The sequence below is a fragment of the Streptococcus suis genome, from assembly GCF_017601095.1.
GTDB classification, from domain to species: domain Bacteria; phylum Bacillota; class Bacilli; order Lactobacillales; family Streptococcaceae; genus Streptococcus; species Streptococcus suis_Z.
Genome location: NZ_JAGFUX010000001.1, coordinates 1 through 57,514, shown reverse-complemented (window position 1 = coordinate 57,514; position 57,514 = coordinate 1). Strand labels below are relative to the sequence as shown.

63 protein-coding genes and 2 pseudogenes (1 of these 65 cut by a window edge) are annotated in these 57,514 nt (G+C 38.0%); 3 read left to right on the top strand and 62 right to left on the bottom strand.

The window, feature by feature from the left end; translation table 11 throughout:
* The 7 genes from J5566_RS00305 to J5566_RS00275 all read right to left on the bottom strand — a co-directional run.
* Positions 1-801, bottom strand: partial view of an ABC transporter permease gene (locus tag J5566_RS00305; RefSeq protein WP_208561606.1) — the 5' portion only. It extends 261 nt beyond the left edge of the window; 801 of the gene's 1,062 nt are visible here — the first part of the coding sequence; the start codon lies at positions 799-801; the stop codon falls past the left edge of the window.
* Positions 794-2,329, bottom strand: a complete 1,536-nt coding sequence (locus J5566_RS00300; protein ID WP_208561605.1) for an ABC transporter ATP-binding protein — start codon at positions 2,327-2,329, stop codon at positions 794-796. The genes J5566_RS00305 and J5566_RS00300 overlap by 8 nt, the downstream gene beginning before the upstream one ends.
* Positions 2,330-2,464: 135 nt before the next feature.
* Positions 2,465-3,526 carry a BMP family lipoprotein gene (locus J5566_RS00295; RefSeq protein WP_208561604.1) on the bottom strand — a complete coding sequence of 354 codons (1,062 nt, stop codon included), beginning with the start codon at positions 3,524-3,526 and terminating at the stop codon, positions 2,465-2,467.
* An 83-nt stretch (positions 3,527-3,609) separates the two neighbouring features.
* Positions 3,610-3,999 (bottom strand): cytidine deaminase, encoded by a 390-nt coding sequence (locus J5566_RS00290; RefSeq protein ID WP_208561603.1) that lies wholly within the window; start codon positions 3,997-3,999, stop codon positions 3,610-3,612.
* Positions 3,986-4,648, bottom strand: coding sequence for a deoxyribose-phosphate aldolase (deoC, locus tag J5566_RS00285; protein WP_208561602.1), 663 nt, complete (start codon positions 4,646-4,648; stop codon positions 3,986-3,988). The genes J5566_RS00290 and deoC overlap by 14 nt, the downstream gene beginning before the upstream one ends.
* 15 nt (positions 4,649-4,663) lie before the next feature.
* Positions 4,664-5,941, bottom strand: a complete 1,278-nt coding sequence (locus tag J5566_RS00280) for a pyrimidine-nucleoside phosphorylase (protein ID WP_208561601.1) — start codon at positions 5,939-5,941, stop codon at positions 4,664-4,666.
* Positions 5,938-6,528 (bottom strand): class I SAM-dependent methyltransferase, encoded by a 591-nt coding sequence (locus J5566_RS00275; RefSeq protein ID WP_208561600.1) that lies wholly within the window; start codon positions 6,526-6,528, stop codon positions 5,938-5,940. Before J5566_RS00275 ends, J5566_RS00280 begins: the two co-directional genes overlap by 4 nt.
* Positions 6,529-6,635: 107 nt before the next feature.
* On the opposite strand from J5566_RS00275, the gene coaA reads away from it, so the two are divergent.
* Together coaA and rpsT are read left to right on the top strand one after the other, a co-directional pair.
* Positions 6,636-7,556 carry a type I pantothenate kinase gene (coaA, locus tag J5566_RS00270; RefSeq protein WP_208561599.1) on the top strand — a complete coding sequence of 307 codons (921 nt, stop codon included), beginning with the start codon at positions 6,636-6,638 and terminating at the stop codon, positions 7,554-7,556.
* Between the two features lie 58 nt (positions 7,557-7,614).
* Complete coding sequence (gene rpsT, locus J5566_RS00265; RefSeq protein ID WP_187321597.1) at positions 7,615-7,863, top strand: 30S ribosomal protein S20; 249 nt, start codon at positions 7,615-7,617, stop codon at positions 7,861-7,863.
* A gap of 104 nt (positions 7,864-7,967) precedes the next feature.
* Here rpsT and J5566_RS00260 read toward each other — a convergent pair whose 3' ends face one another.
* From J5566_RS00260 to J5566_RS00130, 27 genes are all read right to left on the bottom strand, one after another.
* Positions 7,968-9,365, bottom strand: a complete 1,398-nt coding sequence (locus tag J5566_RS00260) for a sensor histidine kinase (RefSeq protein WP_208561598.1) — start codon at positions 9,363-9,365, stop codon at positions 7,968-7,970.
* Positions 9,355-10,029 carry a response regulator transcription factor gene (locus J5566_RS00255; RefSeq protein WP_208561597.1) on the bottom strand — a complete coding sequence of 225 codons (675 nt, stop codon included), beginning with the start codon at positions 10,027-10,029 and terminating at the stop codon, positions 9,355-9,357. Before J5566_RS00255 ends, J5566_RS00260 begins: the two co-directional genes overlap by 11 nt.
* Positions 10,030-10,150: 121 nt before the next feature.
* Entirely contained in the window at positions 10,151-10,534 is a 384-nt protein-coding gene (locus J5566_RS00250; protein ID WP_208561596.1) for a hypothetical protein, read from the bottom strand.
* Between the two features lie 246 nt (positions 10,535-10,780).
* Positions 10,781-11,437, bottom strand: a complete 657-nt coding sequence (gene phoU / locus J5566_RS00245; RefSeq protein WP_208561595.1) for a phosphate signaling complex protein PhoU — start codon at positions 11,435-11,437, stop codon at positions 10,781-10,783.
* 44 nt (positions 11,438-11,481) lie between these two features.
* Positions 11,482-12,240 (bottom strand): phosphate ABC transporter ATP-binding protein PstB, encoded by a 759-nt coding sequence (pstB, locus tag J5566_RS00240; protein ID WP_158455087.1) that lies wholly within the window; start codon positions 12,238-12,240, stop codon positions 11,482-11,484.
* Between the two features lie 11 nt (positions 12,241-12,251).
* On the bottom strand, positions 12,252-13,055 hold the full coding sequence (gene pstB, locus J5566_RS00235) for a phosphate ABC transporter ATP-binding protein PstB (RefSeq protein ID WP_158455090.1): 804 nt from the start codon (positions 13,053-13,055) through the stop codon (positions 12,252-12,254).
* A gap of 25 nt (positions 13,056-13,080) precedes the next feature.
* Positions 13,081-13,965, bottom strand: a complete 885-nt coding sequence (gene pstA, locus J5566_RS00230; protein ID WP_158455092.1) for a phosphate ABC transporter permease PstA — start codon at positions 13,963-13,965, stop codon at positions 13,081-13,083.
* Positions 13,955-14,872: a phosphate ABC transporter permease subunit PstC gene (gene pstC / locus J5566_RS00225; RefSeq protein ID WP_172044202.1), complete on the bottom strand. Its 918-nt coding sequence runs from the start codon at positions 14,870-14,872 to the stop codon at positions 13,955-13,957. Before pstC ends, pstA begins: the two co-directional genes overlap by 11 nt.
* A gap of 2 nt (positions 14,873-14,874) precedes the next feature.
* On the bottom strand, positions 14,875-15,744 hold the full coding sequence (locus J5566_RS00220; RefSeq protein ID WP_208561594.1) for a phosphate ABC transporter substrate-binding protein PstS family protein: 870 nt from the start codon (positions 15,742-15,744) through the stop codon (positions 14,875-14,877).
* A gap of 136 nt (positions 15,745-15,880) precedes the next feature.
* A complete protein-coding gene (locus tag J5566_RS00215) occupies positions 15,881-17,185 on the bottom strand; it encodes an RsmF rRNA methyltransferase first C-terminal domain-containing protein (protein ID WP_208561593.1) in 1,305 nt (434 codons plus the stop codon).
* Positions 17,170-17,943, bottom strand: a complete 774-nt coding sequence (locus J5566_RS00210) for an inositol monophosphatase family protein (RefSeq protein WP_208561592.1) — start codon at positions 17,941-17,943, stop codon at positions 17,170-17,172. Before J5566_RS00210 ends, J5566_RS00215 begins: the two co-directional genes overlap by 16 nt.
* A complete protein-coding gene (locus tag J5566_RS00205) occupies positions 17,933-18,211 on the bottom strand; it encodes a UPF0223 family protein (RefSeq protein ID WP_208561591.1) in 279 nt (92 codons plus the stop codon). The genes J5566_RS00210 and J5566_RS00205 overlap by 11 nt, the downstream gene beginning before the upstream one ends.
* A gap of 8 nt (positions 18,212-18,219) precedes the next feature.
* Positions 18,220-18,621 (bottom strand): Spx/MgsR family RNA polymerase-binding regulatory protein, encoded by a 402-nt coding sequence (locus J5566_RS00200; RefSeq protein WP_205030810.1) that lies wholly within the window; start codon positions 18,619-18,621, stop codon positions 18,220-18,222.
* Between the two features lie 88 nt (positions 18,622-18,709).
* Positions 18,710-19,444: a potassium channel family protein gene (locus J5566_RS00195; protein ID WP_208561590.1), complete on the bottom strand. Its 735-nt coding sequence runs from the start codon at positions 19,442-19,444 to the stop codon at positions 18,710-18,712.
* The gene (locus tag J5566_RS00190) at positions 19,441-20,361 is read right to left on the bottom strand and encodes a bifunctional riboflavin kinase/FAD synthetase (protein WP_208561589.1); all 921 of its coding nucleotides are present in this window, start codon (positions 20,359-20,361) and stop codon (positions 19,441-19,443) included. Before J5566_RS00190 ends, J5566_RS00195 begins: the two co-directional genes overlap by 4 nt.
* A 33-nt stretch (positions 20,362-20,394) precedes the next feature.
* Positions 20,395-21,273, bottom strand: coding sequence for a tRNA pseudouridine(55) synthase TruB (gene truB, locus J5566_RS00185; RefSeq protein WP_244228905.1), 879 nt, complete (start codon positions 21,271-21,273; stop codon positions 20,395-20,397).
* A gap of 49 nt (positions 21,274-21,322) precedes the next feature.
* A complete protein-coding gene (locus tag J5566_RS00180; RefSeq protein WP_208561588.1) occupies positions 21,323-22,648 on the bottom strand; it encodes a DUF438 domain-containing protein in 1,326 nt (441 codons plus the stop codon).
* Positions 22,648-22,878 (bottom strand): DUF1858 domain-containing protein, encoded by a 231-nt coding sequence (locus J5566_RS00175; RefSeq protein WP_208561587.1) that lies wholly within the window; start codon positions 22,876-22,878, stop codon positions 22,648-22,650. Before J5566_RS00175 ends, J5566_RS00180 begins: the two co-directional genes overlap by 1 nt.
* Complete coding sequence (locus J5566_RS00170) at positions 22,875-24,134, bottom strand: DUF2130 domain-containing protein (RefSeq protein ID WP_208561586.1); 1,260 nt, start codon at positions 24,132-24,134, stop codon at positions 22,875-22,877. The genes J5566_RS00175 and J5566_RS00170 overlap by 4 nt, the downstream gene beginning before the upstream one ends.
* Positions 24,135-24,157: 23 nt before the next feature.
* Positions 24,158-24,613, bottom strand: coding sequence for an ATPase (locus tag J5566_RS00165; protein ID WP_208561585.1), 456 nt, complete (start codon positions 24,611-24,613; stop codon positions 24,158-24,160).
* A 76-nt stretch (positions 24,614-24,689) separates the two neighbouring features.
* Positions 24,690-25,139: a VOC family protein gene (locus tag J5566_RS00160; protein ID WP_208561584.1), complete on the bottom strand. Its 450-nt coding sequence runs from the start codon at positions 25,137-25,139 to the stop codon at positions 24,690-24,692.
* Positions 25,140-25,210: 71 nt separating this feature from the next.
* Positions 25,211-25,888, bottom strand: a complete 678-nt coding sequence (gene ldcB, locus J5566_RS00155; protein WP_208561583.1) for an LD-carboxypeptidase LdcB/DacB — start codon at positions 25,886-25,888, stop codon at positions 25,211-25,213.
* Between the two features lie 10 nt (positions 25,889-25,898).
* A complete protein-coding gene (locus J5566_RS00150; RefSeq protein WP_208561582.1) occupies positions 25,899-26,594 on the bottom strand; it encodes a YjjG family noncanonical pyrimidine nucleotidase in 696 nt (231 codons plus the stop codon).
* Between the two features lie 22 nt (positions 26,595-26,616).
* Positions 26,617-28,110, bottom strand: coding sequence for a hypothetical protein (locus J5566_RS00145; protein WP_208561581.1), 1,494 nt, complete (start codon positions 28,108-28,110; stop codon positions 26,617-26,619).
* Complete coding sequence (locus J5566_RS00140) at positions 28,097-29,284, bottom strand: hypothetical protein (protein ID WP_244228904.1); 1,188 nt, start codon at positions 29,282-29,284, stop codon at positions 28,097-28,099. The genes J5566_RS00145 and J5566_RS00140 overlap by 14 nt, the downstream gene beginning before the upstream one ends.
* Before the next feature lie 69 nt (positions 29,285-29,353).
* On the bottom strand, positions 29,354-30,130 hold the full coding sequence (locus J5566_RS00135; protein WP_208561580.1) for a nucleotidyltransferase domain-containing protein: 777 nt from the start codon (positions 30,128-30,130) through the stop codon (positions 29,354-29,356).
* Between the two features lie 346 nt (positions 30,131-30,476).
* The gene (locus tag J5566_RS00130; protein WP_208561579.1) at positions 30,477-31,133 is read right to left on the bottom strand and encodes a tetratricopeptide repeat protein; all 657 of its coding nucleotides are present in this window, start codon (positions 31,131-31,133) and stop codon (positions 30,477-30,479) included.
* Between the two features lie 464 nt (positions 31,134-31,597).
* Between J5566_RS00130 and J5566_RS00125 the strand changes: the two genes are divergently transcribed.
* Complete coding sequence (locus J5566_RS00125; RefSeq protein WP_208561578.1) at positions 31,598-31,912, top strand: DUF5960 family protein; 315 nt, start codon at positions 31,598-31,600, stop codon at positions 31,910-31,912.
* A 61-nt stretch (positions 31,913-31,973) separates the two neighbouring features.
* Here the strand turns inward: J5566_RS00125 and J5566_RS10445 are convergent, their stop codons facing one another.
* The 28 genes and pseudogenes from J5566_RS10445 to pezA all read right to left on the bottom strand — a co-directional run bounded on the left by J5566_RS10445 (position 31,974) and on the right by pezA (position 57,392).
* Positions 31,974-32,414 carry a hypothetical protein gene (locus tag J5566_RS10445; RefSeq protein ID WP_244228903.1) on the bottom strand — a complete coding sequence of 147 codons (441 nt, stop codon included), beginning with the start codon at positions 32,412-32,414 and terminating at the stop codon, positions 31,974-31,976.
* A gap of 680 nt (positions 32,415-33,094) precedes the next feature.
* The gene (locus J5566_RS10440) at positions 33,095-33,310 is read right to left on the bottom strand and encodes a hypothetical protein (protein WP_244228902.1); all 216 of its coding nucleotides are present in this window, start codon (positions 33,308-33,310) and stop codon (positions 33,095-33,097) included.
* A 9-nt stretch (positions 33,311-33,319) separates the two neighbouring features.
* Positions 33,320-33,871, bottom strand: coding sequence for a DUF1643 domain-containing protein (locus J5566_RS00115; RefSeq protein WP_208561577.1), 552 nt, complete (start codon positions 33,869-33,871; stop codon positions 33,320-33,322).
* A gap of 109 nt (positions 33,872-33,980) precedes the next feature.
* Positions 33,981-34,109, bottom strand: coding sequence for a hypothetical protein (locus tag J5566_RS10645; RefSeq protein ID WP_279630920.1), 129 nt, complete (start codon positions 34,107-34,109; stop codon positions 33,981-33,983).
* 54 nt (positions 34,110-34,163) lie between these two features.
* Positions 34,164-34,343 (bottom strand): hypothetical protein, encoded by a 180-nt coding sequence (locus J5566_RS10435; RefSeq protein WP_244228901.1) that lies wholly within the window; start codon positions 34,341-34,343, stop codon positions 34,164-34,166.
* A 23-nt stretch (positions 34,344-34,366) separates the two neighbouring features.
* Complete coding sequence (locus J5566_RS00105; protein WP_208561576.1) at positions 34,367-35,245, bottom strand: ribonuclease D; 879 nt, start codon at positions 35,243-35,245, stop codon at positions 34,367-34,369.
* A gap of 154 nt (positions 35,246-35,399) precedes the next feature.
* Positions 35,400-35,930 (bottom strand): 3'-5' exonuclease, encoded by a 531-nt coding sequence (locus J5566_RS00100; RefSeq protein ID WP_208561575.1) that lies wholly within the window; start codon positions 35,928-35,930, stop codon positions 35,400-35,402.
* A gap of 170 nt (positions 35,931-36,100) precedes the next feature.
* On the bottom strand, positions 36,101-36,565 hold the full coding sequence (locus J5566_RS00095; RefSeq protein ID WP_208561574.1) for a DnaA ATPase domain-containing protein: 465 nt from the start codon (positions 36,563-36,565) through the stop codon (positions 36,101-36,103).
* A 69-nt stretch (positions 36,566-36,634) separates the two neighbouring features.
* Entirely contained in the window at positions 36,635-37,585 is a 951-nt protein-coding gene (locus J5566_RS00090; protein WP_208561573.1) for a helix-turn-helix transcriptional regulator, read from the bottom strand.
* A gap of 84 nt (positions 37,586-37,669) precedes the next feature.
* A pseudogene (locus J5566_RS00085) lies at positions 37,670-38,485 on the bottom strand (DnaB-like helicase C-terminal domain-containing protein); the annotation flags it as partial.
* 81 nt (positions 38,486-38,566) lie between these two features.
* Positions 38,567-39,625, bottom strand: a complete 1,059-nt coding sequence (locus J5566_RS10770) for an AAA family ATPase (RefSeq protein ID WP_432215577.1) — start codon at positions 39,623-39,625, stop codon at positions 38,567-38,569.
* 720 nt (positions 39,626-40,345) lie between these two features.
* Positions 40,346-40,435 (bottom strand): annotated as a pseudogene (locus J5566_RS10765) (DNA recombinase); the annotation flags it as partial.
* Between the two features lie 646 nt (positions 40,436-41,081).
* A complete protein-coding gene (locus J5566_RS00075) occupies positions 41,082-42,836 on the bottom strand; it encodes a recombinase family protein (RefSeq protein WP_208561570.1) in 1,755 nt (584 codons plus the stop codon).
* A 53-nt stretch (positions 42,837-42,889) separates the two neighbouring features.
* A complete protein-coding gene (locus tag J5566_RS10735) occupies positions 42,890-43,018 on the bottom strand; it encodes an SHOCT domain-containing protein (protein ID WP_000438255.1) in 129 nt (42 codons plus the stop codon).
* 322 nt (positions 43,019-43,340) lie between these two features.
* Entirely contained in the window at positions 43,341-43,745 is a 405-nt protein-coding gene (locus J5566_RS00070; protein ID WP_000878635.1) for a sigma-70 family RNA polymerase sigma factor, read from the bottom strand.
* Between the two features lie 267 nt (positions 43,746-44,012).
* Complete coding sequence (locus J5566_RS00065; protein ID WP_001226539.1) at positions 44,013-44,729, bottom strand: NisI/SpaI family lantibiotic immunity lipoprotein; 717 nt, start codon at positions 44,727-44,729, stop codon at positions 44,013-44,015.
* Between the two features lie 122 nt (positions 44,730-44,851).
* A complete protein-coding gene (locus tag J5566_RS00060; RefSeq protein WP_001033677.1) occupies positions 44,852-45,538 on the bottom strand; it encodes a hypothetical protein in 687 nt (228 codons plus the stop codon).
* Complete coding sequence (locus J5566_RS00055) at positions 45,516-46,253, bottom strand: lantibiotic ABC transporter permease (protein WP_000181737.1); 738 nt, start codon at positions 46,251-46,253, stop codon at positions 45,516-45,518. Before J5566_RS00055 ends, J5566_RS00060 begins: the two co-directional genes overlap by 23 nt.
* Positions 46,246-46,947: an ABC transporter ATP-binding protein gene (locus tag J5566_RS00050; RefSeq protein ID WP_000452012.1), complete on the bottom strand. Its 702-nt coding sequence runs from the start codon at positions 46,945-46,947 to the stop codon at positions 46,246-46,248. The genes J5566_RS00055 and J5566_RS00050 overlap by 8 nt, the downstream gene beginning before the upstream one ends.
* Positions 46,948-47,136: 189 nt before the next feature.
* Entirely contained in the window at positions 47,137-48,480 is a 1,344-nt protein-coding gene (locus J5566_RS00045; protein WP_000977993.1) for a sensor histidine kinase, read from the bottom strand.
* Entirely contained in the window at positions 48,458-49,156 is a 699-nt protein-coding gene (locus tag J5566_RS00040) for a response regulator transcription factor (protein ID WP_208561569.1), read from the bottom strand. Before J5566_RS00040 ends, J5566_RS00045 begins: the two co-directional genes overlap by 23 nt.
* A 40-nt stretch (positions 49,157-49,196) precedes the next feature.
* Positions 49,197-50,570, bottom strand: a complete 1,374-nt coding sequence (locus J5566_RS00035) for a S8 family peptidase (RefSeq protein ID WP_000719507.1) — start codon at positions 50,568-50,570, stop codon at positions 49,197-49,199.
* Positions 50,571-50,666: 96 nt separating this feature from the next.
* On the bottom strand, positions 50,667-52,550 hold the full coding sequence (locus tag J5566_RS00030; protein ID WP_000261812.1) for an SAG1250 family conjugative relaxase: 1,884 nt from the start codon (positions 52,548-52,550) through the stop codon (positions 50,667-50,669).
* The gene (locus tag J5566_RS00025; RefSeq protein ID WP_000431640.1) at positions 52,537-52,902 is read right to left on the bottom strand and encodes a MobC family plasmid mobilization relaxosome protein; all 366 of its coding nucleotides are present in this window, start codon (positions 52,900-52,902) and stop codon (positions 52,537-52,539) included. Before J5566_RS00025 ends, J5566_RS00030 begins: the two co-directional genes overlap by 14 nt.
* A gap of 2 nt (positions 52,903-52,904) precedes the next feature.
* A complete protein-coding gene (locus tag J5566_RS00020; RefSeq protein WP_000140674.1) occupies positions 52,905-53,267 on the bottom strand; it encodes an SAG1252 family conjugative relaxosome accessory protein in 363 nt (120 codons plus the stop codon).
* Positions 53,268-53,604: 337 nt separating this feature from the next.
* Complete coding sequence (locus J5566_RS00015) at positions 53,605-56,148, bottom strand: Spaf_1101 family AAA-like ATPase (RefSeq protein WP_000601012.1); 2,544 nt, start codon at positions 56,146-56,148, stop codon at positions 53,605-53,607.
* Complete coding sequence (gene pezT, locus J5566_RS00010; RefSeq protein ID WP_001235242.1) at positions 56,149-56,916, bottom strand: type II toxin-antitoxin system toxin PezT; 768 nt, start codon at positions 56,914-56,916, stop codon at positions 56,149-56,151. It abuts the gene before it with no gap.
* The gene (gene pezA, locus J5566_RS00005; RefSeq protein WP_000578719.1) at positions 56,916-57,392 is read right to left on the bottom strand and encodes a type II toxin-antitoxin system antitoxin PezA; all 477 of its coding nucleotides are present in this window, start codon (positions 57,390-57,392) and stop codon (positions 56,916-56,918) included. Before pezA ends, pezT begins: the two co-directional genes overlap by 1 nt.
* Positions 57,393-57,514 lie beyond the last annotated feature (122 nt).

Below are 57,514 nucleotides of genomic sequence, written 5' to 3'. Positions count from 1 at the left end.
ATTTTGGAAGGTTCCCAAACCTTGAACTGCTCCTCCTAAACCAGCAAGAGCACCTGAGATAATCATTGATAGGATGATTGTACGTTTTGCTGACATACCAGCATAATCCGAAGCCGTTGGGTTCAAACCAACCGAACGAATTTCAAAACCAAGTGTTGTTTTGGTTAACAAGAACCAAATCACAAGAACTGCAATAATAGCAAAGAAAATACCTAGGTTCATCCGAGAGTTTTCTGTTAAAGCACGCAACCACTCTGTTTGATAAGAAGCGTTAGCTGAAACGTTGACAGTAGAGTCAGTATTTTTCATTAAATTTTCTGCAAAAACATCACGAATCAAATAGTTACATGAATACAAAAGAATATAGTTCAACATGATAGTTACGATGACTTCACTAGTCCCGAGGTAAGCACGAAGAATGCCTGGAATTGCTCCAGCAATACCTCCTGCAACCATTGAGATGACAACTGTTGCAAGAATCAAAACTGGACGTGACATATCAGGATTTTCTAGAGCAAACCATCCAGCGAATACCCAGCCAACAAGAGCTTGACCAGAAAGACCAACGTTGAAGAAACCAGCTCGGCTAGCGACTGCGAAACCAAGGGCTGTGAAAACAAGTGGTGCCATAGCGCGGAAGATTTCACCGATAGATTTTACAGAACCAAATGCAGAATAGAATAACTCCTCATAACCCCAAATTGGATCGTAACCAAACACAAGCATGATAATGGCCCCAAGCAAGAGTCCTGAAAGAACGGCTAGTAAAGGTAGGGCAACATTTTGAAATTTCTTAGGCATGACTTTCTCCCTTCTCTAGTTTTCCGCCTGCCATTAAGACACCAAGCTCTTGCTTGTTGGTGGTTGCAGGATCAACAATACCATGAATGGACCCGTCATGAATAACAGCAATGCGGTCTGAGACATCTAAAATTTCATCTAATTCAAAGCTGACAACCAAGACAGCCTTTCCTTTATCACGTTCTCCAATCAAGCGCTTACGGATATATTCAATCGCACCAACGTCCAAACCACGTGTTGGCTGACTGACGATGAGCAAATCTGGGTTTCGGTCGATTTCACGAGCGATAATGGCTTTCTGCTGGTTACCACCAGACAAAGCTTTAGAAGGAACCAATTCACTTGCACCGCGAACATCAAACTCCTCCATCAACTGACGGGCTTTTTCATTGATTTCCGCGTAGTTCAAGATACCATTTTTCGAATTCGGTTCCTTGTAGTAGGTTTGCAAAGCAATATTCTCTGCAACTGACATTTGAAGGACTAAGCCATCACGATGGCGGTCTTCAGGAACATGGCTGACTTGCATCTCTGTGATCTTACGAGGTGTTTTTCCGACGATATTTTCTCCTTTGATGAGAATTTCGCCAGATTTTACTTTACGTAAACCTGTGATAGCTTGGATCAATTCACTTTGCCCGTTACCATCAATACCTGCAATACCGACAACTTCGCCTGCTCGCACTTGAAGATTCAAACCTTTAACTGCAGGAACTCCACGGTTTTCATTTACCACCAAGTCTTTAATATCCAGAATCACTTCTTTTGGATTTGATGCTACTTTTTCTGTTTTAAAGGAAACGGTACGACCTACCATCCATTCAGCCAAGTCCTGGTTTGTAGCACCAGCAACTTCAACTGTTTCGATAGACTTACCACGGCGAATGACAGTTACACGATCCGCAACGGCACGAATTTCATCCAATTTGTGGGTAATCAAGATGATGGATTTGCCTTCTTCAATCAATTTCTTCATGATCTTAAGAAGCTCAGTAATTTCCGCAGGAGTCAAAACCGCAGTTGGTTCATCGAAAATCAATAGGTCTGCGCCACGGTAAAGTGTTTTGAGGATTTCGACACGCTGTTGGGCACCAACAGAAATATCCGCAACTTTTGCCGTTGGATCCACTTCCAAACCGTAACGTTCAGACAATTCTTTGATTTCAGCAATAGCTTGTTTAATATCAATCACACCAGCCTTGGTTGTTTCAGAACCAAGAATAATGTTTTCTGCAACCGTAAATGCGTCCACCAACATAAAGTGCTGGTGTACCATACCAATCCCTAAATGAGCTGCTTTAGAAGGTGAATCGATGGATACCACTTGTCCATTAATTGCAATTTCTCCGCTGGTAGGCTCCAATAAACCTGCTAGCATATTCATAAGAGTAGATTTACCAGCCCCATTTTCACCAAGAAGGGCGTGGATTTCTCCTCGTTTGACATGTAAATTGATGTGGTCATTTGCTACAAATTCACCAAAAATTTTGGTGATATTGCGCATTTCAATGACATAATCCTTAGTCATAATCTAGTTCCTTTCTGACTATCATTTTTGTCAGTAAAACCTACCACAGAGTGATAAGCTTTACTGAGAAAAATTCTCAGTTCCGAAAAGGGCGACCGAGTTCGGCCGCCGATTCGGAATTCATCTCGTAAAAGATTATGGGGCTTCTGGAACAGTTACAGAACCATCCAAAATTGCTTTTTTAGCAGCTGCAACAGCTTCTGAAGCTTCAGTTGAAAGGTTCGTTTCAGCCAATTCTACACCACCGTCAGCAAGTGTGAATTGAAGTACTTCACCACCAGGGAATTCACCTGCAATTGCTTTGTTTGCGATATCTTTAACAGATGTACCAACTTCTTTCAAAGTTGAAGCCAATACGAAGTTAGAAGCTTTACCGTCTTTAGAAGTGTATTCACCTTCTGCAGATTGGTCACGGTCTACACCGATAACCCAAACTTTATCTGCTTCGTTACGAGTTTCGTTTTCTGCTTTCGCTGCTGCGAATACACCGTTACCAGTACCACCTGATGCGTGGAAGATGACGTCAGCACCTGCTGCATATTGAGCTGCTGCAAGTGTTTGACCTTTCGCTGCGTCTGCGAATGAACCCGCATAGTCAACAGTTACTTTGATGTCTGGGTTAACTGATTTTGCACCAGCTACGAAACCAGCTTCAAAGCGGTCGATAATCACACCTTCCATACCACCAATGAAACCAATGTGGTTAGTCTTAGTTGATTTAGCTGCTGCCACACCTGCAAGGTATGAAGCTTCATGGTCAGCGAAACCTACACTAACAACGTTATCTTGGTCAGGAACTACTGAGTCAACGATAACATAGTGTGTGTCTGGGTTGTTTGGCGCAACTTCAGCAATCGCACTTTCCAAGGCAAAACCGATACCGAAGATCAAGTTATAACCACCTGAAACTGCTGAATCAAGGTTTGTTACGTAATCTGATTCGCTAGCAGATTGGAAGTAAGTGTAGTCTGTATTTTCAGCAAGACCATTTTCTTCACCCCAAGCTGTCAAACCTTCCCAAGCTGACTGGTTAAATGAACGGTCATCAACACCACCAACGTCAGTAACAATAGCAGCTTTTACTGCTGAATCTGAAGATGATTCGCTTGAAGAGCTATTAGAAGTACGGCTACCGCAAGCAGCAAGCGTAAGCGCAGCGAGTGATACAACACCCAAACCAACAAGTTTCTTGTTCATTTCTGAACCCTCCTAAAAAAATTTCTTTTTCGCAACACGAGTTGCAATGCAATGGTTTCTCAGTCATAAGACTGCTTACAAATCTAGTTAAGATCTGTAAAAGAGTATGGAAGTAATTCCCCGACTGTCATCTCGACTGTCGATTTATCTTTAGCGACCAAGGTCACTTTGAGATCAGGATTAAAAAATTCTGCCATCACTTGACGGCAAGCACCACAAGGGGAAATTGGCTGTTCTGTTTCACCATAAATAAAAATTTCAGAGAAATCGAGAACACCTTCTGAAACGGCTTTAAAGATGGCTGTTCGCTCAGCACAGTTGGTCAATCCAAAACTAGCGTTTTCAATATTAACACCAGTATAGATTTTTCCAGACTTGGTCACAAGTAGAGCACTAACTGGAAAATGCGAATAAGGGACATAAGCAAACTGACTATTTTCGACTAGTTTGTCAATAAAATTAGTAGTCGCCATCCGCCTTTTCTCCCTTCATGATCGCAACACCAGATGAAGCGCCGATACGAGTTGCACCTGCTTCAATGAACGCGATCGCATCTTCATAAGAACGAGCTCCTCCAGATGCTTTGACACCCATATCTGGTCCAACTGTTTTTCTCATGAGTGCAACGTCTTCAACAGTTGCACCACCAGTTGAGAAACCAGTTGATGTCTTCACAAAATCAGCACCAGCTTCTTTTGATAATTCACAAGCTTTTACCTTTTCTTCATCGCTCAATAAACACGTTTCAATGATGACTTTGACAAGTTTGTCACCGCTCGCATCTACTACTGCCTTGATGTCTTCAAAAACAAGGTCGTAATTTTTATCTTTCAGAGCGCCGATATTAATCACCATATCGATTTCATCAGCACCATTTGCAATAGCATCTTTGGTTTCAAATGCCTTCACAGCAGGTGTATTTGCTCCCAAAGGAAAGCCAATAACCGTACAAACTTTTACTTCGCTGTCTTTCAAACCTTTAGCTGCGAAAGCCACCCAAGTTGGGTTAATGCAGACACTTGCAAAATCATATTCCTTTGCTTCTGCTAAAACCTGTTCAACTTGTGCTTGGCTAGTCTCAGGCTTTAAAACAGTGTGGTCAATAAATTTGTTCAATTTCATGTGATTCTCCGTACATTACGAAATAATTTCTAGAATTTCTTTCGTATTTACACTTTCTGATTCTATTCTAACATTTTTTCGGAAATTTGTAAGCATATTTTCCGAAATATTTTCATTTGCATAAATCGTTGCAATCGCTTGTCCAGGACTTACGGCTTCACCCACTTTTTTATGGAAGACAATACCAGTTTCATAGTCCAGTTCATCCGTTTTAACGGCGCGTCCTGCCCCTAGTTTCATGGCGAATAAACCAAATTCCAAGGCTGGAAGGGCTGCGATATACCCTTCTTCTTCCGCCAGGACATCTATTTGGTGACTAACTTGAACGGAACGATAGAGATCGTCCAAATCACCACCTTGAGCTACAACCATTTCCTCAAATTTCTTCAGGGCAGCACCGTTAACAAGGTGTTGGTGCACTTCTTCAAGTGATTTCTCTACATTTGCAAGACTGAGCATAATCTGAGCCAGTTCACAAATAAACTCAGAAACATCTTCTCGACCCTTTCCTTGAAGAATCTCAAGAGCTTCTAAAATTTCGAGACGGTTACCAATTGCCCGACCAACAGGTTGAGACATGTCTGTCAATACTGCAACTGTTTTACGACCTACTGCCTTACCTAGATCCACCATTGTTTGTGCGAGAATACGAGCATCTTCGATATTTTTCATGAAGGCACCTTCTCCAACTGTCACATCTAAGAGAATGGCATCTGCTCCAGCAGCGATTTTCTTAGACATAACAGAACTTGCAATCAAGGGAATAATATCTACAGTTGCCGTCACATCGCGAAGGGCATAAAGAAGTTTATCTGCCTTAACCAAGTTATCTGACTGGCCAATAACTGCAATACCTGTTTCCTGAACTTGTTTGATAAAATCTTCTTGATCAACTTCGATTTGGTAGCCTTTGATAGACTCCAACTTATCCAAGGTTCCGCCAGTATGACCTAAACCACGGCCACTCATTTTTGCGACTGGCACGCCAAAACTAGCAACTAGCGGAGCTAATATCAAGGTAACCTTGTCTCCCACACCACCTGTCGAATGTTTATCAACTTTGATACCTGCAATAGCAGATAAGTCAATCTCATCTCCTGAATGAACCATAGCCATAGTCAAATCTGAAATCTCTCTAGTTGACATGCCACGGAAGTAAATTGCCATCGCTAATGCTGACATTTGATAATCTGGAACACTTCCATCAACGTAGCCACTGATTAACCATTGAATCTCTTCTGTACTTAATTCCAAGCCATCACGTTTTTTTTGAATTAAATCAACTGTTCTCATTCTTTCACACTTTCAAGGATATAGTATCCTTTGTCTTTTTTGATAATTTCACAATTGCCATAGGTTTCTTCCATCTTAGCTTTGGCACTTGGTGCTCCCTGCTTTTTCTGGATGACAATTGTCAGTCGTCCACCTGATTTCAAGTGCTCTTTAGCTCCTGTGATAACCTGGTGAACTACAGCTTTACCAGCTCGAATCGGTGGATTAGAAATAACAGCATCAAATTGCCCTTGAACAGCTTGATAGAGATCAGATTGGAAGATGTTTGCTTGGACTCCATTTTTTTCTGCATTCCATTTTGCCAATTCAATCGCACGGTTGTTAATATCCACCATAGTGACTTCCAGTTGGTAGGCCTTTGCCAAACTGAGTCCCAATGGACCGTAGCCACATCCAATGTCTAATAATCGAGCTCCTTTTTCAACTTCAAGGGCGCTTAAAAGCACCTGACTTCCATAATCAACCATTTTCTTACTAAAGACACCTGCATCAGTTCGTAATCTGAAGTTCTGTCCCAGTAATTGGACCTGGAGTTCATGAATATCATGTGCTAAATCGGGATTATTTTCGAAATACATATTAGACATGTCCCTATTATAACATTTACTAAAAACGTTTACAAGCGTTTTAGCCTACTTACTAAGGCCGATTTCATGCGTTTTACTTGACAGAAAATTCGTGCTACAATAAGGCTATGAAAAATGAATTTATAAATTTTGAAAAAATAAGTCGCAAAACCTGGCAACAACTTCATCGCAATACAACAGTTCCTCTTACAGAAGAAGAATTGAATTCAATTAAAAGTTTCAATGATAAGATCAGCCTTCAAGAAGTTTTAGATGTATATCTCCCCCTTGTCAACCTAATCCGCATTCATAAAAAGGCAAGTGAAGATCTTTCCTTTTCCAAAAGTCTTTTTCTTCAGAAAAAAATCAAGTCACAACCATTTATCATTGGTATCTCAGGAAGCGTTGCTGTTGGAAAATCAACTACAAGTCGACTCCTTCAAATTCTTTTAACACGCACCTTTAAACATGCAAAGGTAGAGATGGTTACAACCGACGGTTTTCTTTATCCCAATGCCATTTTGGAAAAGCGAGGTATTCTAAACCGAAAAGGATTTCCAGAGTCCTACAATATGGAGCTGCTCCTCGATTTCTTGGACCACATAAAAAATGGTGATGATGTTCAAATTCCTGTCTATTCCCATGAGGTCTATGATATCGTAAGCGACCAAGGGCAATTGATTTCCAATCCTGATTTCTTAATCGTTGAAGGAATCAATGTCTTCCAAAATCCACAAAACCAGCGCCTTTATGTTAGCGATTATTTTGATTTATCTATCTATGTTGATGCTGATGTCAAGGATATTGAAAATTGGTACATCGAACGATTCCAAAAACTACTCTCTCGAGCGAAGAACGATCCAAACAACTACTATCATCGCTTTACCCTCTTATCCTTTACCCAGATTTTAGCTGTTGCCCATGACACTTGGACCAATATCAACTTAGCCAATTTGGTACGTTACATCGAACCGACTCGAAATCGTGCAGACATTATCCTTCACAAGGGGCAAAATCATGAAATCGATGAAATTTTCTTAAAAAAATAAATTTCTCTTGTCAAACAGAATATTTTCAGATATAATGGTATAGTTAGTACAGAAAAGGGTGGAGGTGAAACCATTGGCAAACATTAAATCAGCTATCAAACGCGCTGAATTGAACGTTAAACAAAACGAGAAAAACTCAGCTCAAAAATCAGCTATGCGTACTGCAATCAAAGCATTCGAAGCTAACCCTTCTGAAGAGCTTTACCGCGCTGCAAGTTCAGCTATCGATAAAGCAGAAACAAAAGGTTTGATTCACAAAAACAAAGCGAGCCGCGATAAAGCACGTCTTGCATCAAAACTTGCTTAATAGAAAGAGCCCTTGGGCTTTTTTTATTTTTCAATAATGAGTGCTCTACTGCTCTACCGCCACATAATCAAAAGAAATCAGCCAGTATACTTTACTGGCTGATTTTATCGTGGCAATTTCACTTCAAAAACTGTTCCTTTTGGTTGGTTGTCTCTCACTTGAATATCACCTTTTAAAGACTCTACAATTTGTTTGGCAAGCGATAATCCAAGTCCAAACCCACCTTTTTGACGTGTACGAGCCTTGTCAACTCGATAAAAACGATCAAAGATTTTCTTCTTATCTTCTGCACTAATACCGATTCCATTATCAGAAACAAGCAAGTGTAGATTGCGGTCTCTAATAAAGACTGTCAATTCAATCTTCCCATCTTCATCGGAATATTTCATGGCATTGTCAAATAATATGGTCATCAGTTGTTTTAAAAGAACCTTATCCGTTTTCACCAATTGATGAACATGATTGGTAACGGTCAATTCCTTGCCATTTTCTTCAGCAATAATGCCATAATTTTCAAAAACATCTTCAAAAAATTCTGGAGCAACTTCAGTTAAATCAGGCTTCAGACCGTCTTCTCTGCGCGCAAGATTGAGCAAGTTTGTTGTCAATAAGCGCATATTTCGTACTTCTTCTAAACTGGATGCAATATTTTCACTACTTTCTAAAATAGTTGCCTCTGGATGACGAAACAGACTTTCTAAGCGATTCTGTAAAACAGCCAATGGCGTTCTCAACTCATGACTGGCATTTTCTACAAAATCCTTCTGCTTTTGAAAGCTAATCAAAATAGGACGCATGCTCAGATTTGCTAGATAAAAACTAGCAAATATCGAAATCAACCAGAAACTGATCATCACAACCACTACTGTCGTTTCATAGGATGCAATCGAAGACTTAATTTGACTCGTATTGAATAAAATCGTCGCATACTCCACCCCTAAATCGGAATAGGCCGCATAGGATGAACTGTCCAATTGAATCGTCATCGTCCGATAGTATTCCACATCCTCGAATGCCGTAGTCACTTCTATTTCTTCAATTTGATTCAAATCCTTGGTATTCAGTGAAACATCAGCAAGACCTGAGACATCATCGACAGCATTCAAACGATTACCTTCCTCATCAAACAGAATGATATGGTAATTGGTATTGAGACGAATTTTTGTCTGTGGCTGATAGTGAGGCGTAAAAATCTGCTCTGAAGAAGAACTAGTCGTTTCAGATGAGTCCGTCTTTGATGTAGTAGAAGATTCTTGATTGGGTTGCTCAAAGACTACATCGACATCTGGCGAAAGCCCCCTCGCCATGGCAAATCCCATAATCATGCCAGGGTCACTTGCAATTTGGTGAAAATTTTCATCTGATGAGCGATACATGGTCGCGCGCATGACTTGGAAAATCATGATGGTCATCGAGACGAAAATCAATGTAAAAACAGCAAAATAACGGATAAAATACGAAAAATTATCCGTTGAAAAAAGTTTTTTTGATTTAGTCAACATTTTTCAAAATGTAACCAACACTTCGGAGAGTCTGTAGATTCTCACCAAATGTTGAACCTTTCAATTTTTTACGAATTTTCGACACATAGACTTCGACAACTGAGATGGTTGTGTCACTGTCAAATCCCCAAATACGGTCAAAAATTTGTGTTTTTGGTAAGATAACGTTTTGATTTTGCAAGAAATAAACCAATAGATCAAATTCCTTCCCTAGAAGTTCAACCTCTTTTCCATCTACCTGCGTAGAATTGGTCGAAAGATCCACTGTCATATCTCCATAAGTCAGAATGTTCTCATTAAATTTTCCAGAACGTTTGAGCAAGGCTTGAATCCGCATTTTTAGCTCTTCTAAGTAGAATGGTTTTGTCAGATAATCATCGGCCCCCAATTCAAAACCATGACCCTTATCATCCAAACTTTCCTTAGCAGTCGTAATCAGCACTGGAGTCGTCACTCCTTTTTCACGCAGTTCTTTCAATACTTGAAAACCATCTTTTTCTGGTAACATCAAGTCAAGGAGAATCAAATCGTAAACACCTGATTCGGCTTCATACAAGCCTTCATCACCATCAAAAACTTGCATCACATCTGCAAAATCATCTAAAAAATCAAATACTGAGTTGGATAAACTAAGATCATCCTCTACAAGCAAAATCTTTATCATACCTTTTCCCCTTTGTATAATCCGTTCAACCAACTTTGAGTTGGTTGGCTTCAACATTGTGATTGGAATTGTTGTGCTAATTCATTATATCATGGAATTGACATTTCATAAATAGATTTACTTACTGATTACTGCTTTCAATCTGAGCCTTGATTTCCTGGTTTTTTTCTTTTAAAGCATTTACTGCATCGGAAGAATTAGGATTAGTTGTTGTAGATGATTCTGTTGCTCCACTTGTCACATCTGGCTGTGTCAGCTTGCTACCTGCTTGGTCTGGTGGAGTCATACCTCTTCCAGCACGATCTGGAGGCATCATCCCTTGCTCTGCTCCAGCTGACGGAACAGTTCCTTGCTGCAATGCTTGGTTAGCCAAAGCTGATTGGGCAGTTGCAGTTGATAGTTTCCCAACACCCATTCCACCAGCAAAGCCAGCTGTCAAACTTGCAATCGCAACAGTAGCTAACAAGGTTTTCGGATGAGACTTAGCTTTTTCAATGATTGACATGAATGAAAATACCTCTTTTCTTATGAATATAGTTGACCAAAAAAGTCGGCTAAGCTTGGATGAGTGATGATAAAAAGAGCGACTAAGAGAAATTTACATCCTGATATAAGCAGGAAGGCACGAATATAATTTGATTTTAGTTGTTGCATTTTGTCACCACCTTTCTTTGCTTATGGGAAAATTATACTGGCCTTAACTTAAATCAATCTAAAATTATAGGTAAAAAAAAGAGCCTTTCGGCTCTTTTTAAAGTTCAGTAATATGACCTGTTTTAAGGTAAACAACCCATTCGCAGATATTTTTAGCATAGTCTCCGATACGCTCCAAATAGGAAATCACTTGGAAATAATCTCGACCAGCAATCAATGCATCCGGATTCTTCTTGATTTCTTCTGTTGCCAAATCACGAATACGATCATAATGAGCATTGATCAATTCATCATGAGCAGCAATTTCATAAGCTTGCTCCACATCAGCATCGTTCAAGTACAAATCAAGCGCTGCTTCTACCAATTTACGAGCTTCGCGTCCCATTTTATTGATTTCTTCCTCAACAACCTGGCTACGCACTTCGCCCTTCATACGAATGGTTGCCTCTGCAATTGACACCGCATGGTCGCCCATACGCTCCATGTCGCTGGTTGCCTTCAAAACGGTGATAACTGTACGAAGGTCAGTTGATACAGGTTGTTGGAGGGCGATAATCTCAAGTGATTTTTTCTCCAACTTGATTTCAAACTCGTTGATTTTCTTGTCAGCTTCGATGACTTCTTTTGCCAATTCACGGTCATGAGTGATAAAAGCACGGACGGCATTGTTGATTTGTACTACCACTTCATTGCCCATTGCATAGAATTGATTGTGCAACTTGTCCAATTCTGTTTCAAATTGTGTTCTTAACATATCTTTTCTCCTTTTGACAGTCCAGTCGGACGCGGAATACAGGCTTATCCAAATTTACCTGTGATGTAGTCTTCAGTTTCTTTGTGGGCAGGATTCAAGAACATTTCCTTGGTTTTGTTGTACTCAATCAAGTCACCATCCAGGAAGAAACCTGTTCGATCTGAAATCCGTGAAGCTTGTTGCATCGAACGTGTTACTAATACCATAGTATATTTGTCCTTCAAGCCATACAAGGTATCTTCGATTTTCCCTGCGGAAATTGGGTCAAGAGCAGATGTTGGCTCATCCAAGAGGATAATCTTTGGACTTGTTGCCAAAACACGAGCTACACAGACACGCTGTTGCTGACCTCCTGATAAACCAATGGCAGAATCATGCAAACGATCTTTCACTTCGTTCCAGATGGAAGCGCCAATCAAGGATTTCTCAACTGCTTCATCTAAGATAGCCTTATCTTTTACCCCATTAATCCGCAAACCATAGACAACATTCTCATAAATAGACATTGGAAATGGGTTTGGCTGTTGGAAAACCATACCAATCTCTTTACGGAGGTCAACCGTGTCAGTACGTGGGCTATAGATGTTCTTGCCATTGTAGTCAATCGCTCCTGTCAAGGTCACTTCTGGGTTCAAGTCACCCATGCGGTTAATGGAACGCAAAAGGGTCGATTTTCCTGAACCAGAAGGACCAATTAAGGCAGTGATTTCATTGGGATAAAACTCCATAGAAACATTGTTTAAGGCCTTCTTTTTGTTATAGTAAACAGACAAATCTTTTACTTGTAAAATAGGTGATGTCATTTTTTACCTCTCTAACCAAAGTGACCTGAAACGTAATCGTTTGTGGATTTCAACTTAGCATTCTGGAAGATATTGGTCGTTTTATCATACTCAATCAAGTCCCCAAGGTAGAAGAATGCTGTGTAATCACTAGCACGGGCAGCTTGCTGCATATTGTGCGTCACAATGATAATGGTATAGTTTTTCTTGAGCTCAAACATGGTTTCTTCCAACTGCATGGTCGCAATCGGATCCAAGGCTGAAGCAGGTTCATCCATGAGCAAAATCTCTGGTTTAACCGAAATAGCACGAGCGATACAAAGACGCTGCTGCTGACCACCTGATAGGGTCAAGGCTGATTTATGCAAATCATCTTTCACCTGATCCCAAAGAGCAGCTTGTTTGAGGGAAGTCTCAACAATTTCATCCAAGACTTTCTTGTCTTTTACACCAGCGCGCTCATGTGGGAAGGTGATATTGTTGTAAATTGATTTCGCAAATGGGTTGGGACGTTGGAACACCATACCAATGTGCTTACGAATTTCATAAACATTCATTTCTGGTTTGTTGATGTCGATTCCCTCATAGAGGATTTGACCTGTAACTTTTGCAATATCAATGGTGTCATTCATACGGTTCAAACTACGTAAGTAAGTCGATTTACCGCAACCTGAAGGCCCAATAAGGGCTGTAATTTTATTTTTTTCGAACTGCATATCAATTCCCTTGATTGCTTCATTCTTTCCATAATAGACATGCAAGTCTTTGGTAGAAAGAGCCAAGTTCTCTTCAGGGAAGGTAATGATATGGCGTTCATTCCAGTTATAATCTGCCATTTTATCTCCTTAGCTGATTGACTTCTTAGGCAGAGGTCATTTTTGAATGCAATTTCTTTCCGATGTAACGGGCAGAAAGGTTGAATATCAAGATAAAGATGAGGAGGATTGCCGCACTACCTGCCGCTACTTCTGTTCCATCAGGAATAGTTCCCTCACTGTTTACTTTCCAGATATGTACTGCTAGCGTTTCAGACTGACGGAAAATAGAGATTGGGCTAGTAACACTAAGTGGGTTCCAGTTTGACCAATCCAAAGCTGGTGCAGACTGACCTGCAGTATAGATAAGAGCTGCTGCCTCACCGAAGATACGACCAGATGCCAAGACGATACCAGTAACGATACCTGGGAGTGCTTCAGGAATTACCACATGTAAAACAGTTTCCCAGCGAGACAAACCAAGGGCAAGTCCTGCTTCACGTTGCGTGTGGTGAACGTGGCGCAAACTGTCTTCAACGTTTCGTGTCATTTGCGGCAAGTTGAAGACTGTTAGGGCTAGGGCACCAGAAAGGATAGAGAAACCATACTCGAACTGGACAACGAAAATCAAATAACCAAACAAACCAACTACGACAGATGGTAGAGAAGACAAGATTTCGATACAGGTACGGATAAAGTTTGTCAAAGGACCTTTCTTAGCATATTCTGCCAAGTAGATACCAGCTCCAGTAGAAAGTGGAATCGAAATCAACAAAGTAACAACCAATAGGAAGAATGAGTTGTAAAGCTGAATCCCAATCCCTCCCCCTGCTTTATAAGAAGAAGATTTACTTGTTAGGAAAGACCAACTGATATGTGGTAAACCACGAACCAGAATAAAGAGAATAAGGGCTGTCAAAATGACAACGATAATGCCTGCAATCGAGTAAAGTGTCGCTGTTGCAAGCTTGTCCATTTTTTTAGCGTGCATAGTTTTTCTTACCCTCTCTTGTAATAAATTTCATAACCATATTGAATACCAGACTCATCACCAAGAGTACCAAGGCAAGAGACCAAAGAACGTTGTTTTGAACTGTACCCATTACTGTGTTACCAATACCCATGGTCAAAACGGATGTTAGAGTCGCAGCTGGGGTTGTCAATGATGTTGGTATAACAGCCGAGTTACCTACGACCATTTGAATGGCTAAGGCTTCACCAAAGGCGCGAGCCATACCAAAGATAACTGCGGTAAAAATACCTGGTTTGGCAGCATTTAGGATAACACGCCAAATGGTTTGCCAACGAGTTGCACCCATGGCTAAACTTGCTTCACGATAGTGACGTGGTACTGCACGTAAACTATCTACTGTCATAAAGGTAACTGTCGGTAAAATCATGACAAAAAGTACGAAGACACCAGACAAAATACCAAAACCAGTTCCGCCAAAGATTGAACGAACAAACGGAACGACAATTTGCAAGCCGATAAATCCATAAACAACCGATGGAATCCCTACTAGCAATTCGATAACAGGTTGTAGAATCTTGGCTCCATGTTTTGGTGAAATTTCCGTCATAAAGACAGCTGCACCAATGGCAATCGGCGTTGCAATAACTGCCGAAAGAATGGTAACGATGAAGGAACCTGAAATCATTGGAAGGGCACCAAAGATCTTGGAACTTGGTTCCCATTTGGTACCGAATAAGAAATCTGTAATGCTAACACCATCCACAAAGAAAGTGGATAGACCACGTTGTGCAACGAATATCAAAATCATTGCAACGATAAACACAATAAGTGATAAGCAAAGGAAGGTGAGAACCTTACCAAATTTCTCTAAGCGAGAGTTTTTAGAAGGCGAACTCAATTCTTTTGCAAGTTTTTGATTGTTCATTTCTACTCCTTAACTGTGACAGTACCATCAACAGATTTCTCTACCTTCATATCATGGATAGAGATGTATCCCATACTCTCAACAATACCGTACTGGACTTCATCAGACATCATGTATTCCAAAAACTCTTTGGTTAAGTCGGTAGGTTCCCCTTTGGTGTACATGTGTTCGTATGACCAAATTGGCCAATCATTGGTTGTAACATTTTCAGTAGTTGGTTCAAAACCATTTAATTTTATAGTTTGCACACTTTCATCAAGATAAGCGAAAGCAAGATACGATATAGCCCCTGGAGTTTGACTGACAATAGATTTAACCATTCCACTTGAATCCTGCTCCTGACTTTGAATCGCTTTCTCACCATTCATGATGATGTTATCAAAAGTGGCACGAGATCCAGAACTTGCTGCACGGTTAATGATTGTTATCTCCAAATCCTCACCACCGAGTTCTTTCCAATTTGAAATCTCACCTGTAAAAATTTTACGTAAGTCTTCAGTTGTCACATCATCAACTGTAACTTCTTCGTTGACAATAACAGCCAATCCAGCAACTGCTACCTGGTGATCCACCAAGGCAGATGCATCAATCCCATCCTTCTCTTCTGCAAAAACATCAGAGTTACCAATTTGTACAGCTCCTGACTGTACCTGAGATAATCCTGTACCCGAACCACCCCCTTGGACATTGACAGACTTTCCAAGATTGGTTGAACCAAATTCATCTGCGGCTGCTTCTACCAAAGGTTGCAAGGCAGTCGAACCAACAGCAGTAATGGATTCACCTCGGTCAATCCAAGCTGAACAGGCAGATAATGAGAGACTTGCTGTCAATAATAGGGCAGCAAGACCAAGCTTATGCTTTTTTTTCATTTCTATGTTTCCTTTACATTTTTCAGTGAAAATTTGACTGTAATTTTACTCTATTTTTCAGGTTATTTTACAATAAATTTCCACAAAACCAATATAACATATAACCAACTAACATGCAAAATATTTCTGCTCATTCTTACGAAAAACGAAGCCCTTTTGGAAAGTTATTTTTAAGGGTTCCTGAGACGATCTTTGCGAATCCAAACCCATTTCCCTGAATGACAACTTGGTACCATCCGTTAGGCAATTCTTTAGAGACAGCTAAGGGCTGTCCTGCAACATAGTCCACAAAAGATTCCTGACTAATCTGGACGCTATTCTTCACCTCATGTGGCAACAATGCAAGTCCTAAAGCAAAAGAAGGTTCAAATCGTTTGGTTTTAAAAACACCTAGATGCAGACCATTTCTTGCCAGTTTGAGTTTGGATAAATCTGGCAGTCCATCTGGTAACAGATATAGATGATCTCCAAAGACTTGCAAGGTTCCGGTTAGGTCAACCGCCAGATGTTTTTTGGCAAAATCCAGCCACAACTGCTTCTGTTCTGGCTTTAGATTTGACTTGCCGGCTTTTATTTTCTTTGTTTTCCCTTCTTGGTCTAATTGGAACTTGGCTACAAATTGTCCTTCTCCCTTAAAGTGATGGGGATACATACGAGCCGTTTCTGGAAAGGCAATCCCTTCCACCATGCCATTGATTTTTTCAACGGGAAGTAAATGCAAGGGGTATTCTTCCAACAACCAGGCAACAACTTCTTCGTTTTCTTCAGGTGACCAGGTACATGTCGAATAGACCAATTGACCGCCAGGCGCTAACATTTCGAGTGCCGATTCTAAAATTTCCTTTTGTAAAACAGCACACTGACTTGGATAGTCGCTATCCCAATACTGTATAGCAGCAGGATCCTTACGGAACATGCCCTCTCCTGAACATGGCGCATCCAGAACAATCAGGTCAAAGAACTTGGGAAATACCCGAGCAAGTCGGTCAGCGGATTCATTGGTCACAACGACATTTCGAGCACCAAATCGTTCGATATTTTCGACAAGAATTTTGGATCGTTTCTGAGAAATTTCATTGCTTACAAGCAGGCCAGTATTTTTCAGATAGGAAAGGAGATGGGTAGATTTGCCACCAGGTGCAGCAGCCAGGTCCAAAACCTTCATGCCTGGTTGAGGTTGAGCCACTTGACCAACAATTTGTGCAGCTGGCTCTTGTGAATAGACTAAACCAGCTACATGCTCCCAGCTTTTACCACTCACTTTTCCGTAATAAGACCATTCCAAATTCGGAATCTTGTCCGAAAAGTTTGGAATATGAGCTTTCAAGGGGTTAATCCGAAATGCTGAAACAGCTGGCTCATCAAAACTTTGGAAAAAATTTTCTGAGTCAGCCCCTAACAAGGTTTCATACTTTTTTCTAAATTCTACTGGTAATTCCATTCGTCTAAATATCCTGTGATTTCATCTTTCAGAAGACTGGGAAGAAAAAGAACATACTCTCTTCCTTCAAATCTTGGTTTGCTATTTTCCAAACTCAACAATTCATAACCGAGCTTGGGTCCTAAAATAGCGGCAACGGCATAGTCCCATGGGTATAGATAAGAGGCATGGGCAACTAACCGCCCTTCTAATACATAAGAAAAACTAATGCCAGCGCTACCATAGGATCGTGTCCCCAAAAATTGATTCGCCAATCGGGCCAATCCGAAGGCATTTGATGCAAAGAGTTCAGCATTCAATCCCAGTAAGGAACGCTTGAGTTCCCCTTTTTGATAGGCTAAAAGAGGCTGATCATTGAGGAAAACTGGAAATTTTCCCCCGCCCCAAATCAGCTGGTCCTCCATGACATTGTAAAGCAGGGCAAACTGTCCTACCCCTTGTTCAAAATAGGCAAGTAGGATGCAAAAATCAGTCTGCTGGGCAATAAAATTTGTCGTTCCATCAATCGGATCCAAGACCCAGACGCAGCCTTTGGAAATGGAGATATGTTCCTGTGACTCCTCCCCTAAAATGGCATCCAAAGGATAGGCTTGTAAGATGTCCTGGCTCAATTGTTCCTGAATAAACTGATCAAAGTTTGTCACCAAATCTTTAAAATCTGCTTTTTCAGCAATTTCCACCTGCTGGTTCATATGCTCACGTAGCCATTTCCCAGCCTTTAAAACTATTTCTTGGGCAAATTTTAGCTTAGTTTCCAAGTCGAACAACTCCTCTCCCTTTCTCCTTGGCCATTTTCACAGCTTGATAGGTTGAGTAACCTGATGACTCTTGAAATTCCCGATCGATTTGTTTTTCCTGTGCCTTACTTGGCACTACTTTTTTAAAAACTGAGTAGCTAGTCAGCAGGGCTTCTGCTTGAGTGCCACCCTCATAGGCTGCCTCCACTTGATTCAAAAAAGAAAGCACGGAGGAAATCTCCTCGGTGCTCCACATCATATCAAGCGGATATGAATATTGTTTGTTCATATCGTTCCTTATCCAATTTCTGCTCGCAAAGTAGCATTTTTCAACTCTTGTTTTCGGTAATTACGCGGTAAAAAGGCACGAATCTCATCTTCGTTAAATCCAATCTGCATCCGCTTATCATCCAAAATAATCGGACGACGAAGAAGACTGGGATAGGTTTCAATCAAATGAATCAGTTCTGATACTGATAACTCTTCGACATCGATATTTAGTTTTTGGAAAACCTTGGAGCGCGTCGAAATGAGATCATCCGTCCCATTTTCTGTCAAAGATAAGATGGTTTTTAATTCAGCCGCAGTCAGGGGACTGGTCATAATATTATGCTCAGTAAACGGAACTTGATGATTGGTCAGCCAGGCACGTGCTTTACGACAGCTCGTACAGCTTGGCGATAAAAATAACGTAATCATCAACATTCACCCCTTTCCACTTAATCGTTCTCACATATCATTATACCCCATATTTCTAGAAAATTCAATAAAAACCGAGTAATTTTCACTAATTTCCGTCAATTTCTGTCATTTTATCCAACTTATCTGAAAGCTCTTTCAAGATTTGTTCCTGATTTTCTAATTTTTCTATTAATAAATCAATCTTGGTATCTTTTTCATTTTCTGTAAAAAAACGTGTGATGGTCGAGGTGACCATACCAAAGGTACAGATACCTACCAGCATCAAAACTATTGCGATAGCTTTTGAAATGGCATCTTGCGGCACAATATCGCCATAGCCAACGGTTGTCATCGTTACAATGGACCACCAAAGTGAGTCAAAAATCGATTTTTGCTCCAATATAGACAAGAGAAGGCTTGAAATCAGGACTGCTGAAATATTCAAAATCAAAATCTTGTACAAACCATTGGTCTGTAGAAGTTTTTTGATGGTATCCCAAAATCGATTGGACAAGGCGATAACCCTGGTTAAGCGCAAAAGACGGAACAAACGAGCAATTCTGCCTAATTGTAAGAAGCCAAAGAGTTGATCAAAAGGCAAAATGGCTATTAGATCAAAAATATGACTTTTCGCATATTCTTTCCGATTACTGGCGTAAAAGAGATTGGCTAGATAATCAAATACAAAAATCCCCCAGAAAATCAGATCCAAGCCCTTATAGAAAAAACTAGTCGCTGAAAACCATGAAAAAAATTCACCGACTAGGAGCAAAATATAACAGATAGCAAAAAAGGTCACCATCGGTTCATAACGCGGATGAGATATCAAGCGCTTGATCATGTTCCCTCCCAATGCAGAGCTACTTTCTCATCTTCTTTCATCTGATCCATTAAACTATCTATGCCATCAAATTTTACCATATCTCGTATTTTTTCCAACCAATAAATTGAAATTTTTTCACCGTAAATAAAGCGGTCAAAGTTGAAAATATGGGCCTCAATCCGCATTTCTGTACCGTCAAAGGTCACATTTTTTCCGACGCTGGCCATGGCCCGATAGGTCTGACCATTGACTTCAACATCGGCCACATAGACTCCGTCTGAAGGAAGATGAACACGGTCAAAAGGTGTTAAGTTTGCGGTTGGATAGCCAATCGTTCGCCCTCTGGCATCTCCATGGACCACGATACCTTCTGTTGAAAATGTGTAGCCCAGGAGTTGATTGACTTCCTTGACCCGACCTGCTTGAATGGCCTGACGGATGCGGGTGGAAGAAACCTTCTCTCCTGCCACCTGTACTTCCTCAACAATCTCGACTTGCCCATCAAACAAGGCAGTCAAGTCTGTCACATCAGCTCTGCAATTCCCAAAATGATAATCAAAACCTGCCACCAAAACCCGAGCGTTGAGACCTTTGATGTAGCGTTCCAAAAACTGCTCCGGTGTGTTGCTAGCAAAATCACTGGTGAAATCGGTCAGATAGAGGAAATCCACCCCGTAGCTCTCCATGAGTTCATACCGCTTGTCCTGACTGGTCAGGTGTAGTAAGAGGTCTGGGCTGAAGCGGGCAAAAGCCAGTCGAGGTGATTCGGGGAAGGTCAGTACTGTCACTGTCAAACCTCTCTGGTCTGCCACCTGCCGTGCTCGGTCAAGTAGGGCCTTGTGTCCAAGATGCAGACCGTCAAAATAGCCTAGAACTAGTACAGTTTCAGGCTGATTGTTTAATTCTGTGTAATTTTTAATGTAGTTAATTTTCATGTCTATCATTCTACCATAGTCTAGGGACTTTCCCTAGATAAAGACCTTGCGTGGTTTGTAGAGCTGGTCTCGTTTTTCAAGAATAGCGACTAATTTTCCGTCACAAAATCCTGCCAGCAGTTCTGCCTGACTGTCCAATGCAATAAAGCGACCGAACTGGGCTTCTGTTACCTGAGCAGCCGTTAATTCCAAGACTGGCAGGTCACCAATTCCCTGCTCTATTGGACGGAGGAAGGAAAAATCGTCTTGGGCAACCTTTTCAGCAATTTCCTCGATTGTTAGGGCGTCTGTCAGGCTCATGCCTGCGGAACCTGTTCGCTCCAGCTTGGACATATGGCTAGCATAGCCCAACTTAGCACCTAGGTCAACAGACAGGGTACGGACATAGGTGCCCTTACCACAGCGAACTCGGAAAGTAAATCGAGCACAGTCATCTGCTAATTCAATCGGGCTGGTTCGTTCAAAACTATAAACATCGATTTGGCGTTGGGGACGTTCGACTTCTTCACCCGTCCGTGCGTACTCATAGAGCTTGCGGCCGTTTACTTTGACAGCAGAGTACATAGGCGGAATCTGGGTAATGGTGCCAACAAAACTAGTCATGGCCTCATCAACTGCCTGCTCTGCTATTTCCCAAACGGGTGTCCGCTCGATGATATCACCCGATCCATCTTCTGTCGTGGTTGAGAAGCCAAGGGTAATCTCCCCCTCGTAAATCTTTCCCTCTTCCTGCATGTACTCAATCATACGCGTGGCCTTACCGACTGCGATGGGCAGAACGCCTGTCACATCGGGATCCAAGGTCCCACCATGTCCAATCTTCTTCTCCTGCAAAATCTTGCGGAGCTTAAATACAACATCGTGCGAGGTCATCCCCGCCTCTTTTTTTACGTTAATAATTCCTGAAATCATGTTCCCATTATAACACAAAGGACCGCACTTGTGGGCGGTCCTGTATGATTTAGATATCCCGATGAAAATCGCTATCAATCTCAAAAAATGGTTGAATATCCTGAACATACTCCAAAACGCCTTGAAACTCTCCTTGGTCATCACGCACTGCCTTATAGACCACATAGACAAATTTGCCCATGCTCTCGGACTTGAACCACATGGCGACCTGGTCTTTTTGCCCTGTGCGAAGCAAGTCAAAAATCTTCTTGACCTTGTCTACTATTTTGGGAGGATGGCAGAGCTCCACATGACGTCCAATCTGGCTTGGCGTTCGTTTGAAAATCATGTCTTCAACAGGGTGGCTATCATTGTAGTATTGGAAAATGTCATCCATGTTGACAAAGGTGAGTTCCAGCGGTAAATGATTGAGAATGAGATTGGCCTGTTCGACAGACAAGTAACCGTTGCCGAAGGTCTGCGGACTGGTTCTGTCCTGAACAGTTTCTGACTTTTCCTTGGGTGTGAAGGTAATGGTAAACTGGCCTTCTGGCGTGTCGATAATCTGCTGATTTGGTCCTGCTAGCTGCGAAGAAACAGAATCTGCTTCCTGCTCTGCTATTTCTCCAAAAAACTCCCGATGGGGCACCCACTTGGCTGTCGGCTTGACAATGGCGTAGCCGTAGGCCTCGCTATCCGCTGCCACTTGAAGCCAGTCATCCTGAGTGAATGTCTCCAATAAAATCATGAGAAGGATGGCCTCTTCCTTGAAAATCATCTCCTCGAATTCCTTGGCAAAGGTTTCAAAATGGACTTTTGTTGCCGCTATGTCGCCTGTGTTAAGGGTTTTACGAGCCGTTTTGAAGAGGTCGCGAATCTCATCGTCCACACCCCACATGACCTTGGGCGGTGCATCATGACCGTACCGCTCCATAATCGGAAAGAAGACTTTTTCCTTGCGAGTGTAGTGGTTTTCAAACTGACCGAGGAGGCCAAACTGGCGTGTCAAACCTTGCAGGAGCTGGTCTTTCAGCTCCTCTTCCTCTGTCTGCTCATACTGGTCAATGATTCGGCGGATGCGTAAGAGAGCTGCCCGCAGTGCCAGGTTTTCCTGCTTGAAGACATAAACCGGGTGTCCTTCCTGGTCCATATCCGCCACTTCCACATCTGCAATGGCTCCTTTGAAGAGGTTGGCGTGGATATTACAAAGGCTCATGACATCTTCAAAAGTGATACCCGTGTCGCTAGACATGAGCTCATGCTCCATTAAAGAGATTTCAAGGGCAGAAACACCCGTAAAATGCTGATTAAACTGGTCCTGAACAGACTCTGGACTAGCACCATTGTGCAGGTCCAAGAGAATATTCTTCAAAATGTCAATCCGTTGGTCTGTCATTATTCTCCTCCTATTACCTCATAGCCGTTACATTCCAAGACCTGTTGAATGCGGTCTAACGGAATCTTGGTCATCTTGGAGCCTGTCTTCAGACTGGTCACCTTACCAACAGTGTTGAGCATAGCTGGGTTAGCCAAGGGCTTGAAACCAAACTCTACCAGTATATCCTTGACTTCTGGGTGCTGGTGGATAATCTCTGCCACAGGCAGATTTAGGTCAATGGTGTTCATTGGTTTTCCCCCTTCAAGGCCTCAAACTTGGCCTTCATCGTAGGGTTATTGCGAGTTAATTTTTTGACAGAAACATCCTCCAGCTTATTGTTAGCCAGTCGTAGCTGGTTTTCGCTGGTAGTCAGGGCTGCCTTGACTGCCTCCATTCGCTTGATTGCCTTGTCGATTTCATCAATAGCCTTTTGGAAATTGGTGCTGGCTGACTGGTAGTTCTTAGCAAAGGCCGTTTTGAAGGTCGCCAAATCTTCTTCAAAATGGGTAATATCGATATGCTGTTCTCTGACCAAAGCCAACTCCTGCTTGTACTTCAAGCTATTGAGCGCAGCATTTCGCAAAAGCCCTATCAACTGAATAAAGAACTGGGGACGGACCACGTACATCTTCTCGTACTTGTGACTGACATCCACGATACCCGTGTTGTAGTAGTCATTGTCCGCCTCCAACATGGTCACCAAAACCGCATACTCACAGTCCTTCTCCCGACGGTCCTTATCCAGTTCCTTGAAAAAGTCCTCGTTCTTGTGCTTCTTGACCGTATGGTCCGCCTCGTTCTTCATCTCAAACATAATGGAGATGATTTCCACCCCATTCTCGTCCAGCTCCCGATAAATGTAATCGCCCTTGGAGCCACGCGCCGACACCTGATTATCCTTCTCAAAATAAGCATTTGGAAAGGCCAACTGCCGCACCTTATTAAACTCCGCCTCGGCATAGAGCTCCAAACTCTCGCCGATCGCCTTGGTCGATTGCTGGGCCTTGAAATTTTTGTAAAATTCCACCTGCTCATCCGCCGCCTTGAGCCGCACCTCGTACTCCTGACGGGTGGTCGCCAGCGCCAATTCCTGCTTCTGCTCCTGCACCGCCAAAGCATTCTGAGCCGCGTCACGCTCCTTCTCCACCTGAGCCACCGCCTGCTGCAACTCCAACTCCTTGGTTAGCTCAATTTGCCCCAATTGAGCCTTGAGTTCTTGGATTTCTTGGTTTTTTTTGGACATAGCAGAGCTAATTTCAAGTTCCGACTGACTAGCCAGCTTGTCCAACCTTGCAGTCAGTTCAAGGATTTCCCTATCTTTATCACCCAGTTTGGCCTGTAAATCATTTTCAGCCCTCTGGGACAATAATTCCCGTTCTCGCTCCAAGCGATCGTGGATTTCCTTATCAAACTCCGCACCACGTACCTGGGCCAAGAGTTGACTATACTCAGTTTCATTGACAGTAAAAATAGTAGAGCAATGCGGACAAGTAATTTGATGCATAAGTGATTCCTTTCCAATTTCAACTAACCATTCAATTCTTTTTCCAAATAGGCCGACCATTTTTCTCGAAGAGCGGCTCTATCTGGCAGTTTCTCAGCATTCAATAGGGACTTGATGCAGTCATTTTGTACCAACCAGCCAGTCATATCTTTTTTTGCATCTGAAAATTCATTCCCAAAATCAAATGGAATTATTTCTTCAAAAACAATCTGCTGGTCCTTAATGTGAAAACTAACCTGTGCCCTGTCCCATTCGTAAGCAAGGTGCGATTCTGGTTGGTAGCTAAGCAGGGGCATGACCTCTCGAAAATCTTCCATCTCAAAAACCAAATGGTCAGTCTCCACTCTTAACTGAGGAAACCACTTTTCAAATCCTTGGTTGGTGGCAAGGAGTTCCCAACTATCAGAAGGACTTGATTGGACCCCATAGTTGAGGCGTAAGATATATTGATTTTCAGCTTGTTTGATTTCTACTTCCATGGCAGCTCCTTTTTTGGTTTATATTATAGCAAATTTCTTCAGAGCAATCAAAAAACCAGGGAAACCTGGTTTTATATTATTTCTCTTCTGCGTAGTATTCTTGACCAAAGCCAGCAACTTCCGCATTGACTTGCCAATGGATACCGAATTTGTCTTGCAATGAGCCGTAAGCTGGAGACCAAGGTACTGCTTGTAAGTCCATTGTGATTTGTTTTGCATCTTTAGACAATTTAGCAAATAGGTCTTTGGCTGTTGCCTCGTCATCGGTAATCAAAGCAGCTGTAATGTTGTCACCCACTGAAAAAGGCATTTCAGGGTTATTATCAGACAACATGAATCGTTGCCCATTTTCAAAACGAAATTGAGCATTCATGACAAAATTTTCCAATTCAGCTGGGCAGTCTGGTATAAAATCTTTGTACAAATTCACTTTTTCAACTTCTGCGCCTAGCGCGTTCTTGTAAAATTCAATTGCTTCTAATCCGTTACCATTTGTAACCAAATAGACTTCCATTGCTTTAAGCATGTAAATTTCCTCCTTGCCAATTTTGGCTCCTCATTATACCACAGGTAAATGGTCCGTACAACTAATTAGTGCTATTGGGCGTAATCGCCACCTTCAACTCCATAATACTCTTCCAGAGTCAAGCCAGATTGGTAGATTTCTGTCGCTTCTTGACCAATATACCGGATATGCCAAGATTCTGGCATGTAGCCTGTTGAAGCTTCTTTCCCTTCCAAATAGCGAACAACAAATCCATATTCGTGAGCATGCTGGGCCAACCACTGACAGGCTGTCGGTTCCGTTAAAAGATTTCCGTCAGTATCAATCAGATCAAAGGCCAGTCCAGTTTGGTGTTCTGAATAACCTGGTCTAGCTGAGTAGCGATCGGCATTAGCCTGACCATCTTGGTTGACATAGTTTTGGTAGAGCGAAGCCTGTGTTTCATAGGAGCGAAAACCAGAATATTGATTGGAGACCGCAAAGCCTTGCGCCTGCATATCGGCCAGTAACGCCAAGAAGGAAGCAAGGGCAGTTGGGTCCTCTCCTGGTGCGTAAGAGCTTGCTAGAGGATGTTTTTTATTGACAACAATAACTGGCCCATACTTGCCTTCAATATAGTAATACGTTCCGTTATAAGTAGGTTCTCGACTACTTTTTGTTGTTTGAGTAGTTTGATTACTGTTTTCACTGATTTGTTTTTCTTGAGAATTACCACAAGCAGCCAGAATTGTTAAACTGATACCTAACAATAACCAATATCTCTGTTTCATATTCCTTCTCCTATTCTTTGATGGATAAAATATCAAAAAGTTCACTATAATGTGAAATAGTGTAGGTTGGCTTAGCTGGCCCTTGATTGATTTGCTTGGTTGGATTGTACCAGACAGAATCGATTCCTGCATTATTAGCTCCTTGAATATCTGCAGTCAAGCTGTCCCCCACCATCAAAAGACTGGTCTTATCACCGCCTGAAACCTGCTCTGCTATTTTATCAAAAAAAGCAGCCGCAGGCTTCTGGGTCCCCATCTTTTCTGAAATGAAGACATCTGTAAAATACTGCTGGATGGGAGAATGGTGCAGGCGGTTCTCCTGGATGTAAGTGATACCGTTTGTCGCTGCATACAGCTGGTAGCCATTTTGGGTCAACTGGCGTAGCAACTGGTCTGCCCCTGTAAAAATTTGTCCCTGCTTACCGATAAATTCCTGATAGGTTAGAGCCATCTGGCGGCCATCCACTTGGCGGCCAAACTGGGCAAAGGTTTTGGAAAAACGTGTGTCAATCAACTCCTGCTTGCTAATCAAGCCTTTTTCCAAATCCTTCCACATGGCTTGGTTAATCGGACGATAGACATCTTTGAAAGCCTGAATATCAGTCACATCCATTGCCTTCAAAAACTGGGTCAAGGCAAGCTCTTCCCCACGCGCAAAATCCAGCAAAGTATGGTCTAAATCAAATAAAACGTGTTTGTAATGCAATTTGGTTCCTTTCTTAATAACATCAACTTAAAAAATAGTCGTCTATTTCTTTCTGATTGTGTAAGAGTCTGTCATCTTCAATTCCAAGGGCTACTCCGAAATCAACAGATGTCTGCAAGCGTAGTTGGATATTTATGTTCCTATCAAATGAATATTCTTGTAGTTTCCCCAAGGCATGAAATTTATCTAAAAGTTGTTGTAGCATTTGCTTTTCTTCAAATGCTAGTAATTGAACATGCTGATCAATTTTGTTTTGGTAGGCTTGAATCAATTTTCTTTCATGATCCGACAAAAATCCTTTGCCCAAATTTAAGCAGGTGCTAGCCAGAATGGAGCCAACTAAGGCTCCAAGAACTGGAACAGGAATAAGGATCTGGCCAACTGCTGCACCGATGGCTGTGCCTGTTGCATCCAGAGCATTCAAAGTCAGTTGATTCATAAAACCAGCTTCATCAATTTGACCTGTTCGAAAAGCAATTATCGCGCTCAAAAGTCCAAAAGTACCTGCAGTAATGGCCCCGGCACTGGGTGCGCTCAACTGACAAACATTTGTCAGTCCATAGATTGCAAAACCAGTAAAACCACCTTTTCCTGCAGCCATGCCAACTTCAATACCTGCTGCTTTCCAATCAGATTCTTTAAATTCCCATATTTCCTTACCTGCTTTATGCCTTTGGTAAACAAAAAGTCCAAAAGTCATCCCCGCTTGAACAACCGCACCAATCCCAGCTACTTTGGCAGCTTCACCTAGATTGGGCTGTGCCTTTAGTTTGGCAGCTTCCTGAGCTCTATTCTTTTGAGCATGGATTTCTCGCCTTTCCTTCTCGCCAGCTCGTAACATGCGCTCTTTTTCAGTAGAAATCGTTTCATGAATGGTCTTCACTTGAACATCACGGTACTCATTGACTGATGAATATAGCCACTTATTCCAAGTTAGCCCTCTTCGACTCTCTTCCTCTTGAATAACCTTTTTGATAGCTTCAATTTTAGCGAGCGTTAGTCTCTCTCCACGATAGTGCACAATCTTTTCATTGGCCATTATTTTCTGGATGACTTTTACCTGATCTTTGGGAAATAGCAAATCCTGCTTGTATTTGGGAGCTGTTTGTAGAGCCTGCAAGAGATTAGCATAGAATTTCATTTGAATTTCTTTGCCCCCAATGATAAGATCCGCAGGGCCATTATTATTTAAAACCTTTGCAGTCTCTTCCAGTTGGCCAAAAGCAGCTCGGGCATTTCGAATACCTACTTCTGCAAACTCTGCAATAAATCCATGAACCCCTTTTTCTCCCCCACGATTCAGTTGAATTAAGTAGTCGATTTCTTTTTGGGCAGCTTGTAAATGTCCATGGGCAATCCCTTCTCGAACTGCTAATTCTTTCAAGGAAGCTATCTCATCGGAAAGAATGTCACCAATTGTCTGTCTAAATTCTTCCAATCTCAATTGACGAAGAAAATCAACATAGGCTGCTATTCCCTGAGCAACATGAAAATCCAATTCTTTAGATTTCACCATCTAAACTTAGCTCCTTATCAATCAATTGGGCCAGACTCAAGGTTGAATTGACGAGAATTCCTGCTTGTAGACGTTCGCTTTCAGAAAAAAGTGAGTAATCCCTTCCAATGACCAATAAGCTTGTTTCCCTCACACTCTCAATTTGCTTTTGAGTCAATGCCATCAGCTCTTCGACCTCTTGGCATTTTAAATTTAAATGTTGGATAATAGTGTTAATTTTAATAATTTCATCCGCTAACTCGTTTGCCAATTCCTTATTCTTATGATGGGCGTATATTCCTGAACCAAGTGCTGTAATCCCAGCAACACCTGCAATGGTCCAACCAACAGGTCCAGCTAAAGCTAGAAAGGCGCTTCCGGCAGTCATTCCACCACCGCCAGCAGCCAAGGCTCCACCCCCTAACCATGCCAAGGCGGCGCTATTTGCCGCCGCTCCAGAAAGTGCTGAAATAGCTGTTCCAGTTGAAGCAACCCCAAAAGTGGTTGCAACTCCCATTGCAGCTGTTGGCCCCATCGTTGCGACAGCAATTCCCATGGCACCAAGTGTCGTGCCAACACCTACACCACCTCTTGCAGCTTTAACTTGAATTTCTGCCTGATTGATTTCATTTTCTTTTCTTTCAAAATGATTGATAACACATTCAATTTCTTCAAGTCGTACTTGAAATTCTTTAGGTGTATTGGCCAATTGATTAATTTGCTCTTCCACCTGTTTGACAAGTTGATAGCCTTCTTTACGAACAGCAAATAACTCTACACTAGCACTGCTTAATTTCTCAGATACTTCTTCAAAACCATTCACCGCCTGATTGTAATCTTCAATAGCCTTTTTTCTCAAACCTTCATTGAACAAATCCACATCCTCTGTTTTTTTCCCAATTTCATCTGTTACTTTGGCAGTTTCTTTCGATAATGCCGCTACTGTTTGCCCAAGATTATCCGCAATCTTAGATGATTCAGCAACCATTTCATCTGTCTTCTTGCCAATTTCGGCACCAATATTTTCAGCTATTTCTCCTATTTTACCGCTTGATTCCGAAATAAACTGTCCAGTTGTCTCTACAATTTGAGATGCTTCCTGACTGATATTTGAAACAAACTGTGAAAAGGGACAGAAAAAATCCAAACGCTGTTCTGGATTGGGAACATTATCTTCGTTTATTGATTCTGACATACAGCATTACACTCCTTAAAAATTCACTTGTATCATAGCAAATAGATTAACAGTAGATCTGCAAACTCCCTAACTCTCCATCCCTAATTCCTCCAAAAAGAAGCGATTCAGTGCTAAGATATCCTGTCTCTCATCCTGAACAGTTTGGATATAGGCTTCAATTTCTCGAATGCTTTCTTCCACGTAGTTTTGAATCGGAAGTAAGGGTGAAATGAGTGTTTCTTCTGGATGGTTGATTTTCAAGTCCAGCAATGCTGCGACATGGGGTTTCATTTCCTCTGGAAGCAAATCCTGAACGAGGTCTTCAAACAAAATAGGGGGAATTGTATGATATTTCTCAATCCAACGACATGCCAAAATAGGACGCAAAGCATAAAAATATTTTTTTGGTTTGACCTGTTCACTAAGTAGGTATTTTTGCATCTGGCCTTTTGCAGTGTTTAGATAATGATGGAGCATCTTTTTCTCAGAAAAATAGGTCTGAGCATACTGGCGAATTCGCTCAATAAAATCTGTCTGATGATAGACAATCGGCGACTGCAACCATTCAAATAAGGTTGGGTTTGACTTAAACAAGAGTTTCAAGGTTTTGTCTAGATCCCACCCACTCACATCCCAGGTTTCATCAATCGGTAATTCAATTACATCCCGGCCTTTATCCAAAGCTAAATAAAAACCAGGCTTATGTTTGTAGATAAAACGAACATCGAAGTCACTGTCTGGTGATTCAAAACCCCAAGCACGACTACCTGATTCGATTGCCCACAAGACCTCGACATCAAATTCCTTCTCAATCTCCCTCAATTTTTGGGGGACTAAGGTCATCATCTCATTTTGTGTTTTCATTATTACTTTTCTTTCTTTAGATAATGCTCATATGATTTAAAATCATCTGGATTATCAGCATACTTGCATTCATTAGAACAGATAAACCGTTTCGTTTTTAGACTGGTAAAATAGGTCAGGTGTCCGCAAGAGACACAAGTTCCTCGATATCTTTGTTCAGTTAGGCCCAATCTTGGTAAGCTATCCTCATAATGTGCATCTTTGGGCGAACCTTCTTTTGTTGCTCCCAAACTTCTCTACGATTCCGTAAATAGTTATCAAATTTTTCATGCCAGTATAGAGACGGGTGCAATTCATCGCACTTCTTGCACCAAACTCCATCAACCTCAATATCCAATTCTCCCATTTACTCCACTTCAAAAAAAGAATCCCATTTACTTCTAATACTGTCAAACTGTGGATCTTCCAATAATTTTAGAACCTGCTCATAGGCTGATTGGTAATAACGCCCTCTGTTTTGCAACTCAATTTCATAACCTTTTTGGGCAAACATTAAAAATTGGTAAGCCAAATCAATATTTACAAAAAGCTGACCATCCACAAGCATGGCTTTTCCTAAAACAAGGCAAAGACTAGGATAATATTTTAAGGCCTGACACCAGGTTATATCCTGCAAAGCCTCCAAAGGCTCATCAAGTATATAGGATACAGCCAACCGATAATAATAAATAGACAATTCTTCATCCTGAATTCCCCATTTAGTAGCTCCATATATGTCTCCCAATTTATATGTCGCGTCGATATTTTTATTCTTTGCTGCCAATTTAAAAAAAGCAATAGCAAGTGACAAGTTTGGATCGGTATGTCGACCGCATAGATAGCAATAACCTAAATTAGACATTGCATCTGAATTTCCCATACTAGCTGCTAAATGGTAATAGGCAGCTGCAAGATTGTATTGTCCTTCACGGTAATAATTCGCACCTTTGCTATTCAGGTAACGAGAATCATTTCTCTCAATCGCTTTATAATCTGCCGCTGATAATTCCACTGTACTGTTCATATTGTTCTCCTTCATTATAATATTGAATTAGACTTAGATATTTATTCTCTTTATTATTGAGCACTTTGGCCACTTTTAGTTTTTATCATTGTGTATAGATTATATCATGAAAACAAGTAAAAAACAGCAATTTCACTTGTTGCAGTTCCTAATAAAAAATATTAATTATGCTAAATTGTTCAAAATAGTAGTCACTCTATTTTTAACAAATCCTACACTTTTTTATAATTCCTAGATAAATTTTTCAAATAACAGGGCACACTAGGGATACTACTTCCAGTTTTCTGACAAGTTAACAACTACTAAATGAATTCAAGTTACTTTTTAAAAAAACAAGCGTGTTTCCTACAGTGGAACAATACCAAGTCTAAATAAGGATTTCATTTTGATAAAAACTACAACAGGTCACATCGATCTGAAATTGAAAGACATTATTAGTATTGAACTTGTAGAGGAGGTGCTTTATGAATCAGCTTGAGTTTCAGCGTAATCACCTGCAAATGGACTATTACAGCGAGAGCTACCAAGATTTTGAACGTGACTTCTACCGCTACTCCAATATGAATATTCCATTGACTTTCCTAACTGATGATATCCTAAAAACAATGGCAACTTCACGCAAGAATTACTTTGTCCTCAATAAGGAAAAGTCCAGAGATAACCGCGATCACTTCTTCATATTTGAAGTAAGTACCTTAGAAGAGAATCCGCTAATCTACCGCTATTCGTATATGAAAACTACAACATATTTAGTACAAAAACAGGATCAGTTCAATTGACTGCTCCTGTTTATCATTAAGAACCAGTAAAAGTCCATGAAGGGTACAACAACTCCCATTACTATTCTAGTCCGTGCTCTTTTCTAATTGCTGCTCTTTCTTCTGCAGTTCCCCCCCTAGCTCCAACAACTACACCATTTCTCCGATAGGCATGAGCTGCTGGATCTTTTCTTTGTTTTGGGTAGTTATGAGTGTTATTATTTTCAGAGACTGATATTTCCACGTTATTATTTCTATTATCGAATGTCGAAGTCGTATCGCTAACAGAATCATCTTCACAGTCTGCTTGACCTCTAAAATTCGCTTTTGAACGCGTTTCTCTGTCACTAATATTCATAACAACTACACTCGCAATTACGCCAGCCGTAGCGAGCACTTCCTCTTTATGTTCACCAATAAATTTTAGAACACTAAATCCACCTTTTTTTATATGCCCAACTAAACCTCTTGCAAATTTAATACCTTTATCTACTACAGAATCAGGACTAAAATCTCCCTCCATCCTATGCTCAATAGTCTGCTTTTGACAAGGTTTGGAATCTGTATCTGATTTTGTGTCGTTACTACCAACATTGTTGCCTTGATTGTTAAGCTTGATTTCTTCGGTAATCGGTTTAAGAATCTCTTTGCTTCGCTAGAATACACATTCTAATCATAAGACTGACCATTTAAAACTTCACCACTATAGAGTTTTTCTTTTATTCTAGATATACTTGCATCTTTAATTGACAGGTCTGACACGATACTTGGTAGTATATTAAACTCTACATACTTCAAATAATCCACAACAACTCTATTGATATCTGCCTTGTCAAAAACAGTATCAAGTGGTCGCTTGTTTGGATATAAGGCACTTAACTCTTCAAATTCTTCACGTTGTTTCTGAGTTAATTGTTTTATCCCTTCCTATGTGGTTAATATGCCGTCGATGTCTACCATCGGTATTTCATAGCGATATTTTACAATCTTTTTCCACTGGTTAAAGACGTATGTACTTCCACCACTCTTTATATCTGGACCAGGAACTGCTTTATACCCCTTCCCAGTATCAACTATGTGAAATAAATCTGCTTTCGAAGATGGGTCGGGGGTTAGTTATGGTCATAACTACAGCTCCCTTATTCTTTAAGGCATTGTACTCAGCACAAACTAACCATTCAGAAATAATTCCACGAAACAAACTTAAATCATTTTCCCATTTCTTTCTCTAAGTAATGCTAGCCCCTTAGAAAGACTCTGTGGGATTCTCACCATTCTATCGATTGCATCATCTGTATAATTTTTTGTAGAATACTGCTTAATAGCAACCTTGACACAGTCTACCAATTCATCAGGTACGCTATATTCCGATGTCAAAAGTTGGACTAATCTATCTCTCGTACTAACTGTTAATTCCATATCACTTACCTAAATTGTTAAATATATTTTTCCATTTTCTGAAATATTTTGTTTAACACTCCGATTCAACGGATGAACAGGTTGTCCCCACTTAGTTAATGGCGCGAATGAGTAAACTCTAATACCACTTTCTTTGAAAAACGATAGTAGTGTATCTCTACCTTGTACTAAGGAAGGGTGACCTAGATTCCCCCAGGCTCCCCATACTTCAGTTATTTTATTCTGAATTAAAAAATCCATTATGATGCGTACGTTTTCATCTACAAGCTCAGAATTAAATTTATCTAAATCAGATGCATTGGTAGCTCGCTCTGGGTAAACATTGGCGACAACCCAGCCATCACATCCTAATTTTTTACTAGCATTTATAATTCGGTTGATTGTACGATCGCTATAGTCCTCATTAGCTGCTGAGGGATTCATACATATAGCCACGAGTGGGTTCGTTCCTAAGCGTCCCAGTAGGAATCTATGGTAGGCATTATATTTTTCAGGAATACATAGATTAGGCTCTTCTCCTAAAGGATAGGCTGGTCTGACTTTTGTAACTTTATCGTTCATAGAGTTACCTCCTACAATATATTATAACATGAAACCCCTTGCAAGAATATGAAAATGGCAGGAATACAATAGTTGTACTCCTACCAATAATTTTTATCTTCATTCCTTACTATCTATTGTCGTTTTTACGAAAGTCAGATAGTTCCTCAAAATCCTTCAATTCAAAAACAAAAGCCTTATCTTCAGGAATGTGAATCCCCTCTACCCTATAACGTTTATCAGATTTCCAATCACTCATGATTGTTAAGAGTGTTTCTTTTAAATTTTTATGACCTACCTGAACAATACCTTTTTACTCCCCAACAGATTTTGAAAAAGAAAATGCTCCCCTAGTTTTTGCCCGACAAACTTGTATACCCATTACCTTTGTATAGCTTTCATGTCCAACCTTGGTGAAAATCATATGTTCATAGTTAAACTGAATATCACCATCCTCAATACGACAAAAAGCCTTGATTTCATGGCTTTTCATTTTAGTTAACAATCTAAATTTGATTAATATAATTTTTCCCATTGAGTAATGGATGTTGGCAAAATTATTTTATTAGTGTTATAGAAATCAAGTAATTCACTTGGCGTGATAACAATAATATTCTTCAGCTTTTCTGCATTTTCTACATTTGGTGCAAATAGAAATACCTTATAACCTGCTTCTACAAAACTTGAAAATTGCATCGCATCCAAAGTAGCAGCTTTTTTACCTTTGACTTGTACAACTGCCTTCGATACATTTGCTGGATTACGGGACAAAAATTCACATTCAATTTTTATAGTTGTCGACTTACTAGCAATAGAATTTGAAAGAACATAATAATCATATTTAATTTGAATATAAGAGATAACCAACTCCTCTAAATCAAAATCGGGTAGATTATCTAACAAATTCCCTCGCAACTGGTTGACTTGATAATGGTCAGTTTGAGATAAATTATTATAAGTGGCTTTAGAGTATTCCTCAATGATTGCATCTCGAATTTCATTAGCTGTACCTGCATTTGCCCTATTGAAAGACGCTTTAATCTGCCCTGGAACTTGCAAACCTACTTTATAAGCTTCAACTGGAATCACTGCACCGATATCTAACTCTTTACTAAAAAAAGCTTCTGCTTTCCCTTTTGAGCGACAAATCCAATAATTCCCCTCCAAATCCCTCGTCCAGAACAAATCATCGATTGCAACATTTCTAAAAATATTTAAAACTGGGTTAATTCTTTTCATACCACGTCTGACAGTATTAAAATATGCTTCAAATGTCTCAAACTCACCTGCCCAACCGATGGCGAGAAACTGTTTGTGGTTACTTAAACAGTAATCTATCAAATCTTTCCTATTCTCTGCATGTGTTTTTAAATTTATCCTAATAATTTTAACCATATTTTACCTTTCCAAATATCTGTCTGACTATTAACATTTATCCATTGCTTTCAAAATAAGCCTTAATTGTTTGATTTTCTGAATCGATTTTTTTGTTCATTGTTAGTCCTTTCAACTTATATTCAATCAAAAATTAGAACTCGTCTTAACTTTATCAAAACACTCTGAGTTTTTCAATAAGCATTCGTGTCTTTTCAGCTCCAAATTCTGGATTTTGATTATTTGTATCAAAGTCAAAAAATTGTGCTAATCGTGTCAAAGAATAACGTTTTAATTCTGGGTAAGTCTTCCGTACTAATGCTAGTGAATCAATCACCGGTTGATTCAAGGCTTGAAAACCATACTTTTGAAAATTATAATTCAAAAAGTTCACTTCAAACTCTGCATTATGGGCAACAAGGGTCAAATTACCACAAAATACTTGAAAATCATTTAACACCTGTTCCTCAGGTTCTCCCACCTTAATCATTTCATTGGTTATTTTCGTTAAATCAGTAATAAATTTTGACAATTCGCCCTGCAATTTGACAATTCTTCTAAACCGTTCAACTATCTCTCCATTTTCAATTTTGATAGCAAAGATTCCAAGCAAAGATGAACCTTTTGGAGATAGACCTGATGTCGCGATGTCAAATACCACATAGTCACCTAATTGGAAATCATTTTTTTGTACTTCCTGAACCATTTTTCACCTACTTCTTCACTACACTAGCATTTGGAATATTTTTTGCATAAAATTCAGCTGATTGTTTATCGTAGAAGCCTTGAGCAATTATATTGCCAAACTGATCAACAACGATCCATTCTTGCATGTTAATAATCTCCTTTCTATTTGAGTAAAATCTATTTATCATTTCATTGAGTTTCTGAAACCATGCTTGTTGTTAATCCCCATTGTAACCGTTTCTGTAATTTGCTAGAAACTTCCAGGCTATTTGGGGAAATAGTTGATGTAATAACCAATTGTTTTTTGTTTTCTTCAATGAGCATTGCGAGTTGCTCTTCAAGAATGTCATCTTTAGGCATTAGATTCAAATCATCAATTAAGATATAGTCAAATTCGGAATTTGTAAGATTTTCTACTAAATGATAGGTTAAACTTTCTGCTGTTAACAAGATTACCTTATTTTGTTCAGATAGTAGGGCATTGTTTGTGGCATTTAGCAAGTGCGATTTCCCAACTCCTTCTTCACCGTATATATAAACCGGATTAAAGTAATTCTTATCCTCAATAACTTTCTTTAATGCTGCAAAAGCCCAAGCATTTCTATCATTGACCGAGAAATTCTCAAATGTCTGATTCTTGTTAAGTAGTTTCATCTTTTATACCTCTTTTTTCTTGATAAGTTTATTATAAAAGATTCCATAGACAATATTTGTCCACCTGATCTACTTGTCATAATTTTGCTGCATTCTTTTAAGAAAATTCTTCATGTCATTTACTAAAGATTGAGGTGATAAAACTGTTAAAGCATCTGCTTGACTCAACAACCAACGTTTCAATCCTGGTGTGTCTTGACTGATAAATTCAATGATAACTCCTTCGGGTGTATGTTCAATAATCCTAGCGGTTGGAAATTGATCCGTTACAATGGTAGGGTCATAAGCAAATTGAATTCTAATCGTCAACTCTCGTCCCATAAATGGATCAACGCGTTTGTTCCGTACTTCTCCATCACGAAACTTCTCCCCATAAGAAATCTGTGGTTTCTTTTCCGTAGATACTTTCCAATCTAAAATTCTATCCAATTTTAAGGTCATGTACGATTCAAAAGTCAAATTAAACGCTACAACATAAAAGTAATGTACATCATAGTATAGCGATACAGGAAGAATCCTATGTTGTTTTTCGGAATTATAAGGTGACTGATACCGAATATCTAGAACCAACTCTTTACGTATCATTTCCGACCATTCCCAAATTTTATCAATCCGATTTTGAGTATCAGACAATGGCGCATAATTTAGCAATTCACTTGCAATAATCTGATAAATCTCTTTTTGTTCGTCTTTAGAAACCAATGCAAATAAACTATCGATAAGAGACTTATTTTCATCCTTATTCAAAGAACGGTTCTCTAATAAAATCTTTGATATGACCAAAATATCCTTTTTATTAAATAATGATTTCCCTTTTAGGTAACGGGTATGGTATTTCGCATCATAGGCAAGTTCCGCTGCAACTATTGGCTGTGATTCCAAGAAATTCCCTAAAAGAGAAAAATCTCTCTGAATCGTTTTTTCACTAACTCCAAACTCATGTGCTAACTGTAACTTAGAAAGATGAGCACCTGATTGCAAACGTAGAAAAATCGTTAGTAAGCGTTCTTGATCGTTCATATTTACCTCAATTCCTTAGAAACATTATAACACCTCAAGTAGTCCCTATTCAATGATTTCCCGACTTTTTCAAGGTTAATATTTTTACAAAAAACGATTCAAATCCTTGTAAAAATAAAGCTTTACCGTCCCAAGTCTCCCGTTCTGATTCTTTCTAATAATTAGCTCCGTCAGATTACATTCCGCCTGACAGACTGTTTTCTCTTGGTAGTAGTCATCACGATAGAGAAAAGCGATAATATCAGCATCCTGCTCCATACTAGTCTCTAACTCCCGCAAATCACTCGAAATCGGCCTCTTGTCCTCCCGTTGCTCAACGCTACGACAGACCTGAGACAGAGCGATAACTGGCACTTTCAATTCCTTAGCAAGGATTTTCAACTGATGTACGATTTCAGATACTTCCTGCTGACGATTTTCCAACCGTGATCCTTGGATTAGCTGGAGATAGTCAATGATAATTAACCCCAGCCCGTTCGTCTTATTGGCTAAACGCCCTACCTTATCCCTAATATCTGTAACCCTTAATCCGACTGAGTCATCAATAAAAATAGGAAAATCTGTCAGCTGACTCTGAACAATGGAATGCCTCTTCAAGTCCTCAACCATTTTTTTCCGTGTAATGGTATGTTGCTGTGTGTGTTCCTCCTGATCAGCTAGGAGCCGTTTTACGAGGATTTTCTCCTGCGTCTCAAGAGAAAAGAATACTACAGCTTTTTTCGAACTTCGAGCCACATTTTGAGCTATATTTAGAGCAAAAGCTGTTTTCCCAATTGCAGGACGAGCTGCCAAGATGATTAGCTGCCCCTCATGCAAACCAGTTGTTAACATATCAAAGTCATAAAAGCCTGTCTCCAAGCCACTACATTTTAATTCCTTCAACTTTTCAGCTTCGAATTTCATCATTTTTGACCACCTCTAATAGTTTATATTCAAGCATTCCACCATTTCTAGATTAATAGTTCCGTTAAAAATATCATTTCAGTATCTACCAAATCCAATTACTGGAGTTGAGATTTGACTATTTCTTTCAAAACTTTCCAGAGCATTCTCAATATCCTCTAGTGTCACTAGACTCAAAATCTCTAGACTTGACAAATGACTATCCTCCATATTGATAACCCTCTGAGCCTGGCAAACAATAATATGATCAACAAGTTTTCGGACATAGCGAGCATTCCCAAAATGACTATCGGGTTTTAGCTCTGAAAAGTGATGGCATAGTTTGTTCTTACAGTCATCCGTCAATTGATATTGTTTTCTCGAAATCATTAGTTCGAGGATAGCAAAGAGTTCGTCAGAAGAGTAGTCTTCAAATATGATTTCCTGAGAAATCCTTGAAGATAGACCTGGGTTTATATCAAGAAACTCCTTCATCAAATCCTCGTAGCCCGCAAAAATAACTAAGACCTCATCTCTCCGATTTTCCATCTCCTGAATAATTGTCGCAATAGCTTCATGTCCATAATCTTTTTCGTGCCTAGGAATTAAACTGTAGGCTTCATCAATAAAAAGAACACCACCTTTAGCTTTAGCAAATACGTTTTTAACTTTGGGAGCAGTACTACCAATATACTCTCCAATTAGATCCGCACGGCCTACTTCAACCAATTTATCTTCTTGAATGATCTTGTTATTATACAAAATCTTTGTATAAAGTCTTGCAACTTCTGTCTTTCCTGTACCAGGATTTCCAGAAAAAACAAGATGATGGTTACTAGTTTCGTTGATAACTCCATACTGTTTTCTAAGATAGTTGACTTTATTGAAAGCTATTTGCTGAGACAATAAATTTTTGACTGCTTTCAATCCTATCAATTCTTGCAAAGTATCTTCTGGCGTCTTCTGGAGTCCAATCTGACTTTCAGGAGTGATTAAAAAATTTTCTAAATGTATCTCATTTTCCTCAGAGGGATCGAACCCACTTTGGACAGCGAACTCGATAATCTCTTGAACAAATTGTCGAATATCTCTTGCATTGTTTATACTCGACTTTTTGGATATCACATTTCTAAAATCATCATCGTTAACGCGAATCATTTTCTTTGCTAGCATCATCCTACCAATAGATGCTAGCTCTTCTTGCTGGTAATCTGGGAAAGGAACAATTGAAATCCTATAGGCTGTTTCTGACAGCTCTTTTTCAATTGACTTCGCCTCCTTAAAATTATTAGTCATAAAAATAGCTAATGTGTGCCCTTCATGTTGGCGAAGACTTTCAAAAAATTCAATTTTTGGCCTTGCTCTTGCCGAGAAATAATCGTAAACCACAGGAAAATCTTCATTTGTTATTTTAGGAAGGAAAAACTCTTTACAGTTCGCGACAACTGCTCGCAAGCCAAATAAAGATTCCAAGAATTGGATGGCAAATTTTCGCCCTGAACCTTGTTCACCTGTAAAAATATAATAATGCCTTTGCTTCTCGAGACTATTTATTTTATCTTGGAATGATAAATAGGCAACGAGTTCTTTTATTGCATTTTTAAAATCTGTTAAACCAATAATACTATTTAATTCCTCTAACTTTTCAGCGTTAGGTATCATCATTGAATACTGTGTATCATTACGACTATTGAGTAAAAATTTGATCAGGTCAGCACGATGACTTTTCTCGAGCTTTTTTAAAAAATCAGTTTCCGTCAACTTCTCAAACTTATCCAGATAAACCTTTTTCTCAAAAACACTTCTAAATTTTTCAATCATTTCTCTCCTACTGTAATCATCTTGCGTAATTAGATAATATGTTTCGCCCTCCTCCATAAGTAGCCAACGATTAGCTTTCACAAAATCTTCTGTTTGTTGTTTTAAAAATTCATCAGGATTTGTTAACTCAACTTCAAAATATTTCATTTTGCATTCCCTCATATCATTTATTGATAAATTGAGTTTACAAAAAAGAGTGGACAATTTTTGTCTACTCTTGACCTTTAAAATAGTTTTTTTAAAAACGATTTGAAGTTGCCTAAATTATTACTTATTCGGTAAAATGCAGTATTGCTTTCAACAGCTTTCCTTCAACTACGCTTCACGTGATTCAAACAAGGTGGGGACGTTTCTATTCCCACAAACTCCTTGTCAATGGAAACAAACACGTACCCACAGGGTAAATGGAAATAGAAACTGATAATTTCTAGCTATCACTTCTACCCACTCCAAAAATTTACTCACTCTGATACTTCCCCACCTCAATACAAAAAGCCTTGGTTTCAAGGCTTTTCATTATACTTTTCGTTCAAAGGTTTCTAGGCTTTTACGAGCAGTCCAACACACTCTGCGGTTCGCTGTTACCGCATCACTGTGTTCTGCGACAGCTATCGCATGGGCAGAACATCTGCTTCTACTTCGCTGATAAATCAACTCGTACAAGCAGTGATACTGCCTCAACATGATGCGTATTTGGGAGTTCAAAGGTCCTGCGGACCTTTGAAGCAGCTTGCCAGAAAACAAGAGAGCAAGCTGGACAATCTAATTGCGTTTTTCTAACAAACTCACAACTTCAATATGTGTAGTCTGTTCCTTGAGAATACAATTTTTTATCCTCGTCACTGTTTTGAGGACACAATTTATCTGTTTCTAGTTTAGCATTTTTACGTTTACTTTTAAATTGTTTACCATCCTTGTTTTGAGTTTCACCTGTTTTGAATATTATGGTTAACATTGCAGGATCAATTTCTCCGTCGCTATTAACTCCACCTACAATAATTTTCTCAACAATACTTTCAAAAACTGCACGATCAAACTCCGTAAGCATTTTCTGTGAAGATAGCAAGTGCTTAAACTCAGTTAGTCTTTTCTTTACATCGATTTCTGATTTTAAGGTTGTTTCAATATTTACCTTCTCTTCTGCTAGAAACTCTTTTTCTGAGGAAATTTCATTGTACTTTTCATTGTATATGGTATCGCTAATTTTCCCTTCGAGCCTTAGATTTACAAGATTTTCCTCTTTTTTTAGTAATGTTCGAAGTTTGTTTGTAATCCTTTTTAGTTCCTTATTAAGGCTATTGTCATTCAATTCAGATTCAATCGTTTCAAGTAAGTCTGTCATTAAGTTTTCATTTGAATGATAAAGTTTTCTGTAAGCTTCCATGAAAGCCCCCTCAATAGCGAGCTCTTCTAATCCTTTACTATGCTTACAAAATTTCTTTCCTTTCTTTATCGATGTAACACAGTGCCACACAACCTTGCGATAATCTGAACGGCAGTGCCAACTTCTTCTAGATAATATTGAACCACAAAAACCACATTCTAACATGCTACTAAAAGCATACATTTTTGAATAGCGTTCACGCTTGCCATTTACATTTGCAGCAGTCTTCTTATTTCCTGCTCGACGAAGTCTTATCTCCTGAGCTTTCTCAAAGTCTTCTTTAGATATTATAGGTTCATGATTATCTTTGATGTAGTACTTATCTTCTTCACCAAAATTACTTAAACGTCTCTTGCTTATTGGATCCACTGTAAAAGTTTTGCCCATTAGAATATCGCCTTTATATTTTTCATTCTTTATGATTCCTAAGACTGTTGTATCATTCCAATGATCTAATCCTCTCGGCGATTTGTAACCTAGTTCATCAAGTTCCCTTGCAATTACTTTTCCTCCAATACCTTCTAAGTACCTTTCAAAGATATAGCGAACTATTTTGGCTTCTTTTTTATTGATTGAAAGTTGCTTGGTTTCTACATCATAGTCATACCCCAAGCATCCTTGAAACCCTATCAATTCACCACGTTGCATCTTCATTTTTAATCCTTTTTTCACATGAGCAGATGTATTTTCTACTTCTTGCTGTGCAACGGAGCTTAGAATAGTCAAAAGCAATTCTCCATCCATTGTTAGGGTATCTATATTTTCTTCCTCAAAATATACTCCAATTTGCATATCTTTTAACATTCTGACATATTTCAAAGTATCTAGGGTATTCCTGGCAAATCTAGCAATTGCCTTTGTGACAATGTAATCTATTTCTCCATTTACACAATCATTTATTAATCGTTGAAAATCTTGTCTCTTTCCTACTTGTGTTCCTGAAATCCCCTCATCTGCATAGATACCTGCCAGTTCCCAATCCGACCGCTGAGAGATATAATCTTTATAATGTCTCACCTGAGATTCATAGCTGTTCTTCTGATCTTCGCTATCAGAACTAACTCGGCAATAAGCAGCAACCCTTTTTGACTCTCTTTCGAAATTGTCGCCTCTACGACGAACTAAAGAATCAGCTTTTATTATTTCAACATTATTTTTTTTCATACTGAAATTCCTCCTTTTGATTCTATATTACCGCGTTCAAATCAAAAGGTCAGCTAATTTGTGTACTTAATGCGCAGTCTATTTTTAATTTTTTCATATTCCTTTTTAGTCAACATATTTCTGGAATATAAAAAATTAAGCATTGAAAGTTGCATACTATATTTTACTACTGATTGTTCCAAAACTTACCCTCCTGATAACATGTTACTCTTAGTTATTCTCTGTGGGTATGACTGGTTATATCAATCATGGGAATTTCACCCGCTGTCCTTTTACGTTGGCAGCCTGAACGGTCAGAAGTATCATTATCATTATTTGTGTCATGGCAGATAGGTCACCATCCTATTTTTGAATAAATGATTTCCGCTCATTTCCTGGCGCATTACATTCTATTACTCAACAAATAAATAAAGTCCCACCTAGAATTATTCAATTGTCAAAGGGCAAAAAGAGACTAAAAATTCCTCTCACTATAAAGAGTGAATTTTTTAGTCTCCTGTTTCCTTATTTTTCAAAAAATTTTCGTAGGTTGTCCAAAATTGTATTTCTCATCCGAAATAGACTAGTCGCAGACATCTCATGCTCTATTGCTACTTCTCTGATGGTATGCTCTCTAAAATACAGAGCATCAATGATTTTAAACTCTTTATCAGATAAGGTTAATAAAGCCTCATTTAGTTGCTCAATAAGGAGCTTGTTTTCTATAAAACGTTCAACATCAACAGTTGTATCAGGCAGTACATTTGCTAGCAGTAACCCATCTACTTCAAATGATGAAAAAGGTAATACTCCAAATTTCCTATCTTTTCTATTCAGATACTTCTCGTGATTGACCAATTGCCAGTAGCTTTTATAAACCGTTTCTGTTACGGGGATTTTACTACCTCTAACGTGAATATAATATTTCATTTCAGCCTCCGTTTATGATTTTTTCTTAGTCATAAAAGGAGGGCTCCTTATCTCAACCATAGCTATTTCTCACTTTTATCAAATCAAGGAGTTCTCCTCACTATAAGAGTGAAAATATGGTGCTCTTGTTCCAAAAAAAATTATATGTACCAAAAAACAGCAAGCTCTTCTGAACTTGCTGATCTATATTTTAATAAGTTTCTGTTTAGTAGGTAACAATAAGATATTTTGCTATATAAGCAATGTAATACCTAGATAATCTATAATTTATTCTATGCGCGCTATTCTAAATTCATTATTAATCTCAACAGCTATGGTTCCTTCTTCTGCTAACAAATAAACTTCTCCGTAATCCCAAACTTCTCTTTTTTCATTAGAATTAGAACCAGAATAATCTATTTTATTTAGTTCCGATTTAGAAATTTCTTGTCCCGTATTCAAAATAAATGTTTTTGAATCTGCTATTACTCCTAGAAATTCTTTTAGTTTATCATCAGATACAATATCAGATGAAATACGAAATTTTTTATTATTAAATTTAACTATCCTACAATCAGATGGATCAATTGCAAGTTCCCCACCTGCTGAATTATTATTGAACTCTTCCAAGCTCAGCATTTCATTATTGGATTGCACATCCGAACTCAAAGAAACCTTATAATAAGAATCATTTATAGAAATAGCTAAACCATCACTAAAATTATAGAGCCCACTATATGCTAATGATACTGTATCACTATTACTTTTAGTAACAACTTTCTGGCTATTTCTATCAATTACTAATGTTTTAAAAAAAGATTCCTTCACAGTACCTAGATCATTTTCATCAACAATTTGATTCATGATTGTATAATCATTTCCTTTATATGTAAATTGATTAAATGATTGATCATGAAACTCTATTGTTTTATTGTCTACCAATCTACATGCAACTAAAGTACAAATTCCAATAAGAACAACTAAGCTAAATAAAATTTTCCTCATGCTACTTCACCTCCTTTATAACATCATCAAATAATAATCTTTAGATTTCAAAATATGCTGTCATTCGCTTTTTATCTATTGAATTTTGTTGTATTCTACTCTTTTAGTGACCTCTAACCAATTTACCTCTTTTTACATATTTTTTGAATTTCAACATTATTCATAACAGCTAAATTACAAAAATACGATAATATGATAAAACCAATTAAGTATACTAGAATCATAAAAATTTCATTTTTCCCAATTTCTAGGATCATATTAACAGGTAAAACGATAGGCAACCAGAAGTTATTTAAAAATACTTTATTGGTTGCAAATATAATAAACAGACATTCGATAAAAGAAATTACTAGATTCCCTCCCTTTCCCATGATAAGACTAAGTAACATATGGAAATGGTTAAGTAAGACTAATAATAACCAAGTAATCACACCAACATACGCAAAGTAAGAGAGTCTATTAAATTCAACTCCTACCACTATCCAAACTGGAACTCCCAATAAAACCATAAGTAAGTCTGTCGAAATAAGCTTTATTCCCCAAATAATTCCACTATTTTTTTCGCTTTTAATATTTTGAAAGAAATTTGCTTTTTCCTCTTGTTCATGAAGAAAAATAGAGAAAATTGATGCTAATATACAATATCCTAACATAGGTAAAAAAATGATATTTTCAATTACAACTGAATTATTTGTAAACTGTAAATAAAGAGGAATTGTGAATAATTGAATAATTGATAAAATTAAAATAAGATTTAAAGTAAGAGAGCCTTTCAACTTTAGCAACTCACTTTTTAGAATTTTGTTCATTAGTTATCCTCCACTTCAACAAACTAAGGAAACTCACAAAAACTAAGATTGAAAGAGATACTGATATTAAAATTGTCGATATTTCAACTCCACTTAATGCTGCCTCTAAATCACCTGAGGGTTTTAAATGTAAAAGAGCATAAGCAATTTTATAGTGATAAGTATAAGGAAATATGAACCAAACCGATGTCTGAGCTATTAGAGGAGCAACTAATAAGCAAATAAGAGAATTTGTAGCCAACAACAAGTAGGGATTTATCCACTTTGCTAGAAAATATAATAGTGGTAATACCCAAGCAGAAGAAACACCAATAAGTAATAAACAAATCAAATCTTTACCAATGTCTACTGATATCACACCTGAAAAAAGAAATGAGATGCCATAAAATATTATCGTAAAAATAAAGGTTGAAATCAAAACATCCTTGAACTTCAACAGTATCTTCGCTAAATAAATAGTAAACGTATATCTACCCAAGCTAATATTTTGAAACGCACCTGCATTCTCCTCCGCGCTATAATCAGCTAAAAACAATAACCCAAGGAGAGTGAAAAGGAATCCTCCCTCCCACCAATAAATTGAAAAACTTTCTAAATTGAGAGGTCCTGCTAGTATGAAAGCTATAAAAATTGCTAGCAAAGGAATAAGGATTAGTAATTTTTTATCAGAACTAGATTTTTGCTTCAGCCACTCAGATTTAAAAATATTAGTCATTTCCATCACCTCCATGGACAATTCTAAAGAATAGTTTTTCTAAATCATTTGAATTCTTATTAATATCATCGTAAAAAATCTTGCCCTGATTCAGTATAACGATTTGATCCGCAATTTTGCTGACTTCACTTAGTTGATGGCTGGACAAGAGGACTGTCATTCCAGATTTTTTTAGATCCCTAATTAAATTTAGCAATTCTTTTATCCCATCTGGATCTAGACCATTAGTTGGCTCATCTAAAATTAATAAATCAGGATTGGTAATAATTGCCATTCCTAAACCAAGTCGTTGCTTCATTCCTAATGAAAAGTGCCCTGCCTTCTTTTTTCCAGTATCAGATAAACCAACCAACTGAAGTACCTCATAAATTCTTTCATCTGGAATATCATGTAGCAATGCTCGTGTTTTTAAATTGTCAAATGCAGAAAGATTCAAATAGATAGCAGGAGATTCTATCAACGCTCCAATATCAAATCTATTTTCTTCTACAATATCCTTATGCTTTCCATTGAAAATGACTTCTCCACTATCAGCTCTTTCTAACCCAAAAAGAATTTTCATAATGGTGGATTTCCCAGCCCCATTTACTCCCAGAAGACCACAAATAGTACCTTCTTCAATTTTAAATGAAACGTCTTTTAAAACCTCTTTGTCTTTATAGCTTTTTCTTAGATTTTGAATGATAACTTCCATTTTTTCTGCCTCCATTTCTTTTATTATAATACAAAAGAAATTTCAGTATTTGTTCAGAAAAAAATTGAGCAAAAAGTCGATATCTCTTTGATTTTTTCAAATTTTCGAAATAAAAAATCGCATAAAATCAACGTTTTTAAATGAAAGATTTCATGCGGTTTTGTTTATATTAGGCTTTTTGACCAGCCCCTAAAATTTTTTAATTAATAAAGTGACCTGTGCACCACCATTTTGTGGATTTGAGAGTATTAATTGACCTTGATGTCTCATAGCTATCTTTTGAGCAAATGAAAGTCCTATTCCGTAATGCTTATCATTTCTTCCTTTATTCTCTGTGTAAAAAAGTTTTCCTCCATCTTTAAGAGACTCTTCTGTAAATGGTAAACCATTATTCCAAATCTCAAAACTGATAAAGTTGGAACTTTCAGATATAGTCAGTACCACCTTGCCCTCTTCTGAACAAAATCTAGTCGCATTAGATAAGATATTTATCAAAGCTCGATCTAAGTTGAGACGATTTCCTTTAATCACTCTGGTATGGGATTCATTAACTATTTGAAAATTAATTTTTTTTGAAGACATAATATCTCGACATTCTAATGATAATTCATCAAGAAATTTTGATAATTCAATATCTTCCTGATAATTCTTATCCTCAATTAGCAATCTTGAGTAATTAACCATTGAATTAAAATACTTTTCAAATATACCAACACTATGATTCATTGAGGACATAAAATCTAATTGTTTTTCATCTAGATTAGTCATCTCAAGCAACTCGATATTCCCCTTTAAAACAGTTAATGGTGTTTTAATATCATGTGCTAATGCAGCAACTTGAAATGACAAATCTTCTTTATCTTTTTTCTCCATTTCTAATAACTTTGTCAACTCTTCGTCTTTTTGATAAAGCGTCAATAAAATGTTATTACATTCTAAGATTGCAGTTTCTTTACGTCCAATATCCATTCCTGGTATTCCCATATTCAGAGATATTTTTTCAATTAGACGAAAATTTTTTGTAAATTCTCTTAAGAGCCTAATAACAGAGATAGAGATGAGTAATAATTCTAGCACTATAAAAAACAAATAAGAGACTAAATTATAGGAAATATGTCGAAAGTTTCGATTTACAAATTCGGGCATTGTTGGTCTTCTAATAACCAAAATAAAATCTGAGTTTTCATATTTTGTAAACAATATAGAACCCTCGCTAACCGAACTTCCAGTATCAAAAACTTCTTTATAATGTTGTAAATCCTGTTTTTGATAATTTCCAGAGACCAATTCGCCATTATCGCTATCAAACAATACATAATCAAAGACAGAATAATCCATTTGATTCTTAATACCGTTAGCAGATTTACTATCACTAATTGAAATATGATAGTCTGTTCCATATGTGTTCAACTGACCTGTAAAAATAAGAACGTAGCTCAATACAAGCAACATAATAACATTTGCAACTGTACCAATCACTATTTCAAGAACTGTCCTTAAAATCCGCTTATTAATTGAATACCTTTTCATCATTCCACTTATATCCCATCCCCCTTATTGTTTTAATGGGATTAATTCCATAGGGACCAAACTTGACTCTAATTTGATAAATGTATTCCGAAATTGAACGAAATAATGCATCTGCTTCATCACCATAGACACATTCATAGATTTCTTCTCTTGTATAAACCTTATTTGTCTTACTAGATAATAGCTCTAAAATATCATATTCCCTTTTAGTAAGAGAAATAGCTTCACCATTAACACACACGAGTTTTTCTTGAAGGTAAAATGTTAGTGGAAATAATTCTCGAATAACAGATTCATTAGATTCAGCATTTCTATAACGTTCTTCTCGTTTTAAATGCGCTGCAACCTTAGCAACTAGTTGATTAACACTAAATGGCTTTGTGATATAATCGTCACCACCGAGATTTAAGCCAGATACAATATCATCTTCAGAATCTTTTGCACTGACAAAAATAATCGGAGAGGATACTGATTTACGAATCTGTTTACAGATTTGCAGACCATCAACATTTGGCATCGTAACATCAAGCAATATTAAATCAAATCCATCAAAATCACTTATTTTTATAGGAAGCCTAACTTCTTGATAAGTCGTCACATTATAGTTTTTCATTTCTAAAATTGTTCGCATCAATTTTACAATTTCAAAATCATCATCAACTACCAAAATCTTATACATACTAGGTACCTCTTTTATCTCATACTACTATTTTACACTATTATTGCACAAAATTTGTAATATTTAGTAGCCTAATTTGTCCATTGTTTCCATTATTACTAAGAAAACAATTATCATATAAAATTCGAATAGCTTCATCTGGTTGGTCCTTCAAATTATACTTTTCTATAATCAATCCTAAAGCTGCAGAGACTTTAGGAGTCGAAATTGAAGTCCCATATGCATATGTATACTTTCCTTCAAGCGTTGGAACAAGAATCCATTCTTTTTCATATAATTTATCAGCTACCCATTTATCATATCCTACTTTAGAAAGCGCTTGACTTCCACCTCCTGTTGCATAGATATCAATGTCGCCATTCCCTTGATTTGAGAAACTAGATACAAGATCATTATCATCTACTGAACCAACTGTAACAACATTGTCTAATTCAGCCGGAATATCTTGTACAGTTCCATCAACTTGACTATAATCTTTTCCTCTTAAACTACCAAGATAGTTTTTTAATTCATCTTGATTCTGTAAATCCATCCCTTCATCACCTACTGAAGCAACGACAACGGAACCTTGATTATGAGCATAATTAATTGCCCGTTGATAGATATTGATCAAAGCTGTATCATCATCTTCATCAGTGGAATCTCTTAACAAATATTCTCCTAAACTAAGGTTAATAACATCAACATCATCTTTTGCTGCTTGAATGAGCGCTTTGAGAATCCATTGGTCTTGAGCATTCCCTTCATCAAAAACACGATACATTCGTATTTTCATGTCAGGTGCTATCCCTAAATATTCTCCACTTGATGAAATTTGTCCCACAACAGAGGTCCCATGGCCAATTTTATCTACAACATTTTGGTTATCAACTATTCCTGTTTCCAAATCTGATGTGAAATTTTGTACTGAAATAATGTGTGAATAAATATCTGGATTATCATATGTAATACCAGAATCTATTACACCAATTGTTGCTTTACCAGAAGACTTATGTTGAAATTTACTTCCAGTACTAATACTCTTTTGCATATCCCACTGATTTCCCCAAAAATCTAAATTAGTATTTGTATAAACCTTGTCCCCATACAAATAAGTAATATTAGGCTTTACAGTCATAGTATTATCTATAACTATGTCATCAATATAATTAGAGTTTTCTTTTTTTATTGTATCTTCACTTTTTTCGGTAGAAATAGTTAAAAAATTTATTTCAGGTATTTTATCAGTAACTTTAATTCCTTGACTTTGTAAAACATCTTCTACATCCTCAATAGATTTATTTTCACTAACTAAAACATTATAACTAATTTCCTTATTTTCATTAGCACTTACTCCTGATGACACAGAACCGCTAGCTAATATAACAATAAACAATGATATAAAAACATTCGACAATAAGCCTATCTTTTTCATAATATCATCTCCTTAGTTTTTTATTCCTTTTTATCAATTTTATTTCAGAATTTCTTCAGAGTACTCAATATTTGGTATCAATAAATCCGAAAAATGCTATTCTTTCACATTTTTTTCACTGTGTTCAAATTTTAGTTCATCCTTGCTTGAGTCTATTTCATTTAAAATTTTGACAAACTTTTCCAACCTCCTTATTAAATACTCATAATCATCTATTGACTTATCTAACTTAATTTGATAGATTTCGATTTCTTTCTCAACTTGTTCCAGTTTTATAGCCGCAGTTAGATTCATCTTGGCATAGTCATATTTGGCCAAGCGGCGGTTCTCTATATCGTTATTGTCCAGGTTAAGCAAGACTTCCGCAACCTTGTTGAGATGATCTATGTGTTCCTGAATCTCTGTAATGGTCAAATCTAATTGAGCAATATCCTTAATAATCTCGTCTTTAATATCTTGATAAGACTTATTCTCCGTACCCAACTCAATAAGAAGATTAATCTCTTCAATCTTTTTCTTAAGTGTGTCAATGGTCGGTCTTTTTCTTTTAGAGATAGTCTGGCTATCATTGGTTAACTGACGAATGAGTTCACGCCCTCGCATATAGCGATTGAGTTCGGACGCCTCCTTATTGTAAATGAAAAATTGTGCGGTCTCACGGATAAAGGCATGGTAGTGTTTACCACTCTCTGTCTCTTTAATATCTAAATGACGGTTTGGGATAAAGACCAAGCCATCTTTTTTAACGCCGTAGTTCATTCTGATAAAGAGACCATCTTTGACTAACTTATCAATCTGATGGTCAGCTAAGACGACATCAAACTCTTGAACCTGGTCTCTTTTCTCCTTAAATGCCTGATAAGCCTCTTGCAAGTCTTCATAAGCTAGCTTTTCCTTATCTTGTTCCTCACAATATCCCTCAAAGTCGGAAATAAGTTGCGACTGGTCAATATCAGGAACTTCTCCACGTTTCTCAAAGTAAGTTTCGAAAAATTGAACATCGTAGAGATTTTTGGAACTGACTTTTTGATTATTGACTGTAATGCTCTGACTATTTTTTGTTAGAGTAAACGCCACATTCTTTTGTTTTAGAGACATAGCAAGGTTGAGTTCTCTTGCAAACTCCAAAAGTTGTGAAAGGTCACGAACTCTGGGTAAGAGAAAATCTAAACATTGCTCAATCGCTCGCTTGGCAAAGTGCTCTCGAAAGTATTCCTCGGTATAGGGTTGACGTTTATCTAGTTGCTTGCCTCGAATAACTCGCTTCATGGGCATATCCGTCATCAAAAAACGAGCGTATTTTCTTGAAAAATCAATCTGAACATTCAATGCTTCTGCCTTGGATAAAAAGTCGTCAAAATCCTTACTATTCTCCATCAGAAAATAAAGACGTTGCTTCAATTCAAATTTGTGATTACTTTTGCGATAGGTCACAAACTTCTCATGAGAATAACGGTTCGGTGTGATAATTTTGGCACCTGCTTCTTTGGAAAGACGGTCAGAAATCATCCGTAAATTTCTCTCCTGAGCATAATCCCATTTGAGTTTCTTATGAGAATTGAGGTCAACAGAATTGATGAGGATATGGTTATGAACATGCAACCTATCCGTATGGGTTGTCACAATAAAGCGAAAGTTTCCGCCAGTCAACTCCTTTATCGTCTCATAACCAATACGATTGATTTCTTCAGGTGTAAGATTATCCTCAGGTGAGAATGACTGGATAAGATGATGAGCATGAATTTTATTTTGCTTGATTTGTTGCCGGTCATTTCTCGAATCATAAAGCCTATCATTATTGACAAAGTTTGCCTGATACATCTCAACTATTTCTTCATAATTAGGGAAGTCGAGGTAATTGCTCATTCCAAAATCTGAAACCAATTTGAGTTGGTCAGTCTTAGCTGGATTTAGAATATACTTGATAAGACTTTTACGGTATTTGTTGCCATGAACCGCAAAATGTTTAGTGACTACCATAAAATTCCCTCAACTTTTGACACTTGACATAGAAGTCCTTATCAACTTCCGCAATCAGCTGACCTATGCCCGTTTTCAAATTATCTCGCTGCTCTACTGTCAGAAGTTTTGTCTGATTGACTGTTTTAGCTATCTGGTTAATGTTATTGCCAATTCGACGTAATTCAAAAACCAAGTCTTGGTAGTTACTGGTATCAATTGTTAGAAAGGTCATATTTGGATTAAGCAAAACCTTTCTGGCATAAGCAGAAAAATTTTGACAAGAACTTTGGCTAATATGATTGTTCAGGTTCGCAAGTTCCTGGTCTGTTAAAAAGACTTTTTTGAGATTGGTTCGATAACGATTTTCCATATCTAACCTCCCATATACTTATCTCGAAATTCTGAACTGAGTGGTACTGCCTTCTCTACTTCTGTCATCAGTTCTTGAACACAAGTCAATATAATTCTTAAGTGTTCTGACGTGACCTGATGGCCTCGTTCCGCTAGAGTTGCTACCTGTAAAATATCTCTACTGATTTGTTCTATTTTTTGAGATTGCCACAGAATAAACCAATCTCTGATGTCATCCTTGTTATTGACAATGTCCAATAGTTTTTGTCTAACAAAGGGAGAAAACTGCTCCGCATTCTCCTTTCTCATCAGTAGTTGAATCTGCTCAAATTCCTCAAGCGTCAAGTTGATTTCCTTACGAATTGTCCGATAACTTTCTGTCATGATGATACACTCCTTCTCACATTTCCCTCTAGCGGGTTAGCACCGATACCATATCTGATACGGGGGCTCCCTAAAAGCCTCAAATCTTCCCTTTTCGGCTTTTGCGAGCTCAGATATTGTGTCCACAATATCCCAAAAATCTTATCGCCAGCCGACCAAAACCTTTGAGTTTTGATAGCCGATGATAAGATAACTTGGTGGCTTCGCCCCCAAACCCCCAGTGAAAAATCATGGATTGATTTTTTTAGGAATGATATTAGGATAATAGAGGTGATTTGGAAAAGGTATCACAAAACAAAAAGTAGGATATTTCTAACCTACTTTTCATTTCCTTATATTATTCAGAAAGAGCTGTCTCATATATGGACATCTTATGTTTAAATGAGTCTCTTCCACCTTCCAATTGATTGATAATATGGTTTTTTATAAATTTTTCACTAACATATCCCTGTGATTCAATCCAAGCATGAGCCCCATCTGATTCCATAATTACCACTTGATCGGTCATGGAATTTGTTACAATTGTCGCATTATGGGTTGCTAAAATAATTTGTCGTTGAGCTTTCACGTCTCTAAACTGTTGAACTAAATGTCTGTATATATAGCGGTTATCCAAATTATCTTCAGGTTGATCAATAATTAATGGTCTGAAATCCTTTGAATAATCACTATATGCTAGTAAAAAATCTAACATCGCTACAACTTTTTGACCCAAACTTAATACACTAACTTCTTTATAAAGAATGTCAAGATGTTGTGATGTTTCTTTTGAGTTAATGTTAAACTCCAAAAAAAGTCTTTCATTGGCTACGTGTTCTTTTAGCACTCTCTTTAACTCATCTAGTAAACTACTATTTGCGATTAAAGAATAAATACTAGTTTTTAAATAGGGTATGTTAGAATCATTAATCTCGGAATTATTTCTCCACTTATTCTCATGTTTTGCAAAATTCTCCTCAGAAATATTTTTTAATAATATAAAATACCTATTAGGAATATTTTGTTTCAAAATAACGTTAACAAATCCTTTTATTCCTAACTCCTGATAAACAAGGTATAGAATATCTGCAACATCCCGCTTACTAATTCTATAATTTTCAAATGAGAAATTGAGAGTTGAATTACTTTTGAAAAGAGTGCTTTCAAAATCTGGTACTTCCCATCTATCAATTTGCTCATAACAGATTCTTAACTTACCAACTTGAGTTTGATTGAAATCATCAATTATTTTGAGTATTGAATCCTTACGAACTCTCCTATATTTATCAAGTTCCTGTAGTTTAGCTTCGAATGATTCTAGAGTCTGAGTTCTTAAACCATAGTTTGGTCTCGGTAAATTTTTATTTTTTAGCATTAAGTCGGAAATAAATTCTGTAATTTTTTCTCCATCCGCTGTTCTAACCAACTCATTAACAGAATATCTCCTATCAAACATTTTTTCTAATATTCTAGTTTTATCAACTAATTTGAAAAATTTTCCCTCAACTTTGTATACTTTCGTATATTGAGAGCGTGTCCACTCTTTGATAGAGTCAGAATTGTAGTTATAAGGATATCCATACCTATTCTCACGATTTTGCCCATAATATTGTAAGATATTGTCCCTATTTTCCTGCAAGACATCTGGCAAACTAACCTCAATGATATATTCAGCATCCTCTAAAACATAGAGTACAAAAGCATTTGCATGGTTACATAGGAATTCTAATTTACTCTGCTTGTCGCAATCCTGAGAAAGTACAAATTGTAACATATCTATTAGTGTACTTTTCCCTGTACCTCTCCCTCCAATTAAACAGTTCATAGATGGTGAGAATGTTAAAAAGAAGTCTCTATCTTTTTCTAACTTATCACCTGTAAGAAAACTTCTATCGCCTCCACGACTTTGAATGTATAAACCTTTTATGTAAGACTTTTGTTCAAAATTTGGTTCAAATAAACTTACTGATACAGTGTAATCAAGCAAAGCTTCTTGGAACATTTTAAAAGAAATCTTTCCACCTTTTATCCACATATTATTCTTTCCGACTGAATCAATATCATGTGAATCATTATCTAATAAAAAATTTGGTTCACAATTAAAATCTGTCAATAAACGATTTTTCGATCCTTCAACAGAATTTATATTTTTTACACCAATAAATCGTGTATTTTCTTTTGTAAAAACTTGTCTCTTATATGCACCCGACAAGTGAGAACCTTTTTTCAAAATATTATAACTATTGAAATGAGCAATGTAGTTAATTATGTTTTGATTATTAAAATCTTTCATGATAGTCAACGAATGCTGATAACTTCCATCTTTTTCACTTATAATATTTTCACATAACCATTGATTAACCCAAGATTCTTTTTCATGATCGTATATACAAACAATATGTAACTTATCTGCTGCACTAATTTCTACTCCATGTAAAATATGAGGATGTATATTATAAGTCGGATAGGTTCTCGTTATAATTGAAACTGCTGTTTGAAGTTTTTTAATACCTTTGGTAGTATTATGATCAGTTACTACAACTATTTCTATTTCATTTTTTAAGATAGCTTCTGCTAACAAAAGAAAACTAATGTACTCTTTTGGGCTAGAAAAGATAACTTTATCAAAGCTACCAAAAAATTTTGTTTTATCAACTTTGATTTTCTTATTTTTGAAAAATATATCAAATAATTCATCTTCTGTACTTTTTCTATATTTCGTTGAAGTCCAGCTCGAAAATAGCTTATAATCATAAGAAACAGGTGTATGTAAATGAATCAAGGTCTTATGAAAACTACCGAATTTCTCTTTGGTATTTGTTAATTCTCGATAAACAGATTTTATCTTATTATTAAATCCTCGCAATTCTAACCCCCAAAAAAATATTATCTTTAAAATCAATTATTTATTTTTCTCAAGTAATTCCTTAAGTAGGAGTTCACTCTCCTTCACCATCTCCTCCTCTACCTTGCTCCATTTTCCAAATAGGCATTCTTGTAGCACTTCTGCTGCGGAACCTTCAGCAGTTTCAGAATCATAGATACAAGTTCTATCTCTTTGATAAATTTGAATCTGGTCAAAGAGATTTTCACTTTCTAACTCCCTCAAGTTATCAACCAAGTTCTCAACAATCCCATCGTGGTGTTCTTTTGGTGTTGCTCTAGCCTGAGTCGGATCGATGGCATAAAGCTCTTCGTAACGAATCAAGGTGCTGAGATAAGAAAGCTCTGGTTTGGTACCAATCACTGCTAAGGAAACTTGGTAACCTTTAGAAGATAATAATTGAGCAGTCTGACGAGGAACTTGAGTAGTTCGCAAGGTTCCCTCAATCAGCAAATGGTAGCCTTGCGTACTGAGTTCATCAACCAACTGTTCTACCATTTTTCCTGCAAATCCCTTGGTATAGTCCACGCTATCCTTGCCATACTTTTCTTGCAGGGCTAAGTAATTGGGATGCTGAGAACGGTAGCTGTCACCATCGATAATAATGATATTACCTTGAAATTCCTTTTGCTTGATACGATGAATAGTCGTCTTACCTGCTCCGCTTTGTCCACCAAGCAAGATAGCTTTCGGTTGATCTGGAATCGTCTTTCCTCGGGTTAAGGCCCGAATGGTTCGCTGCAAGGCCTTCTGAAACTCAGCCTCACTAAATTCTTCCAGTCTCATTAAGCCACCACCCGATGATGCACCATGTCTAACATCCGCTCTATACCATCTAAATAGCCATTGTAACGCTCTATTTCATCGAAAGTAGCGACAAGGTAAATTTTCGTATTGATCAATTCGGCCAAGTCATCACTCATCAAAATCCAAGGATTAGATTCATCATCAAAAACAATATCTTGACTATCCTGGTATCTATAAAGCTTTGATAAAATGGCTGCTCCACGTTCTTTTATCACTTCTACTTTTAAAGTCAGATGGTAATCTTCGACAGGTGTTAACATCTTGTCCTCTCCTACAATATCGACATAAGAAACGTTAAATTTCTGACAAATACGGTCGATGAGTTCAGTTGAAACAGTGCTGGTACCATTTTCGTAGCGACTCAGGCTATTGCGTGAAATCCCAACCATTTTCGCAAATTCTGGCTGTGTTAAATCGTGTGTTCGGCGTAGTGATTTTATATTGTCTCCGATCATAGATAAAGACCTCCTCATATTTGCTTTCATTATACCATAAAAAACGGATAACGCACCATATTTGGTGCATTATCCGTTTTTAGGTTTCTTCGATTGCTTAAACTCCTCTATTCGCTTCTCCA

What these genes read in the sequence shown, in the direction of transcription:
- J5566_RS00065 (WP_001226539.1), bottom strand. Translation starts at nt 44,729, where the DNA reads ATGAGGAAAATTTTATTTAGCTTAGTTGTTCTTATTGGAATTTGTACT.
- J5566_RS00180 (WP_208561588.1), bottom strand. Translation starts at nt 22,648, where the DNA reads ATGACAGACCAACGGATTGACATTTTGAAGAATATTCTCTTGGACCTG.
- J5566_RS10435 (WP_244228901.1), bottom strand. Translation starts at nt 34,343, where the DNA reads ATGAAAAGCCATGAAATCAAGGCTTTTTGTCGTATTGAGGATGGTGAT.
- J5566_RS00200 (WP_205030810.1), bottom strand. Translation starts at nt 18,621, where the DNA reads ATGATTACGTTATTTTTATCGCCAAGCTGTACGAGCTGTCGTAAAGCA.
- pstB (WP_158455087.1), bottom strand. Translation starts at nt 12,240, where the DNA reads ATGACATCACCTATTTTACAAGTAAAAGATTTGTCTGTTTACTATAAC.
- pezT (WP_001235242.1), bottom strand. Translation starts at nt 56,916, where the DNA reads ATGAGACTGGAAGAATTTAGTGAGGCTGAGTTTCAGAAGGCCTTGCAG.
- J5566_RS00160 (WP_208561584.1), bottom strand. Translation starts at nt 25,139, where the DNA reads ATGCTTAAAGCAATGGAAGTCTATTTGGTTACAAATGGTAACGGATTA.
- J5566_RS00260 (WP_208561598.1), bottom strand. Translation starts at nt 9,365, where the DNA reads ATGTTGACTAAATCAAAAAAACTTTTTTCAACGGATAATTTTTCGTAT.
- J5566_RS00165 (WP_208561585.1), bottom strand. Translation starts at nt 24,613, where the DNA reads ATGGAAGTAGAAATCAAACAAGCTGAAAATCAATATATCTTACGCCTC.
- J5566_RS00220 (WP_208561594.1), bottom strand. Translation starts at nt 15,744, where the DNA reads ATGAAAAAAAAGCATAAGCTTGGTCTTGCTGCCCTATTATTGACAGCA.
- J5566_RS00250 (WP_208561596.1), bottom strand. Translation starts at nt 10,534, where the DNA reads ATGTCAATCATTGAAAAAGCTAAGTCTCATCCGAAAACCTTGTTAGCT.
- J5566_RS00170 (WP_208561586.1), bottom strand. Translation starts at nt 24,134, where the DNA reads ATGCATCAAATTACTTGTCCGCATTGCTCTACTATTTTTACTGTCAAT.
- truB (WP_244228905.1), bottom strand. Translation starts at nt 21,273, where the DNA reads ATGATTTCAGGAATTATTAACGTAAAAAAAGAGGCGGGGATGACCTCG.
- J5566_RS00290 (WP_208561603.1), bottom strand. Translation starts at nt 3,999, where the DNA reads ATGGCGACTACTAATTTTATTGACAAACTAGTCGAAAATAGTCAGTTT.
- J5566_RS00050 (WP_000452012.1), bottom strand. Translation starts at nt 46,947, where the DNA reads ATGGAAGTTATCATTCAAAATCTAAGAAAAAGCTATAAAGACAAAGAG.
- pstB (WP_158455090.1), bottom strand. Translation starts at nt 13,055, where the DNA reads ATGGCAGATTATAACTGGAATGAACGCCATATCATTACCTTCCCTGAA.
- J5566_RS10440 (WP_244228902.1), bottom strand. Translation starts at nt 33,310, where the DNA reads ATGGAATTAACAGTTAGTACGAGAGATAGATTAGTCCAACTTTTGACA.
- coaA (WP_208561599.1), top strand. Translation starts at nt 6,636, where the DNA reads ATGAAAAATGAATTTATAAATTTTGAAAAAATAAGTCGCAAAACCTGG.
- J5566_RS00195 (WP_208561590.1), bottom strand. Translation starts at nt 19,444, where the DNA reads ATGATCAAGCGCTTGATATCTCATCCGCGTTATGAACCGATGGTGACC.
- pstC (WP_172044202.1), bottom strand. Translation starts at nt 14,872, where the DNA reads ATGAACAATCAAAAACTTGCAAAAGAATTGAGTTCGCCTTCTAAAAAC.
- J5566_RS00205 (WP_208561591.1), bottom strand. Translation starts at nt 18,211, where the DNA reads ATGAACAAACAATATTCATATCCGCTTGATATGATGTGGAGCACCGAG.
- J5566_RS10445 (WP_244228903.1), bottom strand. Translation starts at nt 32,414, where the DNA reads ATGGAGGGAGATTTTAGTCCTGATTCTGTAGTAGATAAAGGTATTAAA.
- deoC (WP_208561602.1), bottom strand. Translation starts at nt 4,648, where the DNA reads ATGAAATTGAACAAATTTATTGACCACACTGTTTTAAAGCCTGAGACT.
- pezA (WP_000578719.1), bottom strand. Translation starts at nt 57,392, where the DNA reads ATGATCGGAGACAATATAAAATCACTACGCCGAACACACGATTTAACA.
- J5566_RS00140 (WP_244228904.1), bottom strand. Translation starts at nt 29,284, where the DNA reads ATGTCAGAATCAATAAACGAAGATAATGTTCCCAATCCAGAACAGCGT.
- J5566_RS00300 (WP_208561605.1), bottom strand. Translation starts at nt 2,329, where the DNA reads ATGACTAAGGATTATGTCATTGAAATGCGCAATATCACCAAAATTTTT.
- pstA (WP_158455092.1), bottom strand. Translation starts at nt 13,965, where the DNA reads ATGCACGCTAAAAAAATGGACAAGCTTGCAACAGCGACACTTTACTCG.
- J5566_RS00115 (WP_208561577.1), bottom strand. Translation starts at nt 33,871, where the DNA reads ATGAACGATAAAGTTACAAAAGTCAGACCAGCCTATCCTTTAGGAGAA.
- J5566_RS00175 (WP_208561587.1), bottom strand. Translation starts at nt 22,878, where the DNA reads ATGAACACCATTGACCTAAATCTGCCTGTGGCAGAGATTATCCACCAG.
- J5566_RS00075 (WP_208561570.1), bottom strand. Translation starts at nt 42,836, where the DNA reads ATGAAAAAAAATAATGTTGAAATAATAAAAGCTGATTCTTTAGTTCGT.
- J5566_RS10770 (WP_432215577.1), bottom strand. Translation starts at nt 39,625, where the DNA reads ATGATTCGCGTTAACGATGATGATTTTAGAAATGTGATATCCAAAAAG.
- J5566_RS00275 (WP_208561600.1), bottom strand. Translation starts at nt 6,528, where the DNA reads ATGTCTAATATGTATTTCGAAAATAATCCCGATTTAGCACATGATATT.
- J5566_RS00025 (WP_000431640.1), bottom strand. Translation starts at nt 52,902, where the DNA reads ATGGAAAATCGTTATCGAACCAATCTCAAAAAAGTCTTTTTAACAGAC.
- J5566_RS00145 (WP_208561581.1), bottom strand. Translation starts at nt 28,110, where the DNA reads ATGGTGAAATCTAAAGAATTGGATTTTCATGTTGCTCAGGGAATAGCA.
- J5566_RS00100 (WP_208561575.1), bottom strand. Translation starts at nt 35,930, where the DNA reads ATGGTTCAGGAAGTACAAAAAAATGATTTCCAATTAGGTGACTATGTG.
- J5566_RS00045 (WP_000977993.1), bottom strand. Translation starts at nt 48,480, where the DNA reads ATGATGAAAAGGTATTCAATTAATAAGCGGATTTTAAGGACAGTTCTT.
- J5566_RS00020 (WP_000140674.1), bottom strand. Translation starts at nt 53,267, where the DNA reads ATGACAGAAAGTTATCGGACAATTCGTAAGGAAATCAACTTGACGCTT.
- J5566_RS00105 (WP_208561576.1), bottom strand. Translation starts at nt 35,245, where the DNA reads ATGGTTAAAATTATTAGGATAAATTTAAAAACACATGCAGAGAATAGG.
- J5566_RS00280 (WP_208561601.1), bottom strand. Translation starts at nt 5,941, where the DNA reads ATGAGAACAGTTGATTTAATTCAAAAAAAACGTGATGGCTTGGAATTA.
- phoU (WP_208561595.1), bottom strand. Translation starts at nt 11,437, where the DNA reads ATGTTAAGAACACAATTTGAAACAGAATTGGACAAGTTGCACAATCAA.
- J5566_RS00125 (WP_208561578.1), top strand. Translation starts at nt 31,598, where the DNA reads ATGAATCAGCTTGAGTTTCAGCGTAATCACCTGCAAATGGACTATTAC.
- J5566_RS00295 (WP_208561604.1), bottom strand. Translation starts at nt 3,526, where the DNA reads ATGAACAAGAAACTTGTTGGTTTGGGTGTTGTATCACTCGCTGCGCTT.
- J5566_RS00190 (WP_208561589.1), bottom strand. Translation starts at nt 20,361, where the DNA reads ATGAAAATTAACTACATTAAAAATTACACAGAATTAAACAATCAGCCT.
- J5566_RS00070 (WP_000878635.1), bottom strand. Translation starts at nt 43,745, where the DNA reads ATGAAATATTATATTCACGTTAGAGGTAGTAAAATCCCCGTAACAGAA.
- J5566_RS00095 (WP_208561574.1), bottom strand. Translation starts at nt 36,565, where the DNA reads ATGAAACTACTTAACAAGAATCAGACATTTGAGAATTTCTCGGTCAAT.
- J5566_RS00255 (WP_208561597.1), bottom strand. Translation starts at nt 10,029, where the DNA reads ATGATAAAGATTTTGCTTGTAGAGGATGATCTTAGTTTATCCAACTCA.
- J5566_RS00030 (WP_000261812.1), bottom strand. Translation starts at nt 52,550, where the DNA reads ATGGTAGTCACTAAACATTTTGCGGTTCATGGCAACAAATACCGTAAA.
- J5566_RS00090 (WP_208561573.1), bottom strand. Translation starts at nt 37,585, where the DNA reads ATGAACGATCAAGAACGCTTACTAACGATTTTTCTACGTTTGCAATCA.
- J5566_RS00040 (WP_208561569.1), bottom strand. Translation starts at nt 49,156, where the DNA reads ATGTATAAGATTTTGGTAGTTGATGATGATTTTGAAATTGTAAAATTG.
- J5566_RS00135 (WP_208561580.1), bottom strand. Translation starts at nt 30,130, where the DNA reads ATGAAAACACAAAATGAGATGATGACCTTAGTCCCCCAAAAATTGAGG.
- J5566_RS00060 (WP_001033677.1), bottom strand. Translation starts at nt 45,538, where the DNA reads ATGAACAAAATTCTAAAAAGTGAGTTGCTAAAGTTGAAAGGCTCTCTT.
- J5566_RS10645 (WP_279630920.1), bottom strand. Translation starts at nt 34,109, where the DNA reads ATGAGTGATTGGAAATCTGATAAACGTTATAGGGTAGAGGGGATTCAC.
- ldcB (WP_208561583.1), bottom strand. Translation starts at nt 25,888, where the DNA reads ATGAAACAGAGATATTGGTTATTGTTAGGTATCAGTTTAACAATTCTG.
- J5566_RS00215 (WP_208561593.1), bottom strand. Translation starts at nt 17,185, where the DNA reads ATGGAATTACCAGTAGAATTTAGAAAAAAGTATGAAACCTTGTTAGGG.
- J5566_RS00130 (WP_208561579.1), bottom strand. Translation starts at nt 31,133, where the DNA reads ATGAACAGTACAGTGGAATTATCAGCGGCAGATTATAAAGCGATTGAG.
- J5566_RS00035 (WP_000719507.1), bottom strand. Translation starts at nt 50,570, where the DNA reads ATGAAAAAGATAGGCTTATTGTCGAATGTTTTTATATCATTGTTTATT.
- J5566_RS00055 (WP_000181737.1), bottom strand. Translation starts at nt 46,253, where the DNA reads ATGACTAATATTTTTAAATCTGAGTGGCTGAAGCAAAAATCTAGTTCT.